Source organism: Haloarcula hispanica ATCC 33960 (genome assembly GCF_000223905.1).
GTDB lineage: Archaea > Halobacteriota > Halobacteria > Halobacteriales > Haloarculaceae > Haloarcula > Haloarcula hispanica.
The window spans coordinates 343,346-401,016 of sequence record NC_015944.1 but is presented as its reverse complement, the minus strand read 5'-3'; the positions used below and the strand labels follow the sequence as shown (position 1 = coordinate 401,016).

Annotated in this window: 45 protein-coding genes and 1 pseudogene (2 of these 46 running past the window's edge); 22 read left to right on the top strand and 24 right to left on the bottom strand. The window is 55.7% G+C overall.

Annotated elements, in window-relative coordinates; translation table 11 throughout:
- Nucleotides 1-413, top strand: partial view of a helix-turn-helix transcriptional regulator gene (locus HAH_RS19035; RefSeq protein WP_044952853.1) — the 3' portion only. It extends 145 nt beyond the left edge of the window; only the last 413 of its 558 coding nucleotides appear in the window; its start codon lies beyond the left edge, outside the window; it ends in the stop codon at nt 411-413.
- Between the two features lie 62 nt (nt 414-475).
- On the opposite strand, the gene HAH_RS19030 is transcribed toward HAH_RS19035, so the two are convergent.
- A complete protein-coding gene (locus tag HAH_RS19030) occupies nt 476-1,690 on the bottom strand; it encodes an ABC transporter substrate-binding protein (RefSeq protein WP_014031337.1) in 1,215 nt (404 codons plus the stop codon).
- An 842-nt stretch (nt 1,691-2,532) separates the two neighbouring features.
- Here HAH_RS19030 and HAH_RS20245 point away from each other — a divergent pair.
- Nucleotides 2,533-2,715: pseudogene (locus HAH_RS20245) on the top strand (IS5/IS1182 family transposase); the annotation flags it as partial.
- 24 nt (nt 2,716-2,739) lie between these two features.
- On the opposite strand, the gene HAH_RS19025 reads toward HAH_RS20245, so the two are convergent.
- Both HAH_RS19025 and gfo6 read right to left on the bottom strand, forming a co-directional pair.
- On the bottom strand, nt 2,740-3,987 hold the full coding sequence (locus HAH_RS19025) for an HAD-IIA family hydrolase (protein WP_023843022.1): 1,248 nt from the start codon (nt 3,985-3,987) through the stop codon (nt 2,740-2,742).
- Between the two features lie 374 nt (nt 3,988-4,361).
- On the bottom strand, nt 4,362-5,432 hold the full coding sequence (gene gfo6 / locus HAH_RS19020) for a D-xylose 1-dehydrogenase Gfo6 (protein ID WP_014031334.1): 1,071 nt from the start codon (nt 5,430-5,432) through the stop codon (nt 4,362-4,364).
- A 622-nt stretch (nt 5,433-6,054) separates the two neighbouring features.
- On the opposite strand from gfo6, the gene HAH_RS19425 reads away from it, so the two are divergent.
- Nucleotides 6,055-7,200, top strand: a complete 1,146-nt coding sequence (locus HAH_RS19425; RefSeq protein ID WP_014031333.1) for an alpha-D-ribose 1-methylphosphonate 5-triphosphate diphosphatase — start codon at nt 6,055-6,057, stop codon at nt 7,198-7,200.
- Between the two features lie 59 nt (nt 7,201-7,259).
- Here the strand turns inward: HAH_RS19425 and HAH_RS19015 are convergent, their stop codons facing one another.
- A complete protein-coding gene (locus HAH_RS19015; protein WP_014031332.1) occupies nt 7,260-7,895 on the bottom strand; it encodes a DUF7344 domain-containing protein in 636 nt (211 codons plus the stop codon).
- 790 nt (nt 7,896-8,685) lie between these two features.
- On the opposite strand from HAH_RS19015, the gene HAH_RS19010 reads away from it, so the two are divergent.
- From HAH_RS19010 to HAH_RS18995, 4 genes are all read left to right on the top strand, one after another.
- Complete coding sequence (locus tag HAH_RS19010) at nt 8,686-8,967, top strand: winged helix-turn-helix domain-containing protein (protein WP_004515801.1); 282 nt, start codon at nt 8,686-8,688, stop codon at nt 8,965-8,967.
- Between the two features lie 400 nt (nt 8,968-9,367).
- The gene (locus HAH_RS19005; RefSeq protein WP_014031331.1) at nt 9,368-11,209 is read left to right on the top strand and encodes a COG1361 family protein; all 1,842 of its coding nucleotides are present in this window, start codon (nt 9,368-9,370) and stop codon (nt 11,207-11,209) included.
- Nucleotides 11,210-11,543: 334 nt separating this feature from the next.
- The gene (locus HAH_RS19000; RefSeq protein ID WP_014031330.1) at nt 11,544-12,386 is read left to right on the top strand and encodes a glycosyltransferase family 2 protein; all 843 of its coding nucleotides are present in this window, start codon (nt 11,544-11,546) and stop codon (nt 12,384-12,386) included.
- 153 nt (nt 12,387-12,539) lie between these two features.
- Complete coding sequence (locus HAH_RS18995; protein WP_233425880.1) at nt 12,540-13,424, top strand: DUF1616 domain-containing protein; 885 nt, start codon at nt 12,540-12,542, stop codon at nt 13,422-13,424.
- Between the two features lie 150 nt (nt 13,425-13,574).
- On the opposite strand, the gene HAH_RS18990 is transcribed toward HAH_RS18995, so the two are convergent.
- Nucleotides 13,575-14,744, bottom strand: a complete 1,170-nt coding sequence (locus tag HAH_RS18990; RefSeq protein WP_014031328.1) for a glycosyltransferase — start codon at nt 14,742-14,744, stop codon at nt 13,575-13,577.
- 264 nt (nt 14,745-15,008) lie between these two features.
- Between HAH_RS18990 and asnB the strand changes: the two genes are divergently transcribed.
- The 7 genes from asnB to HAH_RS18955 all read left to right on the top strand — a co-directional run bounded on the left by asnB (nt 15,009) and on the right by HAH_RS18955 (nt 25,198).
- Nucleotides 15,009-16,898, top strand: coding sequence for an asparagine synthase (glutamine-hydrolyzing) (gene asnB / locus HAH_RS18985; protein ID WP_267879399.1), 1,890 nt, complete (start codon nt 15,009-15,011; stop codon nt 16,896-16,898).
- Nucleotides 16,899-17,028: 130 nt separating this feature from the next.
- Nucleotides 17,029-18,219, top strand: a complete 1,191-nt coding sequence (locus HAH_RS18980; RefSeq protein WP_014031326.1) for a glycosyltransferase family 4 protein — start codon at nt 17,029-17,031, stop codon at nt 18,217-18,219.
- Between the two features lie 235 nt (nt 18,220-18,454).
- Complete coding sequence (locus tag HAH_RS18975) at nt 18,455-20,245, top strand: hypothetical protein (RefSeq protein ID WP_014031325.1); 1,791 nt, start codon at nt 18,455-18,457, stop codon at nt 20,243-20,245.
- Between the two features lie 60 nt (nt 20,246-20,305).
- The gene (locus tag HAH_RS18970; protein WP_044952851.1) at nt 20,306-21,262 is read left to right on the top strand and encodes a glycosyltransferase family 2 protein; all 957 of its coding nucleotides are present in this window, start codon (nt 20,306-20,308) and stop codon (nt 21,260-21,262) included.
- A 112-nt stretch (nt 21,263-21,374) separates the two neighbouring features.
- Nucleotides 21,375-22,571 (top strand): sulfatase-like hydrolase/transferase, encoded by a 1,197-nt coding sequence (locus HAH_RS18965; protein ID WP_014031323.1) that lies wholly within the window; start codon nt 21,375-21,377, stop codon nt 22,569-22,571.
- 76 nt (nt 22,572-22,647) lie between these two features.
- Nucleotides 22,648-23,829 carry a glycosyltransferase gene (locus tag HAH_RS18960; RefSeq protein WP_014031322.1) on the top strand — a complete coding sequence of 394 codons (1,182 nt, stop codon included), beginning with the start codon at nt 22,648-22,650 and terminating at the stop codon, nt 23,827-23,829.
- 70 nt (nt 23,830-23,899) lie between these two features.
- Nucleotides 23,900-25,198 (top strand): hypothetical protein, encoded by a 1,299-nt coding sequence (locus HAH_RS18955; protein WP_014031321.1) that lies wholly within the window; start codon nt 23,900-23,902, stop codon nt 25,196-25,198.
- A 43-nt stretch (nt 25,199-25,241) separates the two neighbouring features.
- Here HAH_RS18955 and HAH_RS18950 read toward each other — a convergent pair whose 3' ends face one another.
- The 10 genes from HAH_RS18950 to HAH_RS18900 all read right to left on the bottom strand — a co-directional run bounded on the left by HAH_RS18950 (nt 25,242) and on the right by HAH_RS18900 (nt 42,154).
- Entirely contained in the window at nt 25,242-26,501 is a 1,260-nt protein-coding gene (locus HAH_RS18950; RefSeq protein WP_014031320.1) for a hypothetical protein, read from the bottom strand.
- A 12-nt stretch (nt 26,502-26,513) separates the two neighbouring features.
- The gene (locus HAH_RS18945) at nt 26,514-28,160 is read right to left on the bottom strand and encodes a carbohydrate-binding domain-containing protein (RefSeq protein ID WP_233425879.1); all 1,647 of its coding nucleotides are present in this window, start codon (nt 28,158-28,160) and stop codon (nt 26,514-26,516) included.
- Between the two features lie 1,211 nt (nt 28,161-29,371).
- Nucleotides 29,372-29,872, bottom strand: a complete 501-nt coding sequence (locus HAH_RS18940; RefSeq protein WP_014031318.1) for a hypothetical protein — start codon at nt 29,870-29,872, stop codon at nt 29,372-29,374.
- 58 nt (nt 29,873-29,930) lie between these two features.
- Nucleotides 29,931-31,436 (bottom strand): lipopolysaccharide biosynthesis protein, encoded by a 1,506-nt coding sequence (locus HAH_RS18935; RefSeq protein ID WP_014031317.1) that lies wholly within the window; start codon nt 31,434-31,436, stop codon nt 29,931-29,933.
- Nucleotides 31,437-31,674: 238 nt separating this feature from the next.
- Nucleotides 31,675-32,811 (bottom strand): Gfo/Idh/MocA family protein, encoded by a 1,137-nt coding sequence (locus HAH_RS18930; protein ID WP_014031316.1) that lies wholly within the window; start codon nt 32,809-32,811, stop codon nt 31,675-31,677.
- Between the two features lie 796 nt (nt 32,812-33,607).
- A complete protein-coding gene (locus tag HAH_RS18925) occupies nt 33,608-34,414 on the bottom strand; it encodes a glycosyltransferase family 2 protein (RefSeq protein ID WP_014031314.1) in 807 nt (268 codons plus the stop codon).
- Nucleotides 34,415-35,059: 645 nt separating this feature from the next.
- The gene (aglF, locus tag HAH_RS18915) at nt 35,060-35,788 is read right to left on the bottom strand and encodes a UTP--glucose-1-phosphate uridylyltransferase AglF (RefSeq protein WP_014031312.1); all 729 of its coding nucleotides are present in this window, start codon (nt 35,786-35,788) and stop codon (nt 35,060-35,062) included.
- Between the two features lie 1,789 nt (nt 35,789-37,577).
- The gene (locus tag HAH_RS18910) at nt 37,578-38,120 is read right to left on the bottom strand and encodes a DUF7344 domain-containing protein (protein WP_044952849.1); all 543 of its coding nucleotides are present in this window, start codon (nt 38,118-38,120) and stop codon (nt 37,578-37,580) included.
- A gap of 535 nt (nt 38,121-38,655) precedes the next feature.
- Nucleotides 38,656-38,919 carry a HalOD1 output domain-containing protein gene (locus tag HAH_RS18905; protein WP_014031309.1) on the bottom strand — a complete coding sequence of 88 codons (264 nt, stop codon included), beginning with the start codon at nt 38,917-38,919 and terminating at the stop codon, nt 38,656-38,658.
- A 70-nt stretch (nt 38,920-38,989) separates the two neighbouring features.
- Nucleotides 38,990-42,154 (bottom strand): GAF domain-containing protein, encoded by a 3,165-nt coding sequence (locus HAH_RS18900; protein WP_014031308.1) that lies wholly within the window; start codon nt 42,152-42,154, stop codon nt 38,990-38,992.
- A gap of 541 nt (nt 42,155-42,695) precedes the next feature.
- On the opposite strand from HAH_RS18900, the gene rdfA reads away from it, so the two are divergent.
- The 6 genes from rdfA to HAH_RS18870 all read left to right on the top strand — a co-directional run bounded on the left by rdfA (nt 42,696) and on the right by HAH_RS18870 (nt 49,163).
- The gene (gene rdfA / locus HAH_RS18895) at nt 42,696-43,343 is read left to right on the top strand and encodes a rod-determining factor RdfA (RefSeq protein ID WP_023843019.1); all 648 of its coding nucleotides are present in this window, start codon (nt 42,696-42,698) and stop codon (nt 43,341-43,343) included.
- Nucleotides 43,340-45,130, top strand: a complete 1,791-nt coding sequence (locus tag HAH_RS18890) for an archaea-specific SMC-related protein (RefSeq protein WP_014031306.1) — start codon at nt 43,340-43,342, stop codon at nt 45,128-45,130. Before rdfA ends, HAH_RS18890 begins: the two co-directional genes overlap by 4 nt.
- 153 nt (nt 45,131-45,283) lie before the next feature.
- A complete protein-coding gene (locus tag HAH_RS18885; protein ID WP_014031305.1) occupies nt 45,284-46,108 on the top strand; it encodes a hypothetical protein in 825 nt (274 codons plus the stop codon).
- 408 nt (nt 46,109-46,516) lie between these two features.
- The gene (gene nadE / locus HAH_RS18880; RefSeq protein ID WP_014031304.1) at nt 46,517-47,365 is read left to right on the top strand and encodes an NAD(+) synthase; all 849 of its coding nucleotides are present in this window, start codon (nt 46,517-46,519) and stop codon (nt 47,363-47,365) included.
- A 146-nt stretch (nt 47,366-47,511) separates the two neighbouring features.
- Nucleotides 47,512-47,709 (top strand): 30S ribosomal protein S17, encoded by a 198-nt coding sequence (locus HAH_RS20535; protein ID WP_014031303.1) that lies wholly within the window; start codon nt 47,512-47,514, stop codon nt 47,707-47,709.
- A 119-nt stretch (nt 47,710-47,828) separates the two neighbouring features.
- Nucleotides 47,829-49,163 (top strand): 5'-deoxyadenosine deaminase, encoded by a 1,335-nt coding sequence (locus HAH_RS18870; RefSeq protein WP_014031302.1) that lies wholly within the window; start codon nt 47,829-47,831, stop codon nt 49,161-49,163.
- A 19-nt stretch (nt 49,164-49,182) separates the two neighbouring features.
- On the opposite strand, the gene HAH_RS18865 is transcribed toward HAH_RS18870, so the two are convergent.
- Genes HAH_RS18865 through yqeC form a run of 3 tightly spaced genes read right to left on the bottom strand, consistent with a single transcriptional unit; the run spans nt 49,183 to nt 51,039 of the window.
- The gene (locus tag HAH_RS18865; protein ID WP_014031301.1) at nt 49,183-49,563 is read right to left on the bottom strand and encodes a Rid family detoxifying hydrolase; all 381 of its coding nucleotides are present in this window, start codon (nt 49,561-49,563) and stop codon (nt 49,183-49,185) included.
- A gap of 32 nt (nt 49,564-49,595) precedes the next feature.
- Nucleotides 49,596-50,213, bottom strand: coding sequence for a nucleotidyltransferase family protein (locus tag HAH_RS18860; RefSeq protein ID WP_014031300.1), 618 nt, complete (start codon nt 50,211-50,213; stop codon nt 49,596-49,598).
- Nucleotides 50,214-50,259: 46 nt separating this feature from the next.
- A complete protein-coding gene (gene yqeC, locus HAH_RS18855) occupies nt 50,260-51,039 on the bottom strand; it encodes a selenium cofactor biosynthesis protein YqeC (protein ID WP_014031299.1) in 780 nt (259 codons plus the stop codon).
- Between the two features lie 94 nt (nt 51,040-51,133).
- Between yqeC and HAH_RS18850 the strand changes: the two genes are divergently transcribed.
- Both HAH_RS18850 and selD read left to right on the top strand, forming a co-directional pair.
- Nucleotides 51,134-51,382 carry a sulfurtransferase TusA family protein gene (locus HAH_RS18850; RefSeq protein ID WP_014031298.1) on the top strand — a complete coding sequence of 83 codons (249 nt, stop codon included), beginning with the start codon at nt 51,134-51,136 and terminating at the stop codon, nt 51,380-51,382.
- Nucleotides 51,383-51,384: 2 nt separating this feature from the next.
- The gene (gene selD / locus HAH_RS18845) at nt 51,385-52,425 is read left to right on the top strand and encodes a selenide, water dikinase SelD (protein WP_014031297.1); all 1,041 of its coding nucleotides are present in this window, start codon (nt 51,385-51,387) and stop codon (nt 52,423-52,425) included.
- A gap of 17 nt (nt 52,426-52,442) precedes the next feature.
- Here the strand turns inward: selD and yqeB are convergent, their stop codons facing one another.
- The 6 genes from yqeB to HAH_RS18815 form a co-directional block, all read right to left on the bottom strand.
- Nucleotides 52,443-54,023, bottom strand: coding sequence for a selenium-dependent molybdenum cofactor biosynthesis protein YqeB (gene yqeB, locus HAH_RS18840; RefSeq protein WP_014031296.1), 1,581 nt, complete (start codon nt 54,021-54,023; stop codon nt 52,443-52,445).
- On the bottom strand, nt 54,020-54,265 hold the full coding sequence (locus tag HAH_RS18835; protein ID WP_023843018.1) for a hypothetical protein: 246 nt from the start codon (nt 54,263-54,265) through the stop codon (nt 54,020-54,022). The genes yqeB and HAH_RS18835 overlap by 4 nt, the downstream gene beginning before the upstream one ends.
- Before the next feature lie 2 nt (nt 54,266-54,267).
- Nucleotides 54,268-54,621, bottom strand: a complete 354-nt coding sequence (locus tag HAH_RS18830; protein WP_014031294.1) for a DsrE family protein — start codon at nt 54,619-54,621, stop codon at nt 54,268-54,270.
- On the bottom strand, nt 54,618-54,989 hold the full coding sequence (locus HAH_RS18825; RefSeq protein ID WP_014031293.1) for a DsrE/DsrF/TusD sulfur relay family protein: 372 nt from the start codon (nt 54,987-54,989) through the stop codon (nt 54,618-54,620). Before HAH_RS18825 ends, HAH_RS18830 begins: the two co-directional genes overlap by 4 nt.
- Before the next feature lie 100 nt (nt 54,990-55,089).
- Nucleotides 55,090-57,570, bottom strand: a complete 2,481-nt coding sequence (locus tag HAH_RS18820) for a xanthine dehydrogenase family protein molybdopterin-binding subunit (protein WP_023843017.1) — start codon at nt 57,568-57,570, stop codon at nt 55,090-55,092.
- On the bottom strand, nt 57,567-57,671 hold the end of the coding sequence (locus HAH_RS18815; protein WP_014031291.1) for a (2Fe-2S)-binding protein. Its footprint extends 465 nt past the window's final position; 105 of the gene's 570 nt are visible here — the last part of the coding sequence; the start codon falls outside the window, past its right edge; it ends in the stop codon at nt 57,567-57,569. Before HAH_RS18815 ends, HAH_RS18820 begins: the two co-directional genes overlap by 4 nt.

The window sequence follows — 57,671 nt, the reverse complement described above, 5'->3', positions numbered from 1 at the left end:
GATCTCCGGGGCCGTCCATCCGAACAGTCGATATCGCCGTACTCACAGTGGCTGCGTTCGCCTCCGGTGCGAGTGCCGTGGCGTTGTTCCGTGTCGATCGGGGTGCATCGGGGTCTACTATGGACTCGCCGGACACTCGATCGCCGGACGCTGACCATGACCACGCACCGACAGCGGGCCTACTCGAAGCCCGTCGGCAGGAATGGGAAGAGACTGCGAGTCGCCTCGCGAGCAACGAACGGATCGTGTATGAGATCATGCTTGATGCCGATGGGGTCCTTCCACAGAGCGAAATCGTCGATCGAACGGAGTTCTCGAAGGCGACTGTCAGCCGGACCCTCGATACGCTCGAAGCCAAGAACCTCATCGAACGGAAGCGGCGCGGCGTCGGCAACGTCATCATCCTGTCGTGAATCCCACACTGATCGGGCGATTTGCTCCATTCGGGCGACAGCGTTGCTGAAACCAGCCGAAGCTATCCGTCCGTAACGATCTGGGCAACGCGGTCGCGGCTGAAAAGCTGCTCATCCGATGGAATCTCTGGATAGTGATCCCCGTTCTCGTAGGGTGGCCACTCGCCAAAGATATCCGGGTAGAGCTGTTTCGCGGTCATTTCGATCTGGAAAAGATTCATGATCGGGCCGTGGTATCGCATTCCGTGTGCGTATACGCGGTCGTCTTTGACCGCTGCGAGTTCTTTTCCAACGCTGTGTGACGCGAGCCTCTCGCGGACATCGTCCATGTCGTAGCGCGGTGTCATCCCCCAGAGATGGAGGATTACGTCAGGGTCCGCGTCCAGCATCGTTTCATAGCCGACCGAACCCCAGAGACCGTCCCACGTTTCGTCCCCGAAGGCGTCGTTGGCTGCGAGCGGACGCGTGTCCGCGAGCCAGAACCCCGGTCGGTTCAGGTGATACGTCCAGAATTGGCCGTCGCCAAGTGTAACCCGAACCGCGGTCGGTCGATCTTCTTCGGGTGGAAGCTCCGTCTGGATGGTCTCGATGAGTTCTTGATGAACGGCTCTGAGTTGCTCGTAACGCTTTCGTTCCTGAAACACGGTGGCGACACGACCGAACAGCTCCCACAGCGTGTAATAATGGTAGTTCTCACTGTAGGGTTCTTGCGGGTCACCGTGTGTTCCGCTGTAGAAATTCCCGAAAAAGGGGCCGACATTGTCGACAATTTCCTCGATATCGCCCATATCCCAGTTCTCCTGGGTAATCGCCCATGCGGGGTCAAGGAAGTGAACGTCGCTACCGAGGCTGTAGAAGAACTCCTTGCTAAAATTATCGTAGGGGTTCGGAAGGTCCTCCCATTCAAAAGAGACACCAGAGAGCCGTTCGTAGTAGTGGTTCATCGATGGCCCAGCCATCTCTGGAACGAACATCGAATTGACCGCGTCACCGTGGTTAAGCGCGACTAACATATCTGCATACTGATTGTACATCGTGAAGACCTTCTCCGGTACGGAGTCGAACTCGACCTCTCCGACAGGAGAAAGCGAGGCAACGTAGGAGCCGTCATCTGACGGGGTTGATGTGCCCGTTTCCTTGTCACTCGCTGTTGCTGTACTGGGCGGTTCCCCACCGTTACTGGAGCAGCCGGCTACGATTGACGTGCCGAGCAGCAGACCACCGCCGGAGAGGTAGTCTCGTCTGGTGAGACTACCTGTACCGTCTGTCTCGTCCATGTTTTAGGTTGGCCTAATGTGACGTATATGGCTTTCGGATTAACCAGTGTACTTCGCTTGCAGGACGAAGGACTGACCACTCTATCACCGCCGTGAATCTCGACCAACTTTGTTCTATGACAGATTCTTCGGAGTTGTCTGTGAATCTCACCTATATGATACAATTGACTATAGATCTACTACTATACACTCACAGTTGGTCGAATATGACAAGTATGAATGTACCGGTAATATATTTAGACATCGAAACCGAGATTGTAACTCAGGAAACTCGGTCTTATCTCTGAGATCAATATACAAGTGTGAAAACGTACTTCTACGACTATATTGTTCTACATTGTGGCTGATATCTCTTGGATAATAACACGTACTCAATTTTAATCCGGATATGATATCCGCGACATCCAATCAGATAGTTGCTATTCAAAACACGATTTTTTGATACCAGCGGCCGCTGAGAGCCTGTCGAGTTCGCCGGCGTCAAATAATAACACCTGTACGGATGTTATAACACCTACTTGCTTCAGCTCTGAGGCACAGCCATTTTAAGTGATACCTGGTGCGATACACTGTAAATCTTCGCACGACTATCATCTAATATGATTTCTAGTTCCGGATTGGGTAGCGGAGGGCAGGGATCTATCGGAACTTCGACCGGCTACAGACGGTGACCGCTGAGGAAGGTATGATTGAGACGATCCCGGAAGAACTTCTGGAGCCCCACGTTGGGCCAGTGAACAAACACCGAGAGTTCTCCCCGCTATAGTAACAATTGAAACGATGTACACACTGATCGCACTGCTGTCGTGCGATCAGGAGTGCATTGATTTTCAATGGCTACTATAGATATGGCGCGTACCGCTCGCCATGACGACGATACCGATCATCGACGGTCACTCGTCGAGGCTGTGGTTTTCTCGCTCAAGCAGCGGTACGGCGACACGCTTCGGACACGGACGTGGTTCGCCCAGATCCGTGAACTCGTTCTGAGAGCGACTCTGAGAAATATCGAACTTGCTCCGTAACTTCAGTCGGTACAGCCTGTGAATTTATCGAATTGCAGGTGAGCCATCTGCGTCATTTGCATCGGCTATCCACTGCGGTTGCATCGGAAGGATATCCGACGGTAAATCGTTCATGTCGAAGAATCCGACCTCGAGGGCTTCATCTTCGTCGGCCTCGGGTGTACCCCCCTCGATGGAACACCGAAAGCAATTGGTGACGAAGTGAACTGCCTTGCCTGAGGGATACGAAAACACTTGCTGTTCCGGGTGTGAATAGACGCCTATCAGCCGCTCAACCGCTATTTGCAGTCCCGTTTCCTCGTCAACCTCCCGTGTGACAGCGTCCCCGACTGGTTCGCACCGTTCGACCGTGCCCGTCGGGAGCGCCCACTGCTCTTTGTCGGCGCGTTTCAGCAACAGCACCTCATCTGCGTCATTCACTACGACAGCAGCGACGCCCGGACGTATCTCATCCGGCCACGAATAGGGTGGTGCCTCCCATGTGTCGGTTGTGTCTGTGAAGAGGTGTGCAAGCGACGAGATCGTCAAATCTGGTTGCTGAAGATCACGAGCAGATGCGGCAGTCGGTTTGTCCTCGGCCACCAGAATCCCGGTGAGCCCCGCACGGTGGGCGCCGAGAATGTCCGTGGCAGGATTATCGCCAATCGCGGCCGCTTGCACGTCGTCAGCCAGCCCGTCGAGAGCCATCTCGAACATAAGCGGCTCGGGTTTACCAACGACCGTTGGCTCTGTTCCCGCCGCAGCTTCGACTGCTCGGACAATGGCCCCGGCCCCGGGTACAGGCCCGTCTGGGGTCGGGAACGACCCATCCGGGTTCGTCCCCACGAACGTCGCTCCCCGCTGGATGTGTCTCGCCGCCCGCTGGATGTCTTGATATGACGTCTTCTCGTCCGCGCCGACGACCATCGCATTTGGATCGTCGTCCGTGATCTCGATGCCTTCTTCTTGGAGTTCGATTTCCAGCCCTCCGCTACCGACAACAGCAGCGGTGGTCATATCCTGTTGGGAGAGGTAGTGGGCGGTCGCCCAGCCTGACGTGATGATCTCGCCTTTTTCCGCGTCGATCCCCAGCTTGCGAAGCCTGTTCGCGATCGTCTCACGCTGAAAGCGTGGGTCGTTCGTCAGGAATCGCAGTTCCTTGTCCCGCTCATCAAGACGATTCACCGACTCGACCGCCTCCGGTAGGGCCTCGTCCCCGAGATACACTACCCCGTCGAGGTCAAGCAAGAACGCGTCGAATTGTTCAGAAATCATACCGTCTTGTAGCACCATCAGCCACTTGTATCCTTTTGTCGGGGTGTATATGTAATTTAACTGAGTGGCTGATTTATAGCGTCATTAACGAAACGAACTCGCTGTTACTCTGCGTCTAGACAAAGCCGACCAGTTCAAATGTGGTTTCGTCACGTCTACCCAAACAAATCAATCGGACGGCTGATAGCATTTGCCGCCGTTGATCATTGATCACCCAATACAGTGAGTGTAAAACCAATGTCAGGGTCGCTTCTGTTCACTGATCTTGAGTATTATACTGCGATCACGCTGTACTCCGTTTTGACTGGGATAACGCGATAGCCGTGATCGTCACATGAATAAATCTAAGACAATCTGACAGCGATGGGGCCAGCTAAATTCGAACGAATCAGTTACAATTTGACGACGTCGCCGCTCTCCGCGGCTTTGTGAATTGCCCGGATGATTCGCATATCCTGGAGGCCGTGGCGGCCGTCCGGGCCAATGTCAGTACCAGTCAAAACACGGTCAGCGAAGTAATCGAACTCCTCCCGCATTTCGTCCTCCGCGTCAAAACTCTCGTGTTCGACAGTTACTGTCGTCTCGTTTCGGGACAGGTGGAGTTTTGCTTTCCCATGGAACGCTGGACGGAGTTCGATCTGTCCGTCCGTCCCAGTTATTTTCAGTTGCGTATCACTGTGGGCGTTCTGGCTATCAGTCGTGACCATTTTGATACCGTCTTCCAGCGCCAGCAATGCCCCGGAGCGCTCATCAGGCACGTCGACGAAGGCCTCCCCATGAGAATCCATCTGTGACTGCACTGCCAGTGGTTCCCTGTCGAGCAGAAACCGAGTCGTGTTGATCGAGTAAATCCCCAAATCCATCACTGAGGTGCCATAACCTGAGAGTTCCGGATCGAGCCGCCACTGGTCCGTGTCCGGATTCATCTCAAGCAACGGCTGACTATTGTTTCCGTATACGGATACTGGCTCGCCGATGAATCCGTCTTCGATGAGTTCTTTTGCACGCCTAACAGCGGGGTCAGTCTGCATTCGGTAGGCAATCATCAACGGCACAGCGGCGTCCGCACAGACCTCAACCATTTTCTGGGCCCGTTCGACTGTTGCCTCCATCGGTTTCTCGCACAGGATCGCTTTGTCTAACTCTGCGGCTGTCTCGGCGTATTCCAGATGCAAGGCGTTCGGTGTCCCGATGTAGATGGCATCAAACCTGTCGGCTGCATCCCCGTCGTGGAACTCCTCGTAACTGATCCCGTGGTCCACACCGTTCTCGTCGGCGAGACGTTTCGCTTTCTCCGAAGAACTGCTGACGAGCGTTGTAACTTCACCCAGATCAGAGTCCTGAATCGCGGGAAGTGCTAGGTCGATTGTCCACCAGCCAAGTCCTAACAGCGCGTATCGAACCGTTCCGTCCGTGGTGGTTTGCCAGTCACGCTCGTTATACGTATCAATCCAGTCTTTCATACAAATATGTTTTAAACCTTGACGCTAAAAACTTCGGTTTCTGAACACGCAAACACCATGCTGGTGGGTGGGGTGACGTCGCCGGAGTATGTCACTGTACTATGCTGTAATCTTGTTACTACTGGCTCTCTTCTTCAGCTATTGCTATTCTACTCTTTCTCACTATGGAAAAAATAGAAAGATATTACTGCTCAAACGCACTCGTTCAAACAGTTAATACGGTATTATGTGGGTAGGTGTATCCTAATGGATATGAATCCGCCAGAATTACCCGCAAATTGTCCACTCTATGAAGGTATTATATAATCATAACTCAGAAATTAAGTTAGGCTGATATTTGTATGTACTATTTGAAACACTGTGAAGGTTTAAATCCCCTGGATTGGGGCTCTATTCAAACCCTGAGAATTGTTGGAGTGTTCTAGGTCCGTCTTTAGCAACTGATAGTGACGATTGACGGCCTCGTCTCCCATTATCTCATTAAGCACAACAGCTACGGCTGTCAATTACACATAAATATGTACTCTATATCCGACTGTAGCATAGCCGTAGTAAGCGCATATTCATGTTTTGGGAAGTAGATTGTAAACACATTGGAAAATCTTACAGGGTGCCAAGCTGAATGAAAAATAATGCAAATCGAACATTAATCTCGGGAGGAACTGTTGTTACGCCGACCAGCGAAATTGAGAACGGGACAATAGTATTCTCTGATGGAAAAATAGTCTCGGTGGAAGCAGAATCTCATGACTCCCCGGACATTGATGCGACGGGGAAGTATGTCCTACCTGGATTGGTTGATCTTCACGGTGATGATATCGAACGGCACCTCTTTCCGAGAGCTGGTGAGCGCGTCAACACGACTGTCGCTCTGGACCGATGTGATATTGCCAATGCCAGCGCGGGAGTTACGACAAAGTATCATGCCATTGCGTTCGAAGACGTCCCAGATAATAACCGGAGTATCGAATTAGCCCGTCGCTTGGCCGAGCATATCCGGGATTTCAACTGCGAAACCGGCGCCAGGGTCGATAACAGACTCCATATGCGGTGTGAACTCACCAACGAAACGGCTGTCGACGCCGTCTCGCAAGAAATCCAATCAGGGGGAGATCTCGTCTCCCTTGTCTCACACATTCCCGGAACGGGCCAGTTCGCTGGCGAAAATACACTTACACAACGCTATAATCTTCCGGACGGGGTCTCAGAGTCAAGCCTTCAGACCCTCGAAACACGCCGCAATGGTGTCTCCGAAACAGAAGTAATCTCGCGCGCACGAGAGATTACAGAGCTAGCAAGCAATAGAAATATCCCAGTCGCCTCACACGACGATGAAACCGTTTCGAGCGTGGACAACGCCGCTGCTATCGGGGTAGACATAAGTGAGTATCCGCTCTCCCACCGTGTTGCGCAGCGTGCAACCGAGTTAAACTTGGCCGTTGCGATGGGTGCGCCGAATGTGGTTCGCGGTGGGAGTCTGTGGGACGGGCCCGATGCGTCTCAGGCAATCAAAGACGGTGTTGTCGACATTCTCTGTAGCGACTTTCGTCCGCAATCACTGCTTAGCTCTGTTTTCATCGAAAACGGTGACCCTCTCAAAGACCGGGTGTTACGTGTCTCTACTGCACCAGCTGCCGCTGCCGGCCTGTACGACCGCGGCCGATTGGAGTGTGGAGCAAGGGCCGATCTGATTATCGTCGATCCAGACCCGGTTCCATCGATAGCACGAACATATGTTGCCGGCGACGAAGTGTATCGCTCTGGATAGCCTACTCGTGACGCGTACTGTGTAAAAACTGCGCGCGGAACCAAACCGTTCTTATCGGGCTACTCGCTGTCCAGCTCTTCGCGCTCAACTGACCAGTGATACACCGAACATGCGCCTGCAACACCCACTACCAGGGAGAACAAACCTAAAACTATGCTCCCGGGAAGTGAGAAGGCGACAGAGGCGGCTAGGACCATCGCACCGAGCACCGTGACGGCCGCGTAATACTGATACCACTGTCGGCCCTCCGCCTCTCCTTCAGTGCGGTTGAGGTACTTTTCGAAGTCGTCAGCCTTCTCGGTAAGGGTTATATGCCCTCGGTCTTGGTTAAAATCGACGACACCGATGTCGTCCATCTTCGGGAGATGGCACTGGTACAGTCCTACATACACGCGCTTGCGCTCACTTGATGTCAACGCATCAGTTGTGGTCTCGTTCTCGATGGCCGCGACGTGTTCTGCGAGTTCTCCAAGAGAGACCTGTTCGCCTCGTTCTCGAAGAAAGTGGAGGACCTCTCTGCGGCGGCTGTTTTTCAGTATTTCAAAAATAACGTCTAGAGATGCACCTGAGTCGTCCTGCTCCTGTGACGTCGCTTGGTCCGCACTGCTTTCTTTCCCTTTTGGCGATGGGACAGATTCGTCGCTTAGTTTATTATTCGGTTCTGCTTTCGTTTGTGCGGTGTCTTTGACTCCCATATTTACCCACTTCCTGTGTGCTGCGACATCGTCCACCCGTCTGGAATCGTGCTCACACAGCCCCCCGGCTGTATCGACGGAGCGTTACGCTGTCAGCCAGCATTTCAAATCAACATCACCTTGCCACTTAATACTTTGTTATGTAATCGATTAGATAATTTTCCTTTGATTACCGCCGGGGTAGTCAGTAGTTGTTTGGGTATTCCGGGAGTAACAGCGTTCTTTGAATCAATTTTCGGTGATCCATAATAAATGTCCGCTACAGTGTGTGTTGAGATACGCAAAATACGTAGACTACCCGTAAAAACGCTGAGACGGCCCCCTGTTACGGTTACACGTTACTCACTTTCTCGAAATCGCCCAGGGTAAATCGTAGCGTATATCGGCCGTTTCTATCGGTCATGCAAGTAACGCAATCTTATCAGTGTCAATTGAACAGCTATCTGGACCGCAGAGAGGTCCCTGCAGGAACGCAGTCCCCGATAAGATGCCCTTCTGGGTTCCCGTCGGGAATTGGAGCCTTACGATCTCCACGGTATCTGTTGTTGATCGGTTGTCGCCTGATTGCCAAACACGTAGATGAAATGCGTGTTATTCGAATTGAGCGGAAGAACGATATTACTCACCACATACTCAGTATGCAGGGTACTCAACCGGAATCGTGTATGGCTACGAAGCGAGACCAAGAGACACGAGCGAAACAATTAACCACAGGCACATGGAATATCACTGTACACGAGTTTGTGTCCAAAGAAGGTAGCTGGTACACTCGTGCATACGAATAGATACGATGGCAGACTTTGATCAGTGGGACGAAGTGAGCTACGTAATCAGTTCACGGTATCGAGTCGAGACTCTCCGCCGGTTGTCAGAAGGCCCTGCGACACCGTCGTTAATTGCGGACGACAGGGAAATGAGCATTGCTCACGTATCGCGCGCCCTGCAGGAACTCCGTGAGTCGGAACTGGTCGACCTATTAGTTTCGGAAGATCGGAAGAAAGGCCGCGTGTACGACATCACTGAGAAGGGTGTCGATATTTGGGAAACAATCGAACGGAAGAACATGGCGTAACTGTCGCGTCTCGGCCGCGAACTGATAGAATTGCACAAGCGCGTGGACTTAGAACTATCTCTCTCCCTGTTTTCGATTCGAATTGAACTTGTAATTTGATGTGGGTATCTCGCGTATAACCTATTCCATTACACCAACTCCGGTATTAGATCACAAGATGGTGTGTTTTTCATAGATTCAGCTAACGGTAGTCGCATAATTGAGACGCCGACGAACGGTATCGACTCACTACGACTATGGCTGAAAGCTCCACTTTGGGGAACGTGTCTGGTGGTAAACGTCTGCTACCCATTCTGAAACCTACCTGTAGAAACCCGCTTTTCGATATTGAATGCAAAGAGTGTCTACCGGTGGGTATAGCAGCCGTAACAATAATGATTTGTAACATACCTGCGTACGCATGTTGTCCATAGGCTACGGAAAGTTACTGATTGGGTGCGTCGCTGGACTGTTACTCATTGGAGGTGCTACGTTAGGGCTTGGAATCGGTGGTTTCGCCGATGGACCGGCCGATACGGAGACCACTGTGAGCGAGGACGAACTGGAGATACGCACTGTGCAGTCTCCGACCGAAATTCGGCCGAATGAGCCGTTGCGTGTGCAACTTCAAATCACAAACGCGGGGTCGGAAACGACAACACAACAAGTAGCGCTACGATTGAACAGGGACGGACAGTCTCCTGAAACGGTAGCAACAAAACAAGTCAAGGTTTCGGCTGCAGAACCGGCGGACGTGACGTTCGCTGTCGAACCTGATCAAATCAGTCCCGGGGAATACACGTACGCCGTTGCCGTCGGTGAGTCATCGGCCCCGGAGTCAACTGGGAATGTGGCTGTCCTCACCCCGCCTACGTTTGTCCTCGCTGATACCACTGAAAACGCTACAATCGTCCGTGGAACCAACGCCTCCATCCGAGCAAACCTGACCAATGTCGGTGCATATCGTGGCGTCCAGACAGTGCAAATCGCTGTCGATGCAGACCAAAACGGCCAGTACTCCGATGCTGAAACGCTGAATGAGAGCGTCCACTCGCTTGCGGGCGGCCAGAGCCAGATGAGCACTGCCACGGTCCGAACTGCTGATCTGGAGCCTGGCGGATACCAATACAGGGTCGCCACCGAAAACACGACAACGACCGGAACACTCCACGTCCAGCAACCGGCGACGTTCCGTGTGCAGAATACGACTGCACCGGCCAACGTAACGAGGGGGGAAACTGCCAATGTCTCAGCAGTCGTCGAGAACGTTGGTGACGTGGACGGGCTCGACAACGTCACGCTCCGGAGTGATTCCATGAACACTACCTATTCGCGCACCGTTTCACTTGCTGCCAACGAAACGACAACGGTGTCTATTGATGTGAATACGACGAATTTGAGCCGCGGGACACACAACCATTCGCTTGGAACTGCTGACGACATAGATACCGTCTCGATGACGGTACAGGATAGTCATTTCGAGGTGTCGGATTTGGCTGGACCGAATGTCCTGTATGTCGGTGATACGGCTGTGTTCTCCGCGGACGTAACGAACACCGGTGAAACCACCGGAACTCAATCGATCCAGCATCGTATCGACAGCGATGACGATGATCGGCCGGAAGCCTATGGAGTCGACAGAAATGTCACGCTCGCACCCGGCGAGTCGACTCGCGTTCGGTTCGAGGTTGAATACACGGTAACCGACTCGACGGATTACCCCGTAGAACCACTGAGTCTGCAGACGTACGTCTATGGCGTCTACTCAAAAGACGCGCGTGCGTCAACAGCTATGTCGGTCAAGCCGTCATGGGCAAAAGACGGCGGGTCCAGCGGTTCCGGCGGAAGTACCAGTGTCTCTGATGGTGACCGCGCTTCGCTTGATGAAATAACCCAGGACAAGTACGGACTCTACTATGATGAGGTGAGCGGTGAAACGAAGCGCCAGATCGAAGAGATTCACGAACGCCAACCGTTCGCGGACGGCCTTGCAGCCGTAGAGGTGCGGACGCGTGAGGAAATCGCCCGGCAAGAGTACGGTGCCGATGTGAAACCTGGGGAGAAGTTTAATTTCACAGGACTAGAAATCGAAACCCAACAGAAGGTCGAAGCGGACTTCGATGCACAGTTCCAGACTGACTCCGGTGACCGAATCGAATCTTGGGACGAACTGGCCAACGACACGTACGGGAAGTCGTACGAGAACCTAACCGCTAGTCGCCAGGCGGACATCAGGACGACGTATCAGGATCAATTCGAATAACCACTCCCTCTAACAGTAGTAATCGCCGTACGTGGGCGCTTTTCCGAATCGGTCTAACGAGATATTTATCGATCCGACAGTCCACTGTATATGACCGCTAACCCTGGAAAGTAAGGAATAACAATAGACCGATTTGCCCAACATGGTGACAGAGAGGGCCCTATTGGTGGCCGGTGAGCGGCCCTACGACCTACCATGACTATCACTGAATCAGAGGTTGCTATTGGCGCGTGGGTCTGGCATGAAAGCCGACCCGGGATGAGTAGCTCCCTTTTCGGTAACTCTGTGCGTACCGTAGCGGACTCACTCCACTCACCAACAGGGGGGACATAGAGTGTATAAAGGCTCTACCGTCGGTGTCGTCGTTCCGGCACACAACGAAGAGGGGTTCATCGGTGAGGTCATCGACTCACTTCCGGAGTACGTCGATCAGGTGTTCGTTATCGACGACTGCTCGACAGATGGCACATGGACCGAAATCAAGGAATACGTGGATACTGAGGTGAAACCCGCAAGTGTGACCGGGGACTCCGCACAACAAATAGTTGTCGCCGACGGGGCCGGGACAATGGTCTCTGAAAGCCAGACGTTTCTCGATAAGCGGATCGTCCCAGTCCGTCATCAGACTAACGGCGGTCGCGGGGCTGCCGTACAAACCGGATACGAGCTAGCGCTTATGAGCGGCATGGATACGGTTGCAGTCCTTGATGGCGACGGCCAGATGGACCCGAACATCCTTGATGAGATACTCGACCCAGTCGTTGAGGGGGATGCGGATTACGCGAAAGGCAACCGCCTCATATCGCGACGCCACTGTACTCAGATGTCCAACTGGCGGCTGTTCGGGAATGCGCTCCTCACGATGCTGACCAAGATCGCGAGCGGACACTGGCAAATGCGCGACCCACAGAACGGATACACCGCGATTTCCGCGACGGCGCTTGACCAGCTCTCGCTGAACGATCTGTTTGACGACTACGGATTTCTGAACGATATGCTAATTCACTTAGATGCGAATGGGATGACTGTTCAGGACGTACCGATGGAAGCACTCTACGGCGACGAGTCGAGCGGGATTCGATATGGCTCGTTCATTCCGAAGCTATCGATTCTGTTACTTCGTGGGTACGTCTGGCGGTTACAGCAAAAGTATCTCTCCCGAACAGAATCAGAGTGATCACTCCGAATGGTTGGATATCGTTCTTTGACACCACATTCGACACCGTCAATGACCGTTATGAAGTTTTTACTTATCATGGCGTAGGCGTGAGCGGAACTTATGGGCAGGTGGTCGGATACTTCGCCAGCGACTGTCGATTTGCTTGTTACCGTGGGGTACACAGCGGTTGTACTCTTCGCAACGCTGTCGTCTCTTGAAGGGGTGCTCCTCACGGCCATCGCGTTACCCTTCTTGCTGTTCGTCCCGGGCTATGCTGTAGTCGCGGCCCTTTTTCCAATTCGGAACCCGGAGGATGAACACCACCGGCTGATTACCACAGAACGGATGCTGTACTCGGTTGTAGCAAGTATCTGTTTGGCAATTATCGTCGGAGTCAATCTTGAGTTCACGCCCTGGCCGATTCGCCCGACTCCGGTTGTCACTGCCCTTGCTATCGTAACTGTTGTGGCAACCGGAATCGCGTGGTATCGGCGCTACAAAAGGACACAGACGGGCCTGAGCCAGACCTCGATGCCCTTCGGAAACTCACGAGCGGCCAGCGGTGGTTCCGATGGGGAGGGAGTCCAGCTGGGGACCGTAGTTGTCGGTGTGGCGATCCTCGTGACGTTTGCCAGCGTGGCGCTGGTCGCGGCTCAGCCACAGCGTGGCGAAGCGTACACAGAATTCGGGCTGCTGACCGAGAATGAGACAGGGGATCTGGAGGCAAGCGGGTATCCGGAGCAGATCGCGTTGGGCGAGCCCGAACAGATGTACTTCACCGTCACGAATCACGAGATGGAGACAACCGAGTACGTCGTCGTCGTGCAGATGGCCAGAACCGCGCCGACAGGCGAGGTCATCGAGCGCATACGTCTCGATACTTACAGCAACCGGACAGCGGCTGGAGACCGCTGGCTGCAGCGTCACACGGTGACGCCGGTACTGGAGGGCGAGCGCCTGCGGTTGACGTATTTGTTGTACAGGGGAAGTCAGCCGGATCAACCCACAGCTGAGAACGCGTACCGCGAGGCTCACATTTGGGTCGACGTAACGTGAGCTAACAACGACAGGAGTCTGGGAGTAGGTTTTGGACAGTTCTGATGGATGGTATCGACTGGAGCTATAGTAACAATTGAAACGATGTACACACTGATCGCACTGCCGTCGTCCGATCAGGTGTGCATTGATTTTCAATGGCTACTATAGTCACGAGGGGGTGAGCGGCTCGGATCGTTTATCGACACTATCGGTGGTCTCCACCGATACGAAACTTCGAATAAACGCTTCGTACTGGTCGATCACAGCCGCCGGCGCGAAATCGTTCGCACGCTCGATCAGTATGTCGCTCGGGAGTGGCTCGTCGAGCGTTGTCCGGATGGCCGCTGCGAGTCCCTCGTCGTCATCGACATCGACGAGCGGGCCGTACTCACCATCTTTGAGGATCTCTGCCGGGCCGCTGGGACAATCGGTCGAGACGACCGGACATCCGCAGGCAAGGGCCTCGATGAGCACGGTCGGCAGTCCCTCGTGGACCGAAGACATCGCGAGGACGTCCGAACCCGCCATGTAGCCGTAAGGGTTGTCGACAAAGCCGGGAAACGAAACCGCGGCGTCGATACCTAACTCGGCCGCGAGGGTTTCGAGTTCGGCTCGCTTCGACCCGCGGCCGACAATAATCGCACGCGTGTCCGGTCGAGCGGCATGGACCTGTTCGAAAGCGCGGAGGAACGATCCAAAGTTCTTCGCTCTCTCCAGGCGTCCGACACCGAGAACGACGTCAATGTTTGCCGATTCGATCCATGGATGATCCACCGGCTTCCCTGCCCGCGCTTGGACCTCATCGACAGGGATCGGATTGTGGAGGACAGACACCTTCTCGCGGTCGACACCGACGTGTTCCACGATGCTCTTAGCGACACCTTCTGAAACGGCGACGAACTGGTCCGACTGACCGGCGAGGCGACGCTGCAGCCACTGGACGAGTTTCTCTTTCGATTCCTCTTGCATCCCGAGCGTGTTGTGGATCGTCGAGATGGCGGTAGTGTCAGCGCCCGATAGAATCTGCGAAATCATGTGCATATCGTTGGCATACGTCATCTGTGAGAAGAGTATCTGGGGAGATTGTCGCCGCAGATATCGTACGAGAGCGGGAACGCTTGCACCGATTCCTATCCCTGGTATCCTCTGTGTTCCGAGGTCGACGACGTTTACGCTTCCGGCGACATCGGTCCGGAAATCCCCCTCGTTGTACGACACGACAAGGTCTACGTCATATCCGCGCTTAGAGAGCCCGTTCGCGACAGAAACTGTCACACGCTCGGCACCACCGACTGTCAGAGAGGGAACGAAGAATGCTATCGGTCCAGTGTTTTCCATTAGTTCACAGTCTGTGTGAAAGGGCTTGTTTATACTCACCCTACGCCGATTCTCGGGACACGTTTCTGACTTTCCTGCAATGCTTTGGTCGATTCGAATAGCTTAAATTGTTCATTCAGGCAGCGTAAGGGACAGAACTGCCCCGGGGACGTTCCACAGCGGACTGACAGACCCATATAGGCAGCGTTGGGCGGAAGATAGCCCGTCTGACTCGCCCGTGTAGGGAGGGTATAATTTTGAGCATCGATGTAGATTACGCGAACAATGTGTGGAATCTGTGGTCAGTATGTTCGATCTGGCTCTCCTGAAACCGACGTTCTTGAACGTATGAACGACTGCCAGTGTCACCGAGGTCCTGACGACGATGGGGTTTTCAGAGATGGAAGTGTTGGACTTGCACACCGCCGGCTCAGCATTATAGACCCCGAGAACGGGGGACAGCCGATCCACAACGAGGACGGTACCGTAACCGTCATCTTCAACGGAGAGATCTATAATTACGGGGCTCTCAAGGAACGACTCACGTCCGCAGGACATCGATTTACCACTCAAACCGACACCGAAGTACTGGTCCATCTCTATGAGGAAGAAGGTCCAAGTTTCGTCGACGAACTCGACGGAATGTTCGCGTTCGCTCTGTGGGACAGTGAGCGAGAACGTCTGTTACTGGCCCGTGACCCGATGGGTATCAAACCTCTCGTTCTCGCCGAAACGGACGACAAGCTCGCGTTCGCCTCCGAGCTCCCATCGCTGTTCGAGAGCGACATTGACCTCGGCGGCATAGATCGGGACGCACTGGCTCAGTACTTCGCATTCGGATATATTCCGGCACCGAAAACGGCCTTCCGTAACGTCTCGAAGGTCAGACCCGGCGAGCGGATACTCATATCGGACGACGGTATCGACCGCGACAAATACCACGAGCCATCGATCACGCCTCGTGATCCCGACATTGATACCGCTGCCTCTCACCTACGCTCGCTCGTCGAATCGGCGGTCGAAAAACGCCTGATGGCCGACGTTGACCTCGGAGCGTTCCTCAGCGGGGGGATCGATTCGACGATAATCGTCGGGACGATGGCACAGTTACTCGATGATCCCGTGAAGACGTTTACCGTCGGTTTCAATCAGGATCGATTCGACGAATCCTGGGCGGCACGAGAAGTGGCGTCTTTCCACAACACCGACCATCACGAGATCACGCTCACAGCGAATGACGTACGCGAGTCCGTACCGGACGTACTGAATAAATTGGGGGAGCCCTTCGCCGACCCGGCACTGATGCCGAGTTACGCTGTGTCTCGAGCCACGAGAAATAACGTCAAGGTCGCACTCTCTGGTGACGGTGCTGACGAACTGTTCGCCGGCTACGATAAGTACCGAGTCGAGTCCCTGTCAAAGTACTATCGAGCGCTTCCGGCCCAGATACGGAAATACGCCGTCGAGCCGGCTGTGAATGCACTACCCGCCTCACGAGGGACTGCGGTCGGCGACGCCGTTTACAAAGGACAGTGGTTCATAAATCGGAGCGGAGAACGATCAGTTCCGGAGCGTCACTTCGATTTAATGCGTGTCTCCGACGACCAAGCTATCCAGTCCGTGACGAACGTTGACCCAATCGAAGCTGGGCAGACCGCCCTCCGGACACAGCACGCCGCGATATCCCCAGAACTGGCCGATAGAGAGAGCTTGGCACGGATACAGGCTGTCGATACCCGCTTATCGCTCCCAGATCAGATGCTCACGAAAGTCGACCAGGCCAGTATGTACAACTCACTCGAGGTACGCGTTCCGTTCCTCGATACTGATGTCGTTGAGTACGCACTCAGTCTCCCAACAGACCACAAACTAACTGGCCGCGATCGAAAACGTGTGCTGAAACGAGCCTTCGATGATGTACTGCCGGAGTCTATCTTACAGCGAAACAAACACGGGTTCGATATGCCGATCGGTGAGTGGTTTAAACACGAGTTTGCTGACGAGTTCGTCTCGATGGTCCGTGCTACTGATCTGGGGATTCTCGATACCGCGGCGATTTTAGAACTATTCGATGAACACCTCGATGGAAACCACGATCACTCGCGGTTCCTCTGGACCGTCTACGTCTTCAAGCACTGGGCTGTGCGTATGCAAGAGCAGGGGGTCCTCGAATAGGAATACGGTAGCAGGATTTAGTGTGACTACATACCACCATCTGGTGTCTTGTACTGGCTATAGAGGCCTATTACTCAAAAAATCGGACTATTAACTATACCCCTCTACCTGTAAGAGTCGGGCGAAATAAATGCACATACTCCGGGTCGCCCAAGACATCTTCCCTGAAACTGTCGGTGGTGCGCCATATCACATACATGCTCTGAGCCGTGATCAGGCTGCGATGGGGCACGAGGTCACCGTCTTGACTGTCTCGGAAGAGGTGGAAGAGCGAGAGGTTACCGATCAAGACGGGTATACGTTGATCAAACAACCGCCGAAGCTAGAGCTCCTCGGGAATCAGATCTTCGCCAACACCGTCGGTGATCTACGTGGTCTGGAAGACTTCGACGTGGTTCACACCCACTCTCACCTGTTCTTCTCGAGTAACGTGGCCGCGCTGTACTGCCGAATGGCCAACATCCCGATTGCAATCACATGTCACGGCCTCAACTCACAACGAGGTCCGTTCTGGTTCTCGCGTGCACACCTTCGTACGCTGGGTAAGTGGACGTATGACTCGGCCGACGTCACGCTTTGCTACACCGATGTCGAGCAATCCAAACTTCGTGACCTCGGTGTCGACGCTGACATCGCGGTTGTAAACAACGGGATCGATACCAACCGCTTCTCCCCTGCTGGACAGACCCATCCCGATATCGCGAGCCAGGGCGGCCAGGCAATCGTGTTTGTCGGCCGCTTAGTCGACGGAAAGCGACCTCAGGACGTGTTAGCTGCATTCGATACGGTACGAGAGCGCTGTCCGGACGCATCGCTGTTCTTCTGTGGCGACGGCCCGCTTCGAGACAGTCTCGAATCGACGGTCGCTGACGAGGGACTTACAGATGCTGTAGAATTCCTGGGGCGGGTCCCCTATCAGAAAATGCCCTCGGTGTTCAGAGCAGCGGACCTGTTCGTCCTTCCGAGTCGGACTGAAGGCTTTCCACGGACAGTTATCGAAGCTTTAGCCTGTGAAACACCAGTTGTTGCCAGCGATCTCGAACAGACCTCGAAAATAGTCAACCAAACGGGAGAGACAGTCCAAGTTGGCAACGTCGAGGGATTCGCGACGGCGATTTCTGATTTGCTCAGCGATCAGCGCGGCCTCTCAGAACTGGGAAAACACGGCCGAGCAATCGTCACGACGCGTTACAACTGGGAAGAGACAGTGCAAGAGACAACGGAAATACTGGGCCAAGTGGCTGAAATCGGTGACTCCGTGATTCGAGACAAGACGGAATCGACCAGCAGTCCCACACCTGTGGTCAAGGACGAGATCTGAACGAATGGCGAATCGAGCCTCGACTGATTCCGGTTGCACAGTTCCATACCACTGTCGCGTCTTCGTGGCCCAATCGATATTGCGGTTCAGGTGGTCTATTGAAGCTGGTCGAGGCCTGACTTTGGTGAGGGCGTGTATCCACTGCGCGTTAGTCGCTGATTACTTAATATCTACCGTATGCAAGGCAGGGAAAGACGTGGACCTCACACTGCATCGCGAGCCAGAAGGGTAATAAATGAGTCACGAGACAAATCTCGACCGGGAGTCGTTCGACAGCTTCGAGTTCGCCAACCGTGACATACAGGAATATCTGGTCATACTCCTAGCCGGTATCCTTATCCTCGAGAGTGCGCTCTTCCTGTCCATTCAACCGGTAACCGGATATGAAACTTCGCTGGCAGATGGACTGTCCCAGCTGTTCTGGTTCACTTTCTATTCGGTCATGATCGGTGGAATATTGACGCTGATAGCAGCGGCTATTACGCAAACGAGGTACTGGCGACATGGTCTTGGCCTCGTCCTTTCAAACTACGCGCTGTACTTCTTCCTCCCAAAAGCTCGCGGCTATCGGTTTTACGGACAAGGAACGGCAGATGCACTGCAACACTTCGGCGATGTTAGGGCGATTCTCGAAACGGGAACACTTCCCGGAATCTGGTATCCAGGTGAACATGTGCTGATGGCCGAGATGGCGATGCTAGGTGTCCCGATTGACGCGATGCCATACTTGGTAGCGTTGTTGTTTACGACGCTTCAGATAATCGGAATCGGAGTCCTTGTGAAGACGCTCTCGGGTAAACGGGGAAGTCTCGCGGCCGGATTAGCAGCCGGTAGCACTCTCATTTATACGACCTTCCATCTCTCAAACCACCCGGCGATGAACTCATTCATGGTCGTTCCGGTCCTGCTCACGCTCACAGAACTGTACCGACGGAGTAACGACAACGAGTACCTGCTCTTGATTCTCCTGGTTGGCCTGTTCATCATCTACTCACACCCGATGACAACCCTGTTTATGCTAGGTATATTACTGTTAACCTCGGTGTATTCCGGGCTGTTCGGACGGCTTTCCCTATCGTCCACTCCGCAACTCAGTCCGCGGCTTGGTGTGGCCTTTCTTCCGCTCCTATTCGCCTGGCTCACCAATTTCGGTCAGACACGCCAGGCCATAATAAAAGTCGTTGCGGCACAGGATGATATGAACCCAGCAGCCAGAGAGGTACAGCGAGCCGGCTCAGTCCAGTTTTCACCTCTACAGCTCGCCGAGAAATTCATCACTCTGTACGGCTCGACCACAATTTACTTCACTATCGCCGGGACGTTCGTCCTTTTGACCCTATACTGGTTTCTCTCCGAACGGATGCGGTACGACTGGGGCTTCGGTTCGGTTCACTTCGTTGCAGGACTGGGTATCGCAGCGATCTTCCTCCTTAGCAATCTCATCGTGAAAGGCATAATAAGAGTAAACAGATACGCACTCCTGTTCGCTGCAGTCCTCGTGGGGATGGCACTCATCCATAGCGCCACCAAGCGCAACTCGGTAACCACCGTTGCTTTGACCGTACTCGTACTCCTAGGTGCCTGTCTCGCTGCAAGTGCTGCCTACGAGCCAAACCGTCACATGACCTACGCAGAGTACGATGGGTCTCAATTCATGGCAGCGAATATTGACGAAGGGGTTCCGATCCATGCAATGGATACGTCACATAAGATGGAAGCGTTCGTCTTAGGCACAAACCATCCCCGCTACTACCCACAGAGTTTCGGTATGAACAATAACTTGCCTCGGAACCTCGGCTATTTCAGCCAGGATGTTATCGCCTCTGATACGTTTGGCCGAAGTTACGTTGTCACGAAGACACACGATGTCAAACAGCACACTGCCTCCTATTATACAAAAGACCAACAGGAATATCTATTCCGATACGGTGAAGACAGTCTGACGAGAATGCACAATGATCCAACGGCAAACAAGGTTTATACCAACGGTGGGTTCACTGGGTGGTCCGTAGCGCCCCAAAATTAGCCAGCAGAGCCACGCATAGCCAGACACTAACTTTAGATGCCGCAAACCACCACCAGCCATATGCCAAATCCGCTCGTCAGCGTTGTCCTCCCGACATACAAACGACCGGACAGACTTCGGAGTGCAGCACGGAGTGTCGCAGAGCAGACGTACCCAAACATCGAACTCATCGTCATCGACGATCACTCCCCGCAGCCGGCAGCCGATACACTTGCCGGAGAGCCGCTACGAGGTATCGAAGTCAACTGTGTCCGTCACCAAGAGAACAGAGGAGCGAACCAGGCAAGGAACACGGGCATTGAGCGGGCAGAAGGCGAGTACATCGCGTTGTTAGATGACGACGACGCCTGGGACTCCGAAAAGATTGCTCGACAGGTTACTGAGATGGCAGAGAGCGCTGACAGCGTCGGCGTAGTCTACACCGGCTGTGAGTACGATTACGGGGACTACACACGGGACGTTATCTTCACGGCGGAAGGGGATGTTACCAAAGACCTCCTTCTGGGGGAGTCGTTCGGTGAATTCTCGACACTGATGGTTTCGGCTGATATCATCCCACAGGCCGGGCTCCCTGACGACCGGTTTCCCAGCTGGCAAGATAGAGAGTGGCTGATACGACTCTCGCTACATAGCGAGTTTCGCGTGATCCCCGAAGTACTGACATATCGGAACTGTCCCGAGGGAGCGGACCGAATCAGCAATAACTACGCTGAGAAGCGGGATATCTCCTACCCATTAATGGTAGAGAAACACCGAGAACTCGCTGCAGGGTACGGACGTCGGTACGAACGGGCCTTCCTCGCGTCACTGCTGTTCATTCTTGGACAAGAAGCGTTACGTTCCAAAGCATACTCTGATGCGAGAACGCAACTACTTAAGTCAGTGTATTATTGGCCGTTTCGAACCGACAGGTGGCTGTTTGCACTCGCTGCGCTTGGGGGCAGATTTAGCTACAAGCCGGCGAAAAACGCCATGAAGACCCTCAACTCGATTAAAACTGAAACAATTACGAAATGAGATGTTTTCGGTAGATATCCCGTCCCGTCACCGGGTACTGTTTTTTATGTGCTGTTTCATACCTCGTAGGTGTGTCTTTACTATATTGTTGTAGTAGCCACCCTCTGGTAGCATGGAGATCGACGTAGAGAACGTCCTCATATACGTTGACGACGCTGTCAGATATAACGCAATTAACGATGATCTCGCGGAACTCGGGCAGACCCACAAGACGATTGCAGCATCAACACACACGCCCACGTCGTTCGGGAGTTTGTTGACCGGGCTGTTACCACCGAACAGCAACATCCACAGCTTCAAGCATTCTGTCCCTGCGAACGTCCGCTCAGTATTCGATATTGAGAGTCACGAGGTTTCGATAGCTGCTCAGGGCGGCATGAACCACAGTATTGCGGAGATGTTTGCTAATCCCCCACGGAAACCGATTGACGATGTCGAGCCACCATTCGTCCACGTTGCGCGCCGGCCCGGTGGCCACGCGCCGTACGACGGATTCGACTGGGACGACTACGAATATCGCAACGAGACCGCTCTCGAATATCTCTGGCGCGTATCGTCGGACCCGGAAACGGCGAGAAAAGACTACTACAATGGTGTAGACCGCTCGTTCGAAGAGTTCAAGCGCGTCCTCCAAACGCTTGAACGCAGAGGCCTTCGGGAAGATACCCTCGTCATCTATACCAGTGACCACGGTGAGGTCCTCGGAGAGTACGGGTACTTCGGACACACACACCTCGCGACGCCTGAGGTCGTATACGTTCCGACGTCGTTCATTCATCCGGAGCTGGACTCCTCCGGCGAGAACGGGCTCTTACACCATGTGGACATCTTACCGACGGTCGCCAGTGCGATGTCCTCGCGACCTGATTTCGGTAGGGTGGATGGGAACGCAGAGGGAGAGGGTCGGGCGACCGGCTATACGCACCTGAACCACATTCGATACGGCTCGTTACCGGGACCCGCCGAGACGTTCGTCAGTCTCACTGGCGGGTTTGAGCGGACAATCAGGAGCCTCTGGGACGAACACGGTGGCCACACGTTCGTGGACGGACACAAAACGACATCATCGATTGTCTTTCTGGCGTTGCTACTGCAGAAGCCCTTCGGTCGACAGGTCTTGCACAACAGGAAGCTTCGAGATTCATACTGTCGGTTCCTGCCGGGACATCAGGCGTATGGGGCCCCGCAGTTTACTGAGGACGAAGCGCGGGCGGAGATTGCGGATATCCTCTCCGGGGAGAGTGAGGAGACAGTACGCGACATCGACGAGGAGACGACAGAACAGCTCGAAAACATGGGTTACCTTTGAGCATGACCGTTCCCGTGATCACGGAGTCCACACCTCATCTTACAAATAGCAGACAGCCCTATGGAGTGATTCAAGAATGACAGCGGAGCGGAAGACTCTCTGGTACTTTATCGGTGCACTTGTCGTCGGTGGTGCCGAGCGCACACTCATCGACCTGGCGAACGAAGTCAACGGCGAGGAGTACGACGTCACCATCTGGACAATATTCTCTACGAACCCGCTCGAAACAGAACTCTCACCGGAGGTCACCGTTCGGTCGCTTACGGACGCTGGTCGTGTTGCGAACGGGGCGATAGAGGGCGTCGAAAGCCCGCTCGTCTATCTGCTCGCCCCGCTCAAGTTCTGTCTTACCGCCCGCCGTGAACAGCCCGATCTCATACAGTCGTTCCTTTTTTACGACAACGTAATTGCCAGGCTTGCCGGCGTGTTCTGTTCTGCAACCATTATTACCGGCATTCGTGAAGTACCTAACGAGGAACCGTTCGTACGCCGCGTTATCGATCGGATGACGATCTCACTCTCGGATGTGATCGTTTCGAACTCCACAGCGGGCCGGGACTACGCTGTTAAACGCGGTGCAGAGGAAGAAAACGTGGCGGTGGTCTACAATGGCCGGAACATCGAACAGTACCGAACGACAGACTCGGCGGAGCTGCGATCAGAGCTAGACATCCCGACGGGGGCCACTGTAGTCGGCACCGTCGGTCGTCTCGTCGAGCGGAAAGGCCACTTCGATCTGCTCGATGCGTGGCCGACTATCGTCTCCGAGATACCCGATGCACATCTCGTATTCGTCGGTGATGGTGCCGATCGGGAGCGGCTGACGGAACGGGTCGACTCACTCGGATGTGCTGATTCGGTTCATTTCCTCGGAACGCGACAGGATGTCCCAGCGCTTCTCGGTGCGATGGATGTCTTCGCCTTCCCATCTCATTACGAGGGGCTCCCAGGTGCAGTGATCGAAGCGATGGCCGCGGAGCTTCCGATCGTCGCGACACCTGTGGATGGTACTAGCGATCTGTTGGAGAATTACCGGACGGGGTTGTTCGTCGACGTGCAGGCACCCGACGAAATTGCGTGGGCCACCATCCGTCTACATCAGCACCAGCCACTCGCTGAAACGCTTGGAACCGCCGCAGGACAGCGGGCGGCAAGCGAGTTTACGATCGAATCGATGGTGGACGGGTTCGAGCGATTGTATCAGGAAATCGAGACAGAGCCCGAAGAGACCCCCTACGTACAGCCGCTGACCGGGTAACGGCTCCCCCGCAAGCTTACCGAGAGAGTAACAACAGTATATTTTACTTGGTTTGTGTAAATTGACAGATATGGCTGAAGAGACGCCGAATCATAGCTACCAGCGTCCGGATCGCGGAACACAGGATTGGCATATCCCGTTGAACGAGAATTTCTCTCGTATCGATACTGAGGTCGAGATCAAGGATGCTGCCGAAAATCTGGATCAGTATCAACCAAAAGAGGGGGCCAAGTTCCTCGCGACAGATTCGCGACGTATCTTTATGGGAAACGGAGAAGAGTGGCTGGAGTTCGGAAGCACGGCAGGCCGCGCACGTTCCGTCTCGCTTGGTGAGACCAGTGAGAGAGCCACGGTAATGAGTGACGGAACGTTCATCGCCCAACCAGGACAACTACAGGACGTTATCGATACCGCATCTACTGGATCTGAGTTCGGACAGGCTCCTGCACAGACAGTCAAGATGGTCTCCGGTGAGACGTACGAAGTATCCGAGACTGTCCGGCTCAAGAGAGGTGTTAGACTGGAGTGTAATGGGGCTAGAGTCGTCCCGACTGGCGATTTTGATGTTTTCGAACTCGTCCGTGATACCGTTCTGCTTGACCCGTTTGTCGATACTCGCGGCAAAAACTGGAGTTCGACACAGATTGTTATTGGTCCCGAAGACGCACAGAAGTTAGATACGGCCAACCGCGCCTGGGTAAAGGACGCGTATCTCCTCGGAGACACAGGCAAGGGTATCGGCATTCAGTTCCGTGGCGGCTCGAAACCCTGCTCGATGCAGGTCGCCAATGGGACCCTCGACGGGTTTGATCGAGCAGTAGATTTCTACGCTGCCGGGGAGAACCGCGATCCGCAAGGCGACTGGTCGAACGGAAATCAGTTCTGGGGGCGGATACAGGACTTCCGGATCGGGATTAGTATGCGGTCGGACGGTGCGGAGGTGAGCGGGAATACCGTCCGCGTACAGACTCAGCCTGACCCAGAAGTAAGTGAATGGCTCTGGAAAATGAAAGACGACCCCCGAGAGTCTCGCGGTGATAACAAATTCGTGATGAAAGGCAATACGGTAATGGCTTATCCGTGGGACGTATCGTCATTCAAGCAGAACAACTCATATTATTCAGAGAGTGATCGAGATGCGCCATTCTGGTTTATCGGACGTGGTCGTCGGTACGGAAATTCACTCGTGGATCTGAGCGGAGTACGAGGAAACCAGTACGTACTCAACGATTCAGATACGCCCGACCGAAACGGCATCTTCACTGCACACGGTGGCTTCGTCGTTGGTACAACAGAGTTTGAGACAAATCCGGCATATCAGCGAAACGATAGCCGACATTGGCACCCGCAGTCGCGCAATGCGGAGTAGATAGTTACTCCCACGCTATTATCGCCTAAGGACCGCTCAGACCTTAGTTCTTTGAGTCTTCGTGCCACATACGACTTTCGCTATTCCGCTGGTACGCAGGCGGGTGTGAGAACTGCCTGGTGCCGGTGACTTCGCCACCATGATAGGTGAAAATCCCGTTCCGATCTGGGTAATCCGAATTGTTAACGATATACTGGTTTCCGAGCTTTCCGGACTGGTCAACGAGTGAATTACCGTAGTTTATTCCCTCGCCGATATACCACACCGGCGGCTTACGGTCGCTACTCTCAGCGAAGGGATTATTGTCCATATAATTGTTGTTGTCCCACGGATACACCATCATGGTGTTCCCAGACTTCCGGTACATATTGTCGTCTCGGTCGCTTTCGGATCGGGGGTCGTCCTCCATGTACCAGAGCCATTCGCTCACGTCGTTGTCAGGCTGGACCATCAACTTGAAGACGTTCCCGGAGACTTCGGCGCCCTCAGAGCGCTGGTTGACGCCAACACGGAAGGCTTCCAGTGAGCCGTAGAATTGGTTCCCGTTCGACCAGTCGCCCTGTCCGCTGTAATCGTCACCGCTGGCATAGAGGTCGATCGCGATATCGAATCCGTGTATTGTTCCGCTGGCGACCTGCATCGAGCAGGGTTTCGAGCCGCCCAAGAACTGGAGTCCGATGCCCTCTCCGGGGGTTCCCCAGAGATAGGCATTTTCGACGGTTGCGCGGTTCGCCAGTTCGATTTTGTCTGCGTCCGGTGCGCCGACGACGACCTGCGTCGAATTCCAATTGACCGATCGGGTGTCAATGAACGGGTCGATGAGCTGCGTCCCGCGGTACATCTCGATGACGTTGAAGTCACCTTCCGGAATGATCCGAGCGCCGTTACATTCGAGTCGGATGTTCCGTTTCAGTTTGATAGTATCCGACGGGAAGTAGTTCTCCCCGGAGACGAGCTTTACAGTTCGGCTCGGTCCCTGTGCCCATGTGTGTGACTTGGACGCTTGATCGATCACGGACTGTACTTCGCCCGGCGGTGCGATGAGCGAACCGTCGTCGGCCTCGGAAACTGAGTCGTCGGACGCACTGAGGCTCCCGACGCGGTTCCAGTTGCTGCCGTCGCCAATGTATACCGTGCCGGTATCGGTCGCTAGGAACTTCGACCCTGTCTTCGGTTCGTACTGGCTGATGTTGGACTCAGCGTCCCGGAGCTCGACGTGGCTGTCGAGCTTTTCGAAGTTTTCGTTAAGTGGTACGTGCCAATCGAGCGTGCCCTCCGCGGGTGTGTTGTATCGTTCTGCCATTGTTCTGTTGTATTACTGGGTACCCCCGTACCCACCCATTCCGTAGCCGTCGCTGCCGAAGTTGTCAGTGCTTGACTCCGTCATGATCTCAGTTTCGGTCGCTGTCTCGGTTTCTGTCGGCGTCTCCGTTTCGGTCGATGTCTGTGTCGCCGTCTCAGTTTCAGTCGATGTTTCCGTCTCGGCCGCTTCGCGGAATTCGAACCAGTTGAAATCAATGCCGGAGCCAACTGCTTTCACCTGAATGACGTGCTCGCCACCATCCTGGACCGTTACGTCAGGAAGCGTTGCCGTTTCCCAAGTCGTCCAGCCGCCGGTGTTCGGTACATCCACTGTCCCGAGTTGCTCGCCGTCGAGGCTAAACTGCAGTTGCCTGTTGTCTCGTGTCGTCGCGACGCGAACGTCGATGTCGTATGTTCCGGCCGGCACCTCCGCGGTGTATTCGAGCCATTCGCCGTCCTCGAAATACCCAACGTTGTACTTCCCGGAATTGTCCTGCGTTTCCCGGATATCAACGTCGGAGTCCCGATAACCGAGATCGTACTCACTGCCGGCAGTAGTGTCGTGATACGACACGCCCTCGCCGCCCAGGTCGAATGCTTGTGACTGTATCCTGCCGGGAAGCGTCGGGGCGCCGTCGAACGGCTGATTCCCGGCGACCTCGAACTCGGCCCAGTTGAAATCGATGCCGGACCCGATAGCTTCGACCCGGAGCACTTGCTGTCCATCGGCATCGATGGTCACGTCCTCAGCTACTGCCGTCTCCCAGGTCGTCCAGCCGCCGGTGTTCGGCACGTCTACCGTTCCAAGTTCTCGGTCGCCCAAGTGGAACCGGAGCTGTCTGTCGTCCTGTGTCGTGGCGACACGGACTTTTAGATCATACTGGCCTGGCGAAACATCAGCCGAGTATTCGAGCCATTCGCCGTCTTCGAAGTAACCGATGTTGTACTCCCCAGAGTCGTCTTGGGTCTGCCGGATGTCGACATCGGTGTCACGGTAACTGGTGTCGTATTCGTTCCCAGCGGTCGTATCGGAGTACGATACTCCTTCGCCACCCGTGTCGTAGTTTTGTGCCTCAATGCGCCCGGGAATCGTCGCTAGAGTCCCATTGTACGGTTTCTGCGCATCGACTCTATCGAATTCGAGCCAATTGAATTCTACACCGGAATCCAGTGCTTCGACGCGAAGCGTCGATTGCTGCTCGGACTCGATTTCGATGTCTTCTACTGTGACTGTCTCCCACGAGGTCCAGTCGCCCGTATTAGGGACAGCGACCGTCGTGAGGGTACGATCTCCAAGAGACAGTTCGAGTCGCCCATCAGAGAGTGCTGACGCCACTCGGACTCTAATATCGTACGTCCCCGGCGAGACATCGGTTGTGTATTCGAGCCACTCTCCGGCCTGAAAGTAGCCGATATTGTACTTTCCTGACTTGTCCTCTGTTGGTCGGATATCAACGTCAGTATCTCGGTTAGCGGAACCGTAGATATTTCCGCTAGACGTGTCGTGGTACGCCTCGCCTTCGCCACCGATGTCGAAGTTCTGGGCCTGAATACGTCCGGGAATTGCCCTGACTGTCCCTTCGTACGGTGACTGAGACTGCGTCGTACTATCCGTCGAAATGGTGAGTGAGTAATCGCCACCGCTTCGACTGACGTCCATGACTTGCAGGTAGTGTGTACTTCCGGCTGAGAGTGATTCCGGCAGATACACCGGGACATCTGAACTCGCGTACGCTTGGGAGAGTAATTCACCGTCCGGATTGAACAGTCCGACCGCAGCAGCACCTGTGTCTGTACCCGGCGTGAATTTAACCGCTACATTTTCGCTGTCGGGCCTGAACGCAAAGAGATCAGAGGAACTTGGAGACAGTGTTGTTGAGAGCGGAGAATCGATGCTGAGGCTGCTGACCGACCTTGCCATACTGGTGTCTTCGGCCACCTTCGAAACATCGACTGCGCTGAGTTGTGTCGTAACTGCAGGCTCACCACCGTATCCGAATTTTGCTGCCGATCCTCCTGCGGTAGGATCACCTTTACCGGCACATCCTGCCAAAGACGCAGCGGCAACACCTGCTAATTTCATGCACGTGCGGCGGTCTATGACGGTTGTTCCCGTCGTACTACTTTTATCTCGCGACACCTCTCCATTGTCGTGCGAGCGATTCTGTTCTTCGTTGGTCACACTCCGGTAATCCCTATTTACTATTTTATTCGTTGTTACCGGTTGGGTCTTGTTTGCATAACTTGCTGACCATGCGATACTTTCTTGCATACCACATTTAGAGCAAATATTATAATCGAAAATGGCAGTTGAGAAACTAATACTCGTTTAGTATAGTCGAATTACGGTATCTTTGTAATGTTACGGAGGTACTACCATCTGATATCACTCCACTTCGTGACCAGCAGATCCGCTCGATCTGAAAGTCAATCGGCCTAGGTCACCGAGTCCCGTTTCAGAGATCACGACCCCGTCGCTCAAATTCTCTTGTGGTGGCAAGATGTTCAAGCCGTTTGCGAGTGATTTTGTGGTCTCTATCAGTCCTGTCCGATTTACATGCTATTCTCAGCAATGAGTACAAGATGACTGTCACTCATGTCTTTAGCTGTGAACCATTACAGCCTCTGGGAGTATATTCGGTTCAGCAGCCGTACTATTGGGCTGCTCATAAGATGCGGATTGACTTTTGTGAACCACTTCGTGCAATACTTGGGTATCCGGGATTTTCGATTGCGATGAATTCACTCGAAAACAAACCTTGTTGCTGGATCTAACGCAGCAGTGTATTCAAAGGCGATATTCTCTGGGAAAATGCGTCCCACGCTCTACGCGATATTTCTGAATGAGGCTCTACTTTGGAGCGGTCTATCTCATTCCGCGGTCGGGTCCTCGACTCCGACTCGACACCGGCGTTGTAGGGACTCCTTCTCGTTTGCTAGGCACGACAGCGAAATGATGCTGTTAGCGTTCAGGAGAGATGTCTGAAACGAAATGTGGTCGCCCACTCCAATCCCGCTGTAGAGCGTTCTGGATGTCCGGTATTCTATCGTTCCGGTCCGACCGAACACTTTGGGACTGTCGTTGTGGTGGTTTACTGTGACGTGGAACCGTATCGAGTCGTACCTTTCCCGCAGGGAGGTTGCAACCTCAGGTGATATCTCTGCTGGTGACTGCCCAAGCTGTCCCTCGTGTTCGGATGAAACAGTTGTCCCGTCATCGTCAGTGACGGTGATCTCAGTCGTCTCCCCCTCGGCGATGCCGACGAACCGCTTTTGAACTATCTCACCTTGATTCACGAGCAGCAGCTGATCTAACCACCGCCCGACCTGTAAGAACGGGACGACGCCAGCAAGCACTGTTCGTCGCTTCATCGCGCTGTGCTCCTCTTTTCGCCGGATCGATTGATTTGGATTGTCTGTCTCATTTTGATCACGCCAACGCATCGAATATTGATTCGAGGTTCTGCTTGACTTCCCAATTGAAACTAAACATGAGCGCCAGGGCCAGGGCCACATAGACTCCAATACCAACGAGGACCAACAGGATAAACTCCAACACCGGCCCAGTGAGAGTCACCGTCTGATAGACGTAGGTCACTGCGGCTGCCATCCCAAGACTCGCCACCAGGGGATACGATACCTCCCTGAAAACTCGAACTGGAGACACATTGATGGTCCGGGCGATAAGATAGGTGTCAATCGGCATCATCGGGAAAATGTAAATACCCGTAATGAGAGCTGCAGTGCCTTCGATTCCATACATCATCGTGACCGGATAGATGAATACAGCAATGAGGGCCACACGTACAGCAGAGAGTTTAGCAATATAGTCCGGTCGCCCGACTGCTTTCCAGACCGGTCCCATCGTCGCACCCATCGAACGCAACAGTCCGTAGATAGCCAACAACTGCATCACTGGTATCATCGGCTGCCACTCGGGGGTAAAAAACGCCTCGACAAACGCGGGTGCGACTGCCGCGATACCCATTGCCGCTGGGAACGAAGCCAATGTGGTCATTCTGAGCGTCTGGAAGTATCCGGACCGCAGCTTCTCGACGTCGTTCTGCACTTTCGAATACGCCGAGAACGTCACACTGGAGATTGTCTGTGTGATTTCGGTCGCCGGCGCGTTCGAGAGCCGGTAGGCGAGCTGGTAAAATCCCAGTGCACTTGCCATGAGCGCCCAGCCGACAAACGCGTCGTCTCCTCTACTGTACAGGAAATACAGGATTGAATTGGCCGTAACCCACTTTCCGAAACTGTAGCGCTTCTTCGCCACATCGATATCGAACGAAGGCCACGGACGGTACCCGTCCGCCAGATACGAGACGAGGAACCGGGCGGCGTCGCCGGCGATGTATCCGATTGCCAGTGCATAGACAGTTGGGTCATACAGAGCTATGCCTACGGTGACGACGAAGTATGCCACCGCGCCGCTGACCCTATACACGAACTCTTTGTGGAAATCTAGACTCTTCTGGAAATAGACGACAGCAGGGTTTCGTAACCCAACAATAAACGGTGAGAGGGCGATGACCCGAAACAGATCGGTCGCTGCAGGTTCGTTGAACAACGACGCAATAAACGGGGCCCCGAGGAACAGAATAACGGCAATTACAGTCCCTCTGGCTGTCTCGATTGTCCAAGCAGTGTTGAGCTCGTCGTCGACGTTGTCCTCCTCGGCCTGTATCAGAGCGGACTTGATTCCCAACTCGGAGAACTTCTTGAGTGAAGAGAGCGTCAACAGCGCTATCCCCATCAACCCGACTGCACGCGGGGACAACAGTGAGGCAACGATGACCAGCAACAACAGTTCTAGTCCCCGTTCTGTGACGTTCATCACACCGACCCACACGCCACTCTTTACGGTTTGCTCCATCACGTCATCACTGGCCGGGAGCAGCCGCTTTATCAACCGTTTCAGTTTATCTAGCATCGTCGTTCGAACTCCCTGTTGCGTGTGTGACGAGCCACAATACTAGGCCGATTGACGGACACCAGTGTGTTCTTCCGACTCAGTACTCGATATTGCTGTGCCTGCATAGACTCTCCGTTGCTACATACTTCGGATACCATCTGTTTGTTATGGGCGGGGTAACTGTGACGCAGCCGCATTATCAGGGCGTATCTTGCCACTCCGTCTCAGTGTGCAACTGTTCGGGGTGTACTGGAATTTATCGATTGTCAGCAGTGAGTACTTGCCCGTTTTCGACCATCGATTCCAGCGGGTTGTCGTCGATTTCTAGTGGGAAATCGACTCGCCCGCACCGCCGAGCGGACTCCCAGCACCCGAATATAAGTTCCGTTGCCTGCAGAGCGTTGTCAGCTGAAAGTTCAGGTTCACGACCCGTGTCCAGTGCGTCGACGGTGTCCGCTATGGCACGGTCAATATAGGTTTCAGGTCTCGCGTTTTCTACAGTGGCTCCCGGTATACGAGCGCTGATCTTCTGTTTTGCAGCGTCGAATATTGTTTCGTTGGGACCGTGTACGTCCTCTCCCCCAGTGTCGACCGTTGTCCAGTTTTTCCCGGTCCGGACCCGTAGCGGAACCTCACCACCTATTTCTATCATTCCGTCTGAGCCCAGCAGCCGCATATGACAGTCGACAATGCCACCGTCCCCTGTCGATGCGAGCCCGTTGACACCGTTCGTATACCGCCATTGCGCGATGGCCTGATTCTCGTTGTGGGCCCCAAACTGTACGTTTTCCTCGCTGTATTCGATCCCAGCCATCACCCATTTCGACATCGCTTGGTCAGTGAAGTACCCACAGAGGTCAAACAGGTGCGACCCGTAATCAAATAGATTTTTTCCACCGAGTTCGATTCGCTCTAACGAGCCTATTTTTCCGTTTTCAAGTAGCGACTTGGCTTTCCGGAACGGCTTTCCGAACCGTCGTTGGTGGTTGAACGTAAGCTGGATTCCGGCCCGCTTACAGGCCGATGCCATTTTCTGACAGTCCTCCCATCTCGTTGCCATCGGCTTTTCACAGTGGATCGCGTCCATTACCCCACTCTCAGCACACGTCATCACGACAGGTGCGTGGATATGGGGCGGAACGCAGACACTGACAATGTCGGGCTCGACAGCAGTGAGCATCTTCTCAGTGTCCGTGTAGACGTTTCCGTCCGGGAGGTTCCATTGTTCTCCGAAATTTCTCGCATTCTCAGGGACGACGTCGGCACAGGCGGTAAGTTCACACGAGTCTAACCGCCTGTACGCGCCTGCGTGCCTATATGCCATTGCGAACCCGTCGGTATCCGGGTCGTCCGGATCTGCACCAGTCCCAATGACTGCGACAGTGTAAGTCATCGATGGAAGGTGGGATAGTAGCCTCAATAGTAGTAACCTCGTACCGATTCACTCAGACAGTCCACACTGACTGGCTGGTCTACCAATGCTACCGTGACAATATATCTGAAACTCTGGGCTCCTTCTATCAGAGAGGGTGTACGCAGCCATCTCGTGTAGTTTTAGAACACGCACAGTGTCTTATATGACTCTTAACTACTGCGATCTTGGCGGATTCCAACCAGGACAATCAGACCACCAGCTAAGCATTTGTTCACTCGTGAACTGACCACGGTCGCTTCTTGATCGAATATATGAAGCCAGCTAAACCAGTTGGCGTTTAATCCCGGGATGCCCCTATTTGTATAGTAGCCGGGTCCCTGTCCAAATCATATGTGATCAATGATAGGATACGCTGCAGCATGGCTGCCGGTATGGCCTGTTTACTAAAACGGTCTCCGTCGTTGGATTCTTGATAACGATGGACCACATTCGTCGCCGACAAAGCGTAGCTACGGTCGCGAGGGGGACTATCTCACCGTACTGATGTCTTCAGATGAAGAGACTAGGACCGTGGAGTCGGAGCAGGCGACCCGACGGACCATTCTATCCCTTGTTGCGACTGGACTCTCGTTCGGAGTTGCAGTGCTTTTGAAGCGGGAGATATTGTATCGTGGGTACGGCGAAGATGGGTATGGTGAACAGGGGTTCGGCGAGTAACTAGTACGGCATATATCACGACTCTCTCTGAGGAAAGAGTTGGGCCAGCAGCTGCTAGTTTGCCTAAATTCAGAACACCGAAGAGACCCAGAGACAGTTAGTCTGACGGTCCCGCGGATTCCGAGGGTCGGTCAATATTAGGTACTTCGCCTCTGTCCTCTTCGTAGTGGGTGTGGTTGAGGAATCCTCGAATACGTCCAGCTGTCTTTGCAACAGTACTGCCCGCTTCTATAACGGTAGCTACCGGCGTTATTCTGACATAATTCAGCGGGTCAAGTGCCTCACAGAAAATATTCTTGAGTTGATCTGCTCGCGAGACGTTACATTTTGACCAGTAGTACGGACTCTTTGTTTCGAGCTTATACTGTTTCTTCCAGTATTCAGTAATAGACGACGCGTACGGATGGTCAACGATGAGTTCGGGATCGTACCGAATATCAAACTCGGCTCTAACTCGCCTGGCGAGTTCCTTTTCCTCGTGACCCCACCCCATCTGTTCGTCCCACCCACCGACCGCCTTGAACACGTCCCTGTGAACGCCCATGTTACAGCCCCAGAAGTGGTTGACATAGCAAGGATCGTCCCCCCAGTCGTAATGGGTGGTGAAATGGCGAGCAAACACATCATCGACTGGGTGGATGGTTCGACCGGCGTATGCCGCCTCTGTTTCGAGGAGTTCATCCGCTTTTTGAAGATATTCTGGGCGAGGTCGGGAATCATCATCCAGAAATACGATCTTGTCGGTTGAGGCTTGTTTGATCCCCTCATTTCGGGCTCTAGTCACAGGGCTCTCATCACACACGATAACCTCAAAGTCGTCGAACGCGTGCTCTTTGAGGCACTGTATTGCTTCAATCTCATCCCGCGGCTTCAATGTCGCGATAACAACGCTGACCGATACCATTAATTCTTCTACGAAGTAGAACTCCCCTTCAAGACATTAGTATAGGCATCCTGTCATTAGTAGGCAACGCATTCACCTGTCCTACCCTGGCATGGTTGCAATGACTGCCTGTACCCACGATACAACTCCATAGATGAACACCACAAACCCACCCAGGGAAACCCAGCGTAGTCGTTTGTGATTTTTTGGGCGGACACCGTCTGGGTTACTGAGTTCGACCGCAAACAGAAAGCCTGCGTAGCTGAGCAGGTAATACAACAACGGGTTCCAACGGCCGATAAATATCATCCCCCCCAACGTCGCCGAGAGCCAGATGATGAAGACTCCCACGAACTGTCGAACCCATCCAGCGCACATAGCCAATCAATACATGCTCTTCCTGTTTTGTTATGCTACTACTAGCGCGTACTATTGGTAGGTGGTTTGGATCTACTTACAGCGGCAGCCACCGTGTGGTAACTGCCGGCGCACAATCTCTGCCATAGAAAACTGGCAATGAAATGGACAGTATTTCGAAGCGAATGAAGTAACTGGCGTTGGGATCCGCCATCAACTCACGATAAATTATATAGCTAACTGACAGGAACTCTCAGTACCACATCGTCGTGATCCTAGTCGACAGATCTTTTGAGTGAACCTTCGATGTCAGGTTAGTGTAGCCGCTTCTTCTGAAAGGCGCTGTTCTGCAGTCTCCTTGTCTTCAGGATACCCAACGTCGACACGCCACCCGTTGAGACGAACAGCGTCGATCGTTCTTCCGCTGTCCATCAGTAAATCAATGGCATCGCTAAGTTCGTATTCGCCACGGTCAGAGGGCTGAACCTGACTACATGCTTGGAATATTGCTGGCGAAAACGTGTAAAAGCCGGTCATGACTAGGTTTGACGGAGGGTCGTCCGGCTTCTCGACTACATCGGTTATTTCACCATATTTATTCGTCACGCAAACGCCATATCTAGACGCTTCGTCTTCCGGAACCTCCTCTACCAGAAATGCGCAGTCGACACGCTGTTCTCGTTGTCGTTGTACGACTGTGTCGAGGTTTCCTCGAAACACATTGTCTCCCAGCATCAACATAAAATCGTCCTTGATTTCCGGTTCGGCCTGTAACAAGGCGTGTGCTAGCCCAGCAGGTTCCTCCTGATGGACGTACGTTATCGGGACGCCGTTATACGAGTTTCCGTAATAGTCGATAATCTGCTCTTTTCGGTATCCGACGACGATAACAAACTCGTCTGCATCAAGTGAAACGAGCTCGTCAAGACAGTGGGTCAGAAGCGGTTTTTCGTCTACCTCAACTAACGCTTTCGGGAGGTCATCAGTCAGCGGCTGAAGTCGTGTGCCCTTCCCGGCCGCGAGAACTACTGCTTTCATCACTCACACGCTTTCCCAGATACCACATTGTAATGCTGCTACTAATCGGCCCTGTCATCGGTGGGTAAACCACCATTCTTTCCGCTGGTAACGTTGTTCAGCTATCGGCGTAGATCTCGAAGCGAATCCGAGTGGATAACGATGAACTCTTCTTCACCGAGTTGTGACTCATGCTCTGGCAAAAATATCAACTGTGAATCAGTCGAAGATTTGACAACGGTTAGTTCTTCCATCTCGTAGCCAAGGTCCGATTCCCAGTCTGGATCTGTCGGTACGTCTTCCCACTCCTCTGAGGACATCATTCAGCCGCCACTCCATTCAAATTTCCCGGTCTTGACAAATTCAATCGCTTGTGTGTAAACCGCGCACTCTGACCCTGGCCCCATAGCCCTACTCTTAGATTAAGACAATCTTTAAATTGTCTCTCTACTGCACTTACATCGAGCATATCTCGGAAAGGTGTAATTACTATATTAAAGATTGCGTCCTTATATCCAGCATCTACGCATCATTTATAGTCCATTTACTTACCAATTCATCCTACCGTCTCCCCCCAATAATACGGTGAAAACAGACTAATCTCCAATGGTAGGATAAAATTACCCCGACATTCGATGAACTACACTGGGACATATCACTGTTTTGTGGCATAGCGCGGAGGAACAGATGAACTGGGTACAGCCTTCGAATTTACTATCGGATCAAGTTCATTCGGAGATTTTTGAGTGTCCCCGTATCAGTATCTCTCCTGTATATGAAACTCAATTTATCTATGTTACTCCTTACTCTCTTATAGGTGTGATCGTTACGCTTGAAGCTCTAAACCGAAAATGCCTCTCAAATGGCGCCACCACGTACTTCAACCCGCATTCAACACTTGAGTAAAAGGCTCAGCTACAGCTGCTCCACATACCTTTGGAGTGGTAAGCTCCGCTATGGCGGAATAACACGACTATAACAATACACCCCTGCACATAAGATACTGGTGGAGAGGGCAGTTACCCGACACCCACAACACCGGCCCAATCCTTACCACCCCCCTCAGGGACGCTCGTGCCCTGTATAGTCGCTGTCGACTCGGATCGCTCTCTCCACTTTGATAGTGAGCCGGAACGGCTTCGGTCACACCGTCCTTTCCGGCTCACTCCGGTCTTGATTTTTTAGCTATGACGTGGATTCTAATCCTTTGCTAAGGCTTCGCCGATTCTCCTAACTAATCATGGATACACTCCAGACGTCCATAACTTAAACTTAGGTCATCAGAAGTCATTGATGCCCAGCAGACACAGCGAAACTGCATATCAGAACTTGTGACCGAGTAACGGATGTTATGATTGCATTCAGAATCCCCGATAAACACTCCTATAGCCGATATCTGGGTGAGTACTTCTGATAGTCGCAATACCCGGAGGGGTTTTACAACAAAATTCCTAAAGATCAACACTAGTATACCCCGGATATCTACAACTGGCAAGCGTCTATAGTAGCGATTGGAAATCAATGCACACCTGCTCGCACGACGGCAGTGTGATCAGTGTGTAAATCGTTTCAATTGTTACTATAGAAGTAGCCGACTACCTCAAATATGAACTCAATTACTAAACTGTAACAGTTACACGTAGCGGTGTATGCCGGAACATATCTCCGACAGCGAAATGGAACGGATTTCGGAATTCGCGAGCACTCCGATGTACAAACGGTCGCCCGATCAGTTACTGCCGGACGGTGCGGCCGACGACGAAGAATAACATACCTTTGGGGGGTATTTTCAGTCAGCGCATAGTTCAGCTCACGGCTCGCCGATATCGAAGGTCTTGTCATTTTCCCCTCGCCGCCTGGAGACTGCGTGAGCAATGGACAGCACGAGAAATGAACTAATGACGACTAGTCCGATAACTAATGGACTGATTGCACTGAGCGGCGACACACCGACAATTGCTGCGAGGAGTAAAATGGCGTTCAACAGGGCTACGGCCCCATAGTACTGATACCATTTAGAATCATCATCACTATTGCTAATGAACGGTTCAACCTCCGGAGCATCCTCTCGAAGAGCTATCTCGCCCGTATCGGCGTCGTACGTTATTAGCCCTGCCTCTTGAAGCTTCGGAGCATGGGTCTGATACAGCGAGACGTACACCCGCTTTCGCGCCTGCGAGGAGAGTTCTTCGACGGTTGTGTCGTTCTCCCACGCAGCCAACTCCTCAGCTAAGTCGGTTAGCTGGACTGGCTCCTTTTGTTGGCGTAGATAGTAAAGCGTATATCGACGCCTCGAACTGCTGAGGATGTCGAACATTTGGTCGCGTGAGAGCTCTGGTTCTTCCTCTACCATCGGTTCACTCATGACCTCGATTGCTGCATTGGTTTGTGTTCAGGCCGCGAGAGCCACATATATACACGAAACCCGGGGTACCGTTTTGTTACACCCCCGTTACCTTCTAATTCCTGAGTAAGAAATAGCTACTTGTATCGCACGTCGTACTCCCGTTCTTCACCGACTGACCACAGTCTGTATATAATCCTTCAGTTTGTGACATCCGGAATCATTTGGCGTACTACATGACTCAATCACAACGACCTCCAATAAATAAAATAAATCTGCATGTGAAAACGCAGTACGGTGTGTTATTGTTCGGCTCGGTACAAGTCTCTGTTTCATTACTGCGAACCTCCGAACCTTTTCATATTGGTATAAATACATATATTAGTACTACGCTATCGAATTCCAGTGAGGATAGACAGAAACTACATAGCATCCTATTAATAATACATCGTGAACTCTCCTGCATCTTCTCCATGGCATACTCTCTTACCGGAGGTTCCTCGTTATCCGCTCAGTCAAGAACCAGGAGGAAAGTTCTAGCCGATTACGTCGGCGTGATCTCGATGGTCTCGCTGTCTCGAATCCGAACGGTGTACCCACTGTATGTGAAACTAATCTGAATGTCGTCGTTGGTCTGCCCTGCGACAAGGGTATCAAGGGCGTCCGGGTCGATTCGGTTGTACAACGGTGGGAGACTGGTTTCCGTTACGGATTCTTTAGCTGCTATAGCGGTCACAATCGCTTCACTCGGTGATTCGTACTGGTTTGTCCAAAAGACAGTTTCTGTCTCGTTCCACTCCAGACTCATTGTTCTTTGTATGAACACACTCCCGTATCAGCATATACTCTATCAGACTAGCAAACTCAGACAACAGGCGCTATCTATCTAGATGCTGGGTCGTTCCCCCTTCGCTAAACAACTGTTCTAGAAGCTTCCGAACAGCTACCCGGAGGTGGTGGCTGAACGTCGGCTGTGATATATCGAGTGTATCGGCGATCTCCTGACCGGTCTTGTCACGGGGTGATTGATAGAATCCGCTATAAAAGGCTGCAAGCAGGACCTCGAATTGGCGGGGGGTTAGCTGTGCTGTCAATTCTGAATGGAACGACTCACGGGTTTGGACACCACGTTCCCGCTTGTGGCGGCCCACGAGTTCGATGTCCGGACATGAACGCCGTAATTCAGCTATGAGCTGGCGAATGTCAACCGTCTGTGGGACCTCAAGCTGAATCTCCAGAGTCTCCCCATCAGATTGGATTAATTGCGGGGCTCCTCCTTGTTCGGCGACTGTCAGTGCGAGCTGTGTACCCGATACTGTTGCTTCGAACAAGCTCGTGTCTTCTGTGTCAGTTAAACACTCTAATCGCTCAATTCGGGGAAGAATGTCCAAACACGCTTGTAGGTCATCTGGTGGAGCGTCAGTGCTGAAAAACACGATACAGCTGGTATCTCCCTGTGGGACGATACCCTCGAATGTGATTTCTGTATCGGCGACGCCCGCAATCCGATGAATGATATCGTCGGATTCCGTTGCTTCTAGCTGGAGTTCGACAGCCCGATCTGCGACGAGCCCCTGCTTCGTCTCAATGCTGTTAATGGCGTATCCGACCGTTTCACTCACCTCCTCGAGTACTGACTGTGTCGGCAGATCGAAAACGTCCGGCGTTTTCGCGTACACAGTCAGGATGCCGTAGGAGAGTTGCTGATAGCTGAGCGGAATGCTGACGACTGACTGGAACCCACGTTCCAGTAGCCGCCGTTGCCACCCTTTTCCCCTGAGTCCGTCCGCGATATTGTTGTTCAGCGTCTGTTCGTTAGTCCGGGCTGTCTGGACTGCTGGTGGAGGCGGTGTCTCATTGGAGGGCGTGCGCGATTCCTCCAGAAAGCCACGGTCGGTCCCTGCCCACGTCCGTGGCGTGACTCGGTCGGTATCGGATTCGTATTCCCCGATCCACGCAAACGAACAGATGTCGGACGCGACCAACTGGTCACACACCGCTTGCTCTATTTCTGAGCGACTGTCTGCCCTGAGCACTCGCTCGTGAATTTTCTGACTCAGCTCTGTCAACCGATTCATCTGCTCGAGCTGAACCGTCTGTTGCTCCAGATCGCGCTGCCTGTCTTCGAGTTCTGTCTCGTATGTCAGCCTATCGAACGCCGTTCGAATCGTCGCCCCCAGGAGTTCGGTAATTCGACGGGTCTGGGTATCGAACTCGCCGCCGATCGTGTCGCCCGCTCGAAGCACTCCATGGTCGCCCAGCGGGACAAACACGGCCTTTCCGTCAGTCATCGTGTCCTCGCCCGCTTTCGAGGTCGAGTTTCCGTCGCAAACGATAGTTTCCTCGGTGAAAAAGGCCGAACTCACGAAGCTATCACCGTCTGCTGGGATAGCTTGTTGCTCCTCGGTCTCCGTGGTCGAAAGCGGGCGAAAGGTGTTCGTATCGCTGTCGAACGCGTACAGCACGACCTCAGGGAGACCGATGATATCACGGGTCCTCGAGACGACAATTTGAGCGGCTTCCTCCTCTGAAGTCACACCCAAGAGATCTGTCGCCGTTTCGTACAACTGTGTAAAACCCATCTCAGCCCGCTGCGTCTGTAGTTCGTTTCCGATCCACTTGCTCAGAAGGTCTACGAGTGTCACGTCCCAGTCTGAGAACTCTGATCCGCCCGTTCCGGACCCATAGAAACAGAGCGTCCCGTATATGCTCCCACCCACAGTGAGTGGCGTTCCGAGATACCGATTGACTTCGTCGCCCCATATCTGATCTCGGTCAGCGTCGCCGCATTCGGCATCGACGTCTGTCATCACGATTGTCTCCTCGTTCCCGATAGCTTTCGCACAGGGGGTTTCCGACAACGGAATCGTTCCGCCTGAAAAAATCGTTTCGTCGGGTGTCTGGAGCACTTCGAAATCGTATTCCATCCCGTTGACGCGAGAGAGCGTCGCGTACTCGGTTCCAAGCACGCTACGACCGACTTGCATGAGATCCGCTATCTGTTCCCGGAGCGCCCCGTCCCGCGATGTGAACACTTCGGTAATTGTTCGCAGGACTTCTTCCCGCATTTCGAGTTCGGCACGCGTTGCGGTTGAATGGAGGCCATCGGCGACAATCTCCGCAAGCTCTGTCAGCACTGCCTGCTCCGCTTCGTCAAACGCGAAAGGCGTGTCCGCGTATATCGAAATCACACTCTGTACTGATCCAGTGTACTGGATCGGGAGAACGATCATCGACCGGAACCCGTACTCCGATGCGAGCTCGTGCCAGGGCTGGACAGATGATTCAGTCCGGATATCTGACGCTACTTGATGTTCGCCGGTTTCGATCGCGTGGCCGAACGGCCCGTCATCGAAAACTGAGCGGCCATAGCGGGAGACCATCGCTTCGACGTATTCGAGTGCGTCGCCACCGCCCGCGGTGGGGACGATATCACCTGCCTCGTTTTTTTCGCCGATCCAGGCGAACTGGTAGGCATCCGAACTGGTCAGAATTTCACAGACAGCCTCTTGGATCTCTTCGGCTGTTGACGCCCTCAGCACTTGGCGATTTATTTCCCTGAATAGTGAATTAATCCGCGATAGTCGCGCTGTTTCTCGGCGGAATCGGTATGATTCCACCGCGTTCTCTATCCTGTTTGTGAGCACCGCGTACTGCTCTGGCCCGCCGCCCTTGACGAAGTAATCGGTGACGCCGGCTGAAACCGCTTCGCTGGCGAGTTTTTCGCTTCCTTGGCCTGTCAACAGGATAAATGGGAGGTCGCCGTTAGACTGTCGCACCGTTTCTACGAATTCAATCCCGTCTGCTTCGGGCATCTCGTAGTCACTGACGATACAGTCGATCGACTCGGAACCGAAGTAGCTGAGCGCATCCTCGACGCTTGCGGCTTCGATAACCTCGATACGGTCGTTCTCGTGTTCCAGCAGTTCCGCCGTTGTCCGCCGGAACTCTCCGTAGTCATCGACTAACAACACCTTGATTTTCGAGGCTGCCGTTCCACTATCCGTTGGTGCCGGTCCAGTCTCACCGGCCAACTTCCGCATACTACACTACTTACGCAACAGTCCGTATAAACGTTTGACTTGGTTGCAACGCTGCACGGTTCTACGTCTGGTAACAGTAACCATTTCTCGCGAGGAATCCGGTCTGCCCTCCAAATGCGTAGGAAGCTCATATTTTAGAATGTATATGGATACTGCGATCTACACTAGTGCCTCTCCAAATTTTATTGGGAGATTATATACCTCGGGACTTTGTATGTTCTAAAATACACTTTTTGCTTATACTATTATACAGATGTGAAACATCCTGAAACACCCATAATCGAAGGAATGGATGGAAAGTCGACTTTAGTTCTGCGTGTAATTATAGTATAATAACGTTCTTTAATTATCAGATTTCAGTATAAACACCCCAAATTCAGAAAATTTGATAGTATCCTCGATTCATAAATACACACTCTGTTCAACCCTGTATTCCATCTCTAAAATACACACTGAGGGTGTGTTTTCTGCAGGATATACCTACACTGTGCGTACACCGACTGTCAAAAACTATTACTGAGCAGGCAGAAAAAGCTGAACAATGGCTGTTAACTCCGGTTGCAAAGTAGACGCGGTTATCGACAAGTACGGGTTGGCATCAACAGACCCAGTCTACGACACCCTTGATGATGGCCTGCTCGCACGCTGGACGGGCGCTGATGACCGAACCGAAATGGGGTATCGGTCGCTGACAGCGTGGTTCAACAAACGGCTGCTTAAACAAGTCTATACCGAACACGGGCGTGAAACCCTTGACACGCGTGTAGACAGCGATTACGACACGTTGCGTGGTGACGACGACTTGCGACGGGACGAACTCATCGAGCGACTGCAAGCTACGGGTATCCCGGGAGCGTCGCTTCACGACGATATGGTGTCGTGGGGAACGATGCGAACGCACCTCAACGACTGTTTAGACGGTGAAAAAGAGCCCAGGAAGGCGACAACTAACTGGGAGCAGGAGAGCGTGGCAACGGCCAAAACGGTCGTCGAACGGAAGGCCGAAACGGCACTGTCCTCGCTCGCGAAAAAGGGTGATATCGAGGGCGGTGACACCGCGGAGATAGAGGCCCAGATACAACTCGGATGCCCGGACTGTCCGACCCGTGTTCCGTTCGATGTTGCACTCGAACGTGGGTACGTCTGCAAGCAACACCGGAGCGCGAACTTGTCAACACACGATTCATGACCTGGAACATCGAAATCGAACGAATCGCGGGTATACTTGACGGATCGGCGACAGTAGAGCCGGGAGTGAACGTCGTCCGTGGCTCGAACTGGCAAGGGAAATCGAGCTTCATCGAATCTGTCAAGACGGCCCTTGGCACCTCCACTGAACTGACCGAAGGCGCAGACAGCGGTGCGGTGCACCTCGAAACGCCAACCGGTGTCTACGACGTGACGCTTACCCGAGAGAACGGTACCGTAGTCCGGCACGGCGAGCCGTACCTCAGCGACGAGTACGACGTGATCCGCGCTGAACTGTTCGCGTGTCTGGACGAGCGTAACGAAGTCCGTCGCGCTGTCCGGACAGGAGAAAACCTCGAGGACGTGCTGTTACGGCCGCTGGACTTCCAGAACATCGACTCGCAGATCGAGACGTTACAACGGGAACGCGAACAGATCGAAACGGAACTCACGCAGGCACGCGAGGCCAAAAAGCGGCTCCCCAGCGTGCAAGAGAAAGTGACACGGCTGGAAAACGAGATCGAAGACCTGCGGGCCAAACGCGAGACGATCGACAGTGAGGCAGGAAGCGACGACAGTCCGGAGTCGGTCCGCCGCCAACTCAGCCAAGCTCGGACTGAACAGAACCAGGCGAAAAACCGCGTCGAACGACTCGAACAAAGTATCGAGCGGACGGAACAGCGTCTCTCGGAGCGCCAGGACGCTCTCGACGCTCTCGAAATACCGGAGTACAATGACGTCGCGGACAAACTCTCGGAGGCGCGCGAGAGCCTCTCGCAAGTGGAGCGAGACGCCGAGGTACTCCAGTCCGTGTACTCGGCCACTGAGATGGTACTCAGCGAGGACCGGCTTGACCTGCTTACCGAGGTGGAGCGCGATATCGACGGTGACACCGTCGCCTGTTGGACGTGCGGCAGTGAGACGACACGGGCGGACTTGGCTGACCAACTGGACGCGCTCGGAAACGAACTCACGGCGCTCCGGGCCCAGAAAGAGACCTACCGAGATACTGTCGAGGAACTGGAAACACAGCGCGAGGAGATCAGCCAGGCCCGCCGTCGAAAGGCCGATCTAGAGGAAGACATCGCTGAGCTAGAGGCGACGCTGGCCGACCGGAAACAGAGCCTCGACGCAGCCAGAAACAGGCTCGAACAGGCTCAGTCGGACGTGGAGCAGCTTTCGGACCACGTTGATGCGGCCGTGGCGGAGCTTTCGGACGTCGAAAGTGAGATCAAGTACCGCGAGGCCGAACTCGAAGACACCGCCGACGAACTGGCGCAACTCGAAACGAGGGCGGCCCGTGTCGACACGCTCGAAACCGACCTCGAAACCGTCCGTGACGACCTCGCGGAACTTCGAAACCGGAAAGACCGAATCAAGCGTGAGACACGGGAAGCGTTCGACACCGCGATGAAGGATATCCTCTCCCGATTCGGGACAGGGTTCGAAACGGCTCGACTCACCGCTGACTTCGATATTGTGGTCGCCCGCGACGGCCAGGAAGCGAGCTTAGATGCCCTCAGCGAGGGGGAACTCGAACTCATCGGCTTTGTGGCAGCGCTGGCCGGTCGGCAGTCGTTCGATGTCGGCGACGCTGTGCCACTTCTGCTCGTCGACGGCCTGGGCGGGCTCGACGACGACAACCTCCACACCCTCACCGAGTACCTGCAGCAGGGAACGGAGTATCTGGTGTTTACTGCGTACCCGGAATACACGGCGTTCGACGGACGCGAGATCGACCCGACCCAGTGGACTGTTGCGAACGAGAAAGAGGCCTCGGCCGACTGATAGCGACCGAACTGGAGTGTTTTCGTCACTGACGCCGATACCCTTAGCTGCAGGCCTCTGGTGTCTGAGAATGGCATATCCATCTAGGTGTAATTTCACTTTTAGGACAATAATACAGAAGTACTATTAACAAAGGCGGCTTTTTCAAACCAGATGGCAAATATACGGGTCAAAAATTGGACGAAAAATAAATTAAGGGAAATACGGGCTGCGGAGTCACACTCATCGTACGATTCGGTCGTCAAAACACTGCTAAAAGACCGTAAAATCGCGAAGTACGCGGACGACGCCTCCGATACCGTGACTGGCGAGTCCGTGCAGTCACAGGACGCCGACATCGATAAGCCGTTCGACGATATGACTGTGCTGGCAGAACTGACTGGTAGCCACGACGACGTGTTGTTCCTGTGGTGTCCGAACTGCGGGAACGAACTCGTCCACTTCACGGTCGAGCGGCCGCTTGGTTGCTCCGTATTTGAGATGGAGTGCCAGCGGTGTCTTACGCATCTCGACAGCTGGGCCATCGTCGCTATCGAACTGCAGTATCCAATCGAACAGAAGATGATTGAGGGACAGCTTCAGGCAGATCTCAAAGCCTGTGTGATAGACTACTGGGACCGGACATTGCAGGCGGCGGCTAACGATACTCTCGACACAGAGGCCCCTGCCGACCGTCTCGTGTGGCAGTTCGATCAGTATCACAAGCAGTTCTCCTGGGACTGGCCGACTGATGTCCCGACTGTCAGTTTTGTCCCCGGCGTCACGTATCGCAACACCGTGACTGATGAGCGAATCGAAGTCGTCGAAGCTGTCACCGAGAACCGGAACGCGATGGATGCGTACACAGTCAGACGCTACGCTGCAGACGGCGATGTCGTCTCGGACCAGCTAGACAGCAGTACAATCGTCGACCGGATCGTCAACCGGGAACTTGTCGTCGCCGAGCAGGCCGTGGGAACGACCAAACCCACGACCTGATGAATCACGATGCCAACCGTCTTGGCTTATTGCTGGTGTACGCGGTCTGCCTTTCAGAACACGGTTTGGCGGGGCCGGGATGAGCGGGGAGTACAATTGCTCTGAAAGCGCCCGTTTCCCACTCAGCAAAGGGTTAAAGATAAAACGATATACTGGATATAGTGAAGCGCACATCCGATTATAGTCACAAGAATATTGTGATATTGGTCAGATACCCGTATACAGTTTTGTATAACCATAGGTAATGTATAAGGTGTATCGAGGCTACCGAAGACACTCATGACGTTTGTCGACAACAGTTATACGACACCAGTGGCCTACGTTGTAGTATGATTAGGCTGGTTGGATGCACGCGTTCGGTAGTCGTATCTCCGAGCGTGCCTTGGGTAGCGGGGGAGGAGAAAGTCCGTGAGTAAAGCGACGCACCCTCACACGCTCACACTCCCGCGTGAGGACCACGGATTGGCGACGTCGAAGGCAGCGACCAGACGGATACAGGGAATCCTTCCGGTGTTCCTGGAGAACAAGATCACGGAGGCGGAGGCTAACGGACTGGTCGTTCCGCTCGACGGCAGCATCGAATCGACAGTTGCGGCGGCGCTGGCTGTCGACGGCATCGGGGCCGACTACGTGACTGGACTGGTGATGCCGGTACAGCTAAGCGACGAGGGGCCTGCTCGGACGGCTGAAACCGTCGCGTCGCTGCTTGACATCGACTGTCACCGGCTCAATCTGCAGCCAGTGCTGACGGCGTTCCAGCGAGTTGTCGGTGAGACCGGGGGGCCGACCGACGACCTCGTGGCGATGCAAAACGCTGGCGAACGCTTCCGGATGGCGTGTAAGTACTACGTCGCAAACACCAGGAACGAACTCGTTGTAGGGACTGTCTCCCGGACTGACCGACTGCTGGGCTCCGTTGCGAAACACGGCGAGAACGGCGTGGACCTGTCGCTGTTTGGCGACCTCTATAGAACTGAGATCGAGGCCCTGGCTGCTGCACTTGCGGTTCCATCGGACCTCCTCGACCAGTCACCCCATCCAATGGAGCACACTGGGGCAACTGATGCGGCGGAACTGGGTATCGACCAGCGAGACCTCGACAGCGTCCTCCACTTCGCGATTGATAGAGGCTGTTCCGTGTCGGCGGTGGCTGACAAGGTCGGTGTCAGCGAATCTGTCGTTGAGCGTACGGTTCAGTGGTGTGCCAGTACGCGCCACAAGCGACACACGCCACCAAAGCCATCGATGGATAACTGACACTGTCGGCTGTTCGTCTGTGGCGTATTTCGCCACCCCCGGGGAGTCACAAATCTCTCGCAAGAGGGACAGCCAACAGTACGAGCCAAACGTGGTATTTCTGTGAGCAAAGCAGTTAACAGCCACACTCCGCGATTCTCACACCCATGCAGGCCGACCCCCAGGAGATAATCGACATCGGCGACAGGCTACTGTCGGAGTACCCCGAACTGTTTACTGAGCAGTACGAGACAAACACTCGTCTCGTTCAGCGACTTGCCAGCGTGGATTCGTTTCGTACCCAAACCAGACTCACTAGATACATCACCCGTCAAAAACGGACACGGAACGGCTCGGAAAGATGAGGCCACTGCGAAGCACACGCGACACACGGAGTGCCACACGTCTGTGGCCGGGTTGTCTGCACTCGGCGGTCGTCCCGATATGAGGACCTTCTTTATGTAGAGACCCTCTTGCAGGACGTATGCTACTCACTGGGACTGTCGTTGCGGATTCTGAGACCGTCCTGCAGGACGGGGCGGTCGTCGTCTCCGGGGACCGTATCGAGGCTGTGGGTTCACGTGCCGAACTCGAATCGCAGTACGCCGACCACGAACACCAGTCCTACGACGTGCTGTTGCCGGGACTCGTCGGCGGCCACATCCACTCCGTACAGAGCCTTGGCCGTGGCATCGCCGACGACACGGAACTGCTCGACTGGCTATTCGACTACATTCTGCCGATGGAGGCCTCCTTGACCGCCGAGGAGATGGAAGTCGCGGCGAAACTGGGCTATCTGGAGATGATCGAAAGCGGGACTACGACCTGTATCGACCACCTCTCGGTCGCCCACGCGGACCGCGCCTTCGAAGCGGCGGGCGAGATCGGTATCCGTGGCGTGCTCGGCAAGGTGCTGATGGACCAGCGCTCGCCGGATGGGCTGCTGGAGGATACGCAGGCCGCACTGGAGGAGTCCGAGCGGCTCATTCAGCAGTATCACGGTGCCTACAACGACCGGATTCGGTACGCTGTCACCCCGCGATTCGCCGTCTCCTGTAGCGAGGCCTGTCTCCGGGGAGTGCGCGAACTCGTGGACAAATACGACGGCGTCCGCATCCACACCCACGCCAGTGAGAACCAGAGCGAAATCGAGACGGTCAAAGAGGATACCGGGATGCGCAACATCCACTGGCTCGACGAGGTGGGTCTCACCGGTGAGGACGTCGTCCTTGCGCACTGCGTCTGGACCGACGAGAGCGAGCGCGAAGTCCTCGCAGAAACGGGGACGCACGTCACCCACTGCCCGTCCTCGAACATGAAACTCGCCAGCGGCATCGCGCCGATCTGGGACTACCGTGACCGCGGTATCAACGTCGCCATCGGCAACGACGGACCGCCCTGTAACAACACGCTCGACGCGTTCACCGAGATGCGACAGGCGAGTCTCCTCCAGAAGGTCGATCAGCTAGACCCGACAGTGACGCCCGCGGCCGAGATCTTCGAGATGGCGACGCGCAACGGCGCGAAAGCCGCCGGCTTCGACGAACTCGGCGCGATTCGGGAGGGGTGGCGCGCCGACATCGTCGGTCTGGATACGGACCTTACGCGGGCGACGCCGCTGCACGACGTGCTCTCCCATCTAGTGTTTGCGGCCCACGGCGACGACGTCCGCTTCACGATGGTCGACGGGAACGTGCTTATGGAACACGGCGAGGTAACCACCATCGACGCCGACGCCGTGCGTGAAGAGGCCTCGACTATGGGGCTTGAGATGGACCTCGAAGACGAACGCAAGTCCGCACAGGAACAGAAGCCCTGAGTGGCCCTTGGCGGTGCCCTTACTCGCTCGTCGCGATTGCTTCGATTTCGACTCCCACGTCCTTTGGCAGGCTTGCGACCTCGACCGCGCTCCGGGCCGGCGGCTCGTCGTCGAAAAAGCCGGCGTACGTGTCGTTCATCGACTCGAAATCGTCGATGTCGTCCAGATAGACGGTCACTTTCAACACGTCGCTCATCTCCAGTCCCTCCGAAGCTATCACCGCTTCGACGTTCGATAGCGCCTGTTCCGCCTGCGTCGCTATCGGTTCGTCGTCCAGCAGGTCGCCGTCTGGCGTCATCGGAATCTGGCCCGCGGTGAACACGAGCGAGCCGTTTGTCGTCGCCTGGCTGTACGCGCCGACCGCATCGGGTGCATCGGCCGTGCTGATGGTCCGTTTCATCAGTCGAGTCTTCCACCATCAGTGTCTTAAATTTACAGGCTGTCGCGGCGGTCCGCGAACTCGGCGAGGTCAGCATCGGTATCGATATCCCAGTGGATGCCGGGGTCCTCAACCTCGATGAACGCTGTCCGCTCGGTGGTCTCGATGATATCCCGACCGCCGCGGTCGCCGGAGACTGAGGCGAGCGCATCGAAGTGGTAGCCGTCGAATAGCACGGGGTTGCCCCGCGTCCCCTCGTGTTCGGGAACGACGACGGTTGCCGTCCCTGTACGGTACGCTTCGATAAGCACCTCGATAGTTTCGGCCCGGACGAAGGGCATATCGCCCAGTAGGAACAGGGCGGCGTCCCAGCCGGATTCCTGTGCATAGTCGACTCCATGTCGAACCGACGCGCTCTGGCCGGCCGCGTAATCGTCGTTATGACGAAGCGAAACTGAGAGCGCCTCTAGCGCCTCAGCGACAGCCACGCCCTCGTATCCGAGGACGGCGACAACGTCCGACAGCGGTGACTCACATGCGGTTTCGGCTACCTGTCGGACGACTGCCCTTCCGCCGATGGTTGCCAGTAGTTTGTTACCCGGCTCGTACCGTGAACTCCGCCCAGCGGCGAGGACGACGCCACCGACTTCGGTCCGGTGCTGCCCGCTCATCGTGGCCCTCGTTTCACAACGATACTGAGTAGTTCACCGACGTTCGTCACCGCTGGTCCTCCTGCACATCCGTCGCAGCGACGACCTCACAGATATCCGACGCGAACGACGTAATCACGCCCCGAGAACACCGGCCTGTCTGCGACAGTGCGTGGCTGAGAACGTCTCTGGCGGTACGCCGCTGTGATTCGGTATCCGCTTTGTTGACCAGCGGTATCACAGACGCCTCGGTTGGCGCGTTTCGGAGCCCACCCTCAGGATGTGTGAGCACTGTCCCGACAGCCTCCACCGTAATGGTGTCGCCCACATCGAGGCCTGTGATGTCCGCTACCCGCTCCGGCCGGTGGACCACGTCCGTCGTCAGCACTTCACCGACGGCGGCGACTGAGGCGACCGGAACGACGTGGCTCGCTGTCCTCGGTACGACCGGTTCCCTAGCACCGGGCGCTTTGAACTCGCGCTTGCGTGCGCCGTCAGCCTTGACGAGCAGCCAGTCGAACAGTCCAGCCTCGGATAGCTGTTCCACCACACTCGCGTCGAATCCGCGAACCTTCCAGTCGACTCGCGCCGGATCGGCTACCCTCTCGCGAGCGAAGGCAACTGGCGGTTCGTGTTCGTCGAGGTCGTCGCACCACTCGTCCGGGCCAGTGAGCGTCAGCGGCAGGTCAGGCGGCGGTGGCATCGCTGTCGTTGTCGTGTAACCCACATCGTACCCCTCGTCGGTTCCTTCGGCGGTCAACTGTCCCATCGCGGTTTTCTTCCCACCGGCCCCGACAAAGGCGACAGCAGCGCTGGAACCCAGACCCAGCGCAGCAGCCAGATGCATACAGTCGCTCCGCGGGACACACAAAAATAGCTTGCCGGGGCAACAACGTGTGTCGCCGACAGCGTTTTTGTGATCTAGTGGCACACGTACCCGTATGCCCCGCGTAGACGTTCGTGGTGAAATCTGTCCCCGGCCGGCGCTCATTGTCCGGCAGGCGCTTTCAGACCTCGACCCTGGGGAGACGCTCGTCGTTCGAGGTGATTACCCACCGGCCGAAAAGAACCTGCGGCGGATGTGTACGACTCACGGCATCGACGTGACGACCGCAGAGACCGCCGGCGAGTCCGACGAGTTCGAACTCGAACTTCAGGTGACCGAGATGGCGTCGCTATCGGAGGCCTGAGTGTGGGCACCGATACGGCGGCTGATGGAGACGAGGAGACGACTCGCCTGACGGAGTACACGGAACTCCACGGCTGTTCCTGCAAAGTCGGCCAGAGCGATCTCGATTCGCTGCTCGCCGATGCCGGCCTCACGGGTGACAGCGACGCGCTGCTGTTCGGTGTCGGCGAGGACGCCGCCGCCCGGAAACTTACCGACGAGCTCGCGCTGGTCTCGACGGTGGATTTCTTCACGCCTATCGTCGACGATCCGTACGACTTCGGCCGTGTCGCGGCCTGTAACGCCGCTAGCGACGCGTTCGCCACGGGGGCCGTCGAGAACGTCGACTGCCTGGTCGTCCTCGGCCTCCCACGAGAACTAACCGACAGCGCGGCCTCAATCCTCGCCGGCATGGCCGACGCACTGGACGCGATGGACGGCGTCATCGCCGGCGGCCACACAATCATGAGTCCGTGGCCTTTCGCCGGTGGCGCCATCTCGGCGACAGCACGGCCAGACGCCCTGCTCACTTCGCAGGGGGCCAGCCCGGGCGACCGGCTCTACCTGACCAAACCGCTCGGGACACAGCCGGCTATGGGGGCGACCCGCGTGACCGACGCGCAGTTCGTTGAGACAGTCACCGACGCCGCTGACCGCCCGCTCGACAGTATTGCTTCGGAGGCCATCGCGTGGATGACGACCCCGAACCGGGACGCAACGCTGGCGTGCCGTGAATACGCGACCGCGGCGACCGATATCACCGGATTCGGCCTCGCCGGCCAGAGCCGCGTGATGGCCGACCGCTCGAACGTCGGTATCGAACTGACACACCTCCCGGTCATCGCAGGAACGCCCGCCCTTTCCACGCTTTTCGGATACGGGCTAACTGACGGGGAGAGCGCGGAGACCAGCGGCGGACTGTTCGTCTCTGTCCCGCCGGCCGCGACCGACGCCGTCGAAGCAGCGTTCGACGACGCCAGCGTGTTCTACCGAGCTGTCGGGCGTGTCACGGGCGGCAGCGGCGTTACGCTGGATGACCTGACCCTCGAAGAAGTCCGTTCCTAACGTCTAGTAGGAGCCTTCTACCGCAACCGAAGCGTCGCCTCCAGCACGCCACCGCCGAGGCACAGCGCCTTGTCGGAGATCTTCGCTGGGTCGACGGACTCGCCGCGGGGGTCGACGTCGCCGAGCTTTGTGCCCTCGCTGACGCCGAGGCCGCCGTGGACCAGACCGCGAACCAGCCCGTCTATCTCGGTCTCGACCGGCCGGTCGTCGACGGTGCCGACCACGTCGCCGGCTGTGACACTGTCGCCGATGGCGACCGTCGGAGTCCAATTACCGTCGGCCGGGGAACGAAGCACCCGCTCGTGAGTGTAGCCGCGCCGTTCGCCGGGCTCGCCGTCGTATTCGCTCGCAGTCCCCTCGTAGAACACGCGGCCGAGTTCGTGCCCGCGGTCCGTTTCGACGACCGCGTCCACGTCCTCACCGGCCTCGAACCCCGGCCCCATCCCGACAACTACGTCGGCGTCCCCTCGACGCGTGCCGGTGTCGAACTTCCCTTTCGCCATGATAGCGTCGACGAGCACCGCGGCATCGAGTTCGTCGGCGACGGTTGCCTCTGGGTCGACGAGTACCGGGACGACATCGCCGGCGAGCAGTTCGAGCGCCTCGTCGACATCAGAAGCTGCCTGGCCGGTGACCCCCTCAACAGTCACCTCGTCCTCGTACAGCGCCGCACCGAAGGCGACCGCCCGCCGGACGACTGTCGGCTGTTCGACTTCGGTGACGATGACCGGGAAGCCGGCCTGCTGGAGCCGGTAGACCACGCCGCTCCCGAGGTCGCCACCGCCGCGGACAACGACGAGGTCGTCGAGGTTCAGGCGCGTCGCCCGCTCACCGGCGGCGTCGTGGCGGTCCATGGTGACCTCGGCGAGAATCGAGAGTGCGACGGCGGCCGGCCCGCTCCCGCCGAGGTCGAGTCCCACCGGCGTTCGGACCCGGCTGAGGTCCCGTCGGGCGTACCCCGACTCGGCGAGCGAGTCGAGGACGTGGTTGGCCTTCGTCTCGCTGGCGACGAGGCCGACGTAGCCAGCTTCGCCGTCCAGCGCCGCAGCGACGGCGTCCTGGTCGAACGTCCCGCTCCGCGTCGCAACTGCCACGGCTGTCTCGGTCCCCATCGGCAGGTCGCCGAGCGCCTCGCCGTAGTCGCCGTGAATCACGTCGGTAGCGTCGGGAAACTGCCCCGGGTCGGCGTAGGCCTCGCGGTCGTCGACCACGGTGACGGCGTAGCCCAGTCGCTCCGCCAGCGGAGCAAGCTCCGTGCTGATGTGGCCGCCGCCGGCGATGTAGAGCCATGCCTGCCCGCGAACGCGGTCGATGAACACCTCCATCTCGCCGCCACAGACCATTCCCGTGTTACCGCCGCGTTCGAGTTCGTACGTCCGGACGCCGGGGTCGTCGGCTCCCGAGAGTACTGACCGAGCGTCTTGGACGGCGAGGTGCTCGACTGTCCCGCCGCCGATGGTCCCGTACTCCTCGTCGTCGGTGACGACCATCTTGTCCCCCACGTCCCGCGGTGCACTGCCGTCCTTGCGGACGATGGTCAGCAAGGCCGCCGGCACCCCTTGTCCGGCCAGTTCGTCGATACGTTCGAACAGGCTCATACGAAGCTCTTCACCTCCTGTTCGACGATGGCAGCGACTACGTCGTCGTAGGGTATGGGGTCGATGTCCGGCGTGAGGTCGACCCCCCGTACGTCCACGTCCCTCGCGACCGCCGAGACTGGCGCGTCGATATCCGGCGAGAGGTAGACGCCGTCCTGAATGAGGACGACGTGCGCCTCTGGGTCCCCGGCGGCGGTTCGCAGTCCGATTTCGGCCATCGGCTTGTCGATGAGATACAACATTATCAGAAATCCAGTGTGTGGTCGGCGTCACGGATGCGGGCGGTGACGCGGTCGTCCGACCAGACTGTTACGTCGTCGGCGATTTCACCCTCGTCGACGCCGCGTTCGGCCATCGCCGCGCGGTCCGCGATCATCTGTCCGCCCTGTTCCGCTAAGTCGGCGACGTGCCCGCTCATGTTGAGCGCCTCGCGGCCGACAGCGTCCCGAGCGCCGTACACGCCGTCCTGGGTGAATATCACCGTCACGTCGTGCATATCGAAGCCAGCTGCGACGCCGCGGGCGGCACGCAGCCCCTCCGGGATGTGGACTCGGCCGCACGGAGCGCGGGTGAGCAACACGACGACATCTCGTTTCATAGCGAGACCACCCGGTCAGCCTCACCGATGATGTCCGCCAGGTCCGGAAGCAGCCCGACTTCGACGCCCTCGGGGTAGTCGGCCGGCGCATCGATTCCCCGCGCGTCGACACAGAGCCCGCAGCAGATGACGTCCGCGCCGTCCGCGATAAGCTCCTGAAACTTCTCTGTCGGCATCTCGTCGTACAGTCCGCTGTCCGAACAGCCGGGCAACGTCTGGTCGGCGACGGGGACAAGCGCGCCGTCGAGGTAGTGGAAGTAGCTCACCTCGTGGCCTTGGTCCAGCGCCGCCCGGCCCAGCTCGTAGGCGGTACGCCATCGCTCGCTGTCGAAGGGACCGCCTGTCAGCAGAAACCCGATGTACGCCATACTGTCGAGATTTCGCCGACCTGCTCTTAATAGTTTGCTCGACACAACAAAAAACACTCCGTGTGTGATATTAATCGGAAGAAAACTGTTCGAAACCAACTCACCCATCGCCAGCAGACTGCTCATCGAGTGCCGCCGTCACGTCTTCCGCAGTGAACGGTAGCTCGGTCAGCCGAACGCCGACAGCGTCGCAGATGGCGTTCGAGAGCGCCGGCGGGACGCCGTTCGTCGGGAGTTCCGCGATAGATTTCGCGCCGAACGGACCCGTGGGTTCGTGGGTCTCGACGAGGATGGTCTCCATCTCGGGGTGGTCGGTCGTCCGTGGCATCCCGTACTGGCGGAACCCGAGCACTTCGGGGTTGCCCTCCTCGTCGAAGGTGAGGTCGCCGCTGGTGGCGTATTCGAGACTCATGTGCTCGCCGCCCTCTATCTGGCCCTCGACCAGTGCGGGGTTGATTGCGACGCCGCAGTCGGCTGCAAACACCAGCTTGTTGAGTTCGTACTCGCCGGTCTCCGTATCGACGGTCACGTCGACGAACTGCGCGCCGTAGGGCGGCGGGCTCTCGTCGGTCGAGTGGTTCCCGTCCCCGAGGATGTGTTCACGCTCGTCATCGCCGTAAGTGGCCTCGTAGCCGATCTCCTCCAGCGACACGCGGTTTCCGGTCCGTTCGCTGAACACGCCGCCGTCGCCGGTGTCGAGCACGTCCGGCGGCTCGTCGAGCAGTTTCGACCCCCACTCTAGCAGCCGCTCTTTGGCGTCCTCGGCGGCGTTCTTGACCGCGCGACCGCTGATGTATGTCGTCGAGGAGGCGTACGCGCCGTAGTCGAACGGCGTCAGGTCGGTGTCGGCAGCGATGACGACGACGTCCTCGGGAGTGCAGCCCAGCACCTCGGCGGCAATCTGGGAGAACATCGTGTCCGCGCCCGTGCCGGTGTCGACGCCGCCGACCTGCAGGTGGAAGCTCCCGTCCTCGTTCATCTGCACCTGCGCCGCGCCGAGTTCCTTGCCTGCGACACCGCTCCCTTGTGCGATGAGCGCCATTCCGACGCCGCGCTTGCGGTGGTCTTCGTCGGGCTGTTCGAGGTCGTCGTAGCCGATAGCCTCCCGTCCGCGGTCGACACATTCGCGGATGCCACACGAGCGAATCCGTCGAGTGAACCGGTCACCGTCTTTCAGGATAGCGACGCTCCGGTCGAGATCGCCCTCTTGGACCGCGTTCCGCAGGCGGAACTCGATGGGGTCGAAGTCGAGGCGGCGGGCCACCTCGTCCATGTGCGCTTCGACGGCGAAGTGGCCCTGTGGCGCGCCGTAGCCCCGCATCGCCGCGCCCATCGGAAGGTTCGTGTGTACCACGTCCCCTGCAAAGCGGACGTTCGGGACCCGGGGATAGAGGGGGAGTGGCTTCGTCCCGACGTTGTTCGCGACGGTCATGCCGTGGGTGCCGTAAGCCCCCGAGTTCGACAGCGTGTAGAGGTCCATCGCCTCGATATCGCCCTCGTCAGTGACTGCAGTCCGCATCTGCATCTGCATCGGGTGTCGAAAGCGGAGCGCGGTGAACTCCTCCTGACGACTCATCTCCAGTTTGACCGGTCGGCCCGCCGCCAGGTGGAGCGCGAAGGCGATGGGTTCTATCGCCATCTCCTGTTTCGACCCGAACCCCGCGCCGATGCGCGGCTTCGTCACCCGTACGTCACGGATGGGCACGTCGAACAGGTGCGCTATCTGGCGGCGGGTGTGAAAGGGGACCTGCGTCGCTGTGATGAACGTGTGCCGGTCATCCTCGTCCGTGTAGGCGATGGTCGTGTGCGGTTCCGGGACGCAGTGGGACTGGTACGGCGTTTCCCATTCCGTCTTGATGACGTGCCGGTCGTCGTCGTTGCTGGCCCGCTCAAACGCCGCCTCCACGTCACCGAGTTCCCCCTCGAAGTGTGATTCGAGGTTTCTACTGTAGTCCGCGCCCGACTGCTTGTTCTCCACGTCGTCGGTCTCGAACAGTTGCGGGGCGTCTTCATCCAAGGCCTCCTCTGGGTCGAACACGGCGTCCAGTTCCCGGTATTCGACTTCGATTTTCCGTGCGGCGCGGTCGGCCGCTTCCGGGTCGTCGGCCGCCACAGCCGCGACCGGGTCGCCGACGAAGCGGACGTGCTCGCGCAACACTTTCAGGTCCCACGGGCTCGGCTCGGGATAGGACTGGCCCGAACTGGAGTACAGTTTGTCCGGGACTACGTCGTCGAACGGCGTGATGACGGCGTCGACGCCGTCCATCGCCTCGGCGGCGCTCGTGTCGACCGATTCGACGTAGCCGTGGGCGATGTCGCTGCGAACCACTTTCCCGTGGGCGAGGTCTGGAAACCGGTCGCGGTAGTCCGCCGTGTAACGGGCCTCCCCGGTCACAATCTTCCGCGCGTCGTCTTTCTCCTCGTCCGCCGTGATGGTGTCGCGTTCGGATTTGGGCTTCCGGTCAGGTTCCCGTGCCACGTCCGCCTCTGACTCCTTCTCAGCTCCGGCAGGGGCCGCGTCTTCCACCCCTGTCCTGTCGGGCTGCTCGCTCGTCTCCCGAGCCCGGTCGAAATCGCTCACTGACCGCCCTCCATGCAGTCGCAGTCGTTGACTGTACACTCGGTCGAATTTGCGACCCTCTCGTTGCCTTCGACTGCCTTCCCACCGTCGGCGGCGACGGC

What these genes read in the sequence shown, in the direction of transcription:
- HAH_RS19030 (WP_014031337.1), bottom strand. Translation starts at nt 1,690, where the DNA reads ATGGACGAGACAGACGGTACAGGTAGTCTCACCAGACGAGACTACCTC.
- HAH_RS19025 (WP_023843022.1), bottom strand. Translation starts at nt 3,987, where the DNA reads ATGGTGCTACAAGACGGTATGATTTCTGAACAATTCGACGCGTTCTTG.
- gfo6 (WP_014031334.1), bottom strand. Translation starts at nt 5,432, where the DNA reads ATGAAAGACTGGATTGATACGTATAACGAGCGTGACTGGCAAACCACC.
- HAH_RS19425 (WP_014031333.1), top strand. Translation starts at nt 6,055, where the DNA reads ATGAAAAATAATGCAAATCGAACATTAATCTCGGGAGGAACTGTTGTT.
- HAH_RS19015 (WP_014031332.1), bottom strand. Translation starts at nt 7,895, where the DNA reads ATGGGAGTCAAAGACACCGCACAAACGAAAGCAGAACCGAATAATAAA.
- HAH_RS19010 (WP_004515801.1), top strand. Translation starts at nt 8,686, where the DNA reads ATGGCAGACTTTGATCAGTGGGACGAAGTGAGCTACGTAATCAGTTCA.
- HAH_RS19005 (WP_014031331.1), top strand. Translation starts at nt 9,368, where the DNA reads ATGTTGTCCATAGGCTACGGAAAGTTACTGATTGGGTGCGTCGCTGGA.
- HAH_RS18990 (WP_014031328.1), bottom strand. Translation starts at nt 14,744, where the DNA reads ATGGAAAACACTGGACCGATAGCATTCTTCGTTCCCTCTCTGACAGTC.
- asnB (WP_267879399.1), top strand. Translation starts at nt 15,009, where the DNA reads ATGTGTGGAATCTGTGGTCAGTATGTTCGATCTGGCTCTCCTGAAACC.
- HAH_RS18980 (WP_014031326.1), top strand. Translation starts at nt 17,029, where the DNA reads ATGCACATACTCCGGGTCGCCCAAGACATCTTCCCTGAAACTGTCGGT.
- HAH_RS18975 (WP_014031325.1), top strand. Translation starts at nt 18,455, where the DNA reads ATGAGTCACGAGACAAATCTCGACCGGGAGTCGTTCGACAGCTTCGAG.
- HAH_RS18970 (WP_044952851.1), top strand. Translation starts at nt 20,306, where the DNA reads ATGCCAAATCCGCTCGTCAGCGTTGTCCTCCCGACATACAAACGACCG.
- HAH_RS18965 (WP_014031323.1), top strand. Translation starts at nt 21,375, where the DNA reads ATGGAGATCGACGTAGAGAACGTCCTCATATACGTTGACGACGCTGTC.
- HAH_RS18960 (WP_014031322.1), top strand. Translation starts at nt 22,648, where the DNA reads ATGACAGCGGAGCGGAAGACTCTCTGGTACTTTATCGGTGCACTTGTC.
- HAH_RS18955 (WP_014031321.1), top strand. Translation starts at nt 23,900, where the DNA reads ATGGCTGAAGAGACGCCGAATCATAGCTACCAGCGTCCGGATCGCGGA.
- HAH_RS18950 (WP_014031320.1), bottom strand. Translation starts at nt 26,501, where the DNA reads ATGGCAGAACGATACAACACACCCGCGGAGGGCACGCTCGATTGGCAC.
- HAH_RS18945 (WP_233425879.1), bottom strand. Translation starts at nt 28,160, where the DNA reads ATGGACGTCAGTCGAAGCGGTGGCGATTACTCACTCACCATTTCGACG.
- HAH_RS18940 (WP_014031318.1), bottom strand. Translation starts at nt 29,872, where the DNA reads ATGAAGCGACGAACAGTGCTTGCTGGCGTCGTCCCGTTCTTACAGGTC.
- HAH_RS18935 (WP_014031317.1), bottom strand. Translation starts at nt 31,436, where the DNA reads ATGCTAGATAAACTGAAACGGTTGATAAAGCGGCTGCTCCCGGCCAGT.
- HAH_RS18930 (WP_014031316.1), bottom strand. Translation starts at nt 32,811, where the DNA reads ATGACTTACACTGTCGCAGTCATTGGGACTGGTGCAGATCCGGACGAC.
- HAH_RS18925 (WP_014031314.1), bottom strand. Translation starts at nt 34,414, where the DNA reads ATGGTATCGGTCAGCGTTGTTATCGCGACATTGAAGCCGCGGGATGAG.
- aglF (WP_014031312.1), bottom strand. Translation starts at nt 35,788, where the DNA reads ATGAAAGCAGTAGTTCTCGCGGCCGGGAAGGGCACACGACTTCAGCCG.
- HAH_RS18910 (WP_044952849.1), bottom strand. Translation starts at nt 38,120, where the DNA reads ATGGTAGAGGAAGAACCAGAGCTCTCACGCGACCAAATGTTCGACATC.
- HAH_RS18905 (WP_014031309.1), bottom strand. Translation starts at nt 38,919, where the DNA reads ATGAGTCTGGAGTGGAACGAGACAGAAACTGTCTTTTGGACAAACCAG.
- HAH_RS18900 (WP_014031308.1), bottom strand. Translation starts at nt 42,154, where the DNA reads ATGCGGAAGTTGGCCGGTGAGACTGGACCGGCACCAACGGATAGTGGA.
- rdfA (WP_023843019.1), top strand. Translation starts at nt 42,696, where the DNA reads ATGGCTGTTAACTCCGGTTGCAAAGTAGACGCGGTTATCGACAAGTAC.
- HAH_RS18890 (WP_014031306.1), top strand. Translation starts at nt 43,340, where the DNA reads ATGACCTGGAACATCGAAATCGAACGAATCGCGGGTATACTTGACGGA.
- HAH_RS18885 (WP_014031305.1), top strand. Translation starts at nt 45,284, where the DNA reads ATGGCAAATATACGGGTCAAAAATTGGACGAAAAATAAATTAAGGGAA.
- HAH_RS20535 (WP_014031303.1), top strand. Translation starts at nt 47,512, where the DNA reads ATGCAGGCCGACCCCCAGGAGATAATCGACATCGGCGACAGGCTACTG.
- HAH_RS18870 (WP_014031302.1), top strand. Translation starts at nt 47,829, where the DNA reads ATGCTACTCACTGGGACTGTCGTTGCGGATTCTGAGACCGTCCTGCAG.
- HAH_RS18865 (WP_014031301.1), bottom strand. Translation starts at nt 49,563, where the DNA reads ATGAAACGGACCATCAGCACGGCCGATGCACCCGATGCGGTCGGCGCG.
- HAH_RS18860 (WP_014031300.1), bottom strand. Translation starts at nt 50,213, where the DNA reads ATGAGCGGGCAGCACCGGACCGAAGTCGGTGGCGTCGTCCTCGCCGCT.
- yqeC (WP_014031299.1), bottom strand. Translation starts at nt 51,039, where the DNA reads ATGCATCTGGCTGCTGCGCTGGGTCTGGGTTCCAGCGCTGCTGTCGCC.
- HAH_RS18850 (WP_014031298.1), top strand. Translation starts at nt 51,134, where the DNA reads ATGCCCCGCGTAGACGTTCGTGGTGAAATCTGTCCCCGGCCGGCGCTC.
- yqeB (WP_014031296.1), bottom strand. Translation starts at nt 54,023, where the DNA reads ATGAGCCTGTTCGAACGTATCGACGAACTGGCCGGACAAGGGGTGCCG.
- HAH_RS18835 (WP_023843018.1), bottom strand. Translation starts at nt 54,265, where the DNA reads ATGTTGTATCTCATCGACAAGCCGATGGCCGAAATCGGACTGCGAACC.
- HAH_RS18830 (WP_014031294.1), bottom strand. Translation starts at nt 54,621, where the DNA reads ATGAAACGAGATGTCGTCGTGTTGCTCACCCGCGCTCCGTGCGGCCGA.
- HAH_RS18825 (WP_014031293.1), bottom strand. Translation starts at nt 54,989, where the DNA reads ATGGCGTACATCGGGTTTCTGCTGACAGGCGGTCCCTTCGACAGCGAG.